Origin of the sequence: Indibacter alkaliphilus LW1, from assembly GCF_000295935.2 — a bacterium.
GTDB lineage: Bacteria > Bacteroidota > Bacteroidia > Cytophagales > Cyclobacteriaceae > Indibacter > Indibacter alkaliphilus.
Genome location: NZ_ALWO02000035.1, coordinates 1 through 48340 on the forward strand (window position 1 = coordinate 1; position 48340 = coordinate 48340).

At 35.3% G+C, this 48340-nt stretch carries 43 protein-coding genes; 17 read left to right on the forward strand and 26 right to left on the reverse strand.

Annotated features, from left to right (window positions below):
* Positions 1 to 106: 106 nt before the first annotated feature.
* The 8 genes from A33Q_RS11115 to A33Q_RS11150 all read right to left on the reverse strand — a co-directional run bounded on the left by A33Q_RS11115 (position 107) and on the right by A33Q_RS11150 (position 9938).
* Positions 107 to 799 carry an FISUMP domain-containing protein gene (locus A33Q_RS11115; RefSeq protein ID WP_009036463.1) on the reverse strand — a complete coding sequence of 231 codons (693 nt, stop codon included), beginning with the start codon at positions 797 to 799 and terminating at the stop codon, positions 107 to 109.
* Between the two features lies 1 nt (position 800).
* Complete coding sequence (locus A33Q_RS11120; RefSeq protein WP_009036464.1) at positions 801 to 2474, reverse strand: S8 family peptidase; 1674 nt, start codon at positions 2472 to 2474, stop codon at positions 801 to 803.
* Between the two features lie 144 nt (positions 2475 to 2618).
* Positions 2619 to 3272: a response regulator transcription factor gene (locus tag A33Q_RS11125; RefSeq protein WP_152527405.1), complete on the reverse strand. Its 654-nt coding sequence runs from the start codon at positions 3270 to 3272 to the stop codon at positions 2619 to 2621.
* Positions 3273 to 3721: 449 nt separating this feature from the next.
* On the reverse strand, positions 3722 to 4570 hold the full coding sequence (locus A33Q_RS11130; RefSeq protein WP_016255117.1) for an AraC family transcriptional regulator: 849 nt from the start codon (positions 4568 to 4570) through the stop codon (positions 3722 to 3724).
* Between the two features lie 40 nt (positions 4571 to 4610).
* On the reverse strand, positions 4611 to 5141 hold the full coding sequence (locus A33Q_RS11135) for a hypothetical protein (protein ID WP_009036467.1): 531 nt from the start codon (positions 5139 to 5141) through the stop codon (positions 4611 to 4613).
* A gap of 247 nt (positions 5142 to 5388) precedes the next feature.
* Positions 5389 to 8124 (reverse strand): HYR domain-containing protein, encoded by a 2736-nt coding sequence (locus A33Q_RS11140; RefSeq protein ID WP_016255118.1) that lies wholly within the window; start codon positions 8122 to 8124, stop codon positions 5389 to 5391.
* Between the two features lie 349 nt (positions 8125 to 8473).
* Positions 8474 to 8731, reverse strand: coding sequence for a YtxH domain-containing protein (locus tag A33Q_RS11145; RefSeq protein WP_009035975.1), 258 nt, complete (start codon positions 8729 to 8731; stop codon positions 8474 to 8476).
* A gap of 115 nt (positions 8732 to 8846) precedes the next feature.
* The gene (locus A33Q_RS11150; protein ID WP_009035976.1) at positions 8847 to 9938 is read right to left on the reverse strand and encodes a DUF1573 domain-containing protein; all 1092 of its coding nucleotides are present in this window, start codon (positions 9936 to 9938) and stop codon (positions 8847 to 8849) included.
* 71 nt (positions 9939 to 10009) lie between these two features.
* Here A33Q_RS11150 and trpS point away from each other — a divergent pair, with 71 nt between their 5' ends.
* Complete coding sequence (gene trpS / locus A33Q_RS11155) at positions 10010 to 10981, forward strand: tryptophan--tRNA ligase (protein WP_009035977.1); 972 nt, start codon at positions 10010 to 10012, stop codon at positions 10979 to 10981.
* A gap of 116 nt (positions 10982 to 11097) precedes the next feature.
* Here trpS and A33Q_RS11160 read toward each other — a convergent pair whose 3' ends face one another.
* Both A33Q_RS11160 and A33Q_RS11165 read right to left on the reverse strand, forming a co-directional pair.
* A complete protein-coding gene (locus tag A33Q_RS11160) occupies positions 11098 to 11520 on the reverse strand; it encodes a hypothetical protein (RefSeq protein WP_009035978.1) in 423 nt (140 codons plus the stop codon).
* Positions 11521 to 11582: 62 nt separating this feature from the next.
* Positions 11583 to 12887: a polysaccharide deacetylase family protein gene (locus A33Q_RS11165; protein WP_009035979.1), complete on the reverse strand. Its 1305-nt coding sequence runs from the start codon at positions 12885 to 12887 to the stop codon at positions 11583 to 11585.
* 92 nt (positions 12888 to 12979) lie between these two features.
* On the opposite strand from A33Q_RS11165, the gene A33Q_RS11170 reads away from it, so the two are divergent.
* The 5 genes from A33Q_RS11170 (at position 12980) to mnmE (ending at position 16490) form a co-directional block, all read left to right on the forward strand.
* Complete coding sequence (locus A33Q_RS11170; protein WP_009035980.1) at positions 12980 to 13414, forward strand: DUF6526 family protein; 435 nt, start codon at positions 12980 to 12982, stop codon at positions 13412 to 13414.
* On the forward strand, positions 13407 to 13817 hold the full coding sequence (locus A33Q_RS11175; protein WP_009035981.1) for a nuclear transport factor 2 family protein: 411 nt from the start codon (positions 13407 to 13409) through the stop codon (positions 13815 to 13817). The genes A33Q_RS11170 and A33Q_RS11175 overlap by 8 nt, the downstream gene beginning before the upstream one ends.
* Positions 13818 to 14023: 206 nt before the next feature.
* Entirely contained in the window at positions 14024 to 14575 is a 552-nt protein-coding gene (locus A33Q_RS11180; RefSeq protein WP_009035982.1) for a porin family protein, read from the forward strand.
* A 78-nt stretch (positions 14576 to 14653) separates the two neighbouring features.
* Positions 14654 to 15106 carry a thioredoxin family protein gene (locus A33Q_RS11185; protein ID WP_009035983.1) on the forward strand — a complete coding sequence of 151 codons (453 nt, stop codon included), beginning with the start codon at positions 14654 to 14656 and terminating at the stop codon, positions 15104 to 15106.
* Between the two features lies 1 nt (position 15107).
* Positions 15108 to 16490: a tRNA uridine-5-carboxymethylaminomethyl(34) synthesis GTPase MnmE gene (mnmE, locus tag A33Q_RS11190; RefSeq protein WP_009035984.1), complete on the forward strand. Its 1383-nt coding sequence runs from the start codon at positions 15108 to 15110 to the stop codon at positions 16488 to 16490.
* Between the two features lie 57 nt (positions 16491 to 16547).
* Here mnmE and A33Q_RS11195 read toward each other — a convergent pair whose 3' ends face one another.
* Positions 16548 to 17477: a LysR family transcriptional regulator gene (locus tag A33Q_RS11195; protein WP_009035985.1), complete on the reverse strand. Its 930-nt coding sequence runs from the start codon at positions 17475 to 17477 to the stop codon at positions 16548 to 16550.
* A 138-nt stretch (positions 17478 to 17615) separates the two neighbouring features.
* Here A33Q_RS11195 and A33Q_RS11200 point away from each other — a divergent pair, with 138 nt between their 5' ends.
* From A33Q_RS11200 to A33Q_RS11210, 4 genes are all read left to right on the forward strand, one after another.
* Positions 17616 to 17882, forward strand: coding sequence for a hypothetical protein (locus tag A33Q_RS11200; RefSeq protein ID WP_009035986.1), 267 nt, complete (start codon positions 17616 to 17618; stop codon positions 17880 to 17882).
* A 57-nt stretch (positions 17883 to 17939) separates the two neighbouring features.
* Complete coding sequence (locus A33Q_RS11205; RefSeq protein ID WP_009035987.1) at positions 17940 to 18905, forward strand: sodium-dependent bicarbonate transport family permease; 966 nt, start codon at positions 17940 to 17942, stop codon at positions 18903 to 18905.
* 183 nt (positions 18906 to 19088) lie between these two features.
* A complete protein-coding gene (locus A33Q_RS22190) occupies positions 19089 to 19244 on the forward strand; it encodes a hypothetical protein (protein WP_016255123.1) in 156 nt (51 codons plus the stop codon).
* Positions 19245 to 19365: 121 nt separating this feature from the next.
* Positions 19366 to 20010: an ROK family protein gene (locus tag A33Q_RS11210; RefSeq protein ID WP_009035988.1), complete on the forward strand. Its 645-nt coding sequence runs from the start codon at positions 19366 to 19368 to the stop codon at positions 20008 to 20010.
* A 55-nt stretch (positions 20011 to 20065) separates the two neighbouring features.
* Here A33Q_RS11210 and A33Q_RS11215 read toward each other — a convergent pair whose 3' ends face one another.
* Positions 20066 to 20755 (reverse strand): sugar transferase, encoded by a 690-nt coding sequence (locus A33Q_RS11215; RefSeq protein ID WP_009035989.1) that lies wholly within the window; start codon positions 20753 to 20755, stop codon positions 20066 to 20068.
* Between the two features lie 541 nt (positions 20756 to 21296).
* Here A33Q_RS11215 and A33Q_RS11220 point away from each other — a divergent pair.
* From A33Q_RS11220 to rfbF, 6 genes are all read left to right on the forward strand, one after another.
* Positions 21297 to 22310: a Gfo/Idh/MocA family protein gene (locus A33Q_RS11220; RefSeq protein WP_009035990.1), complete on the forward strand. Its 1014-nt coding sequence runs from the start codon at positions 21297 to 21299 to the stop codon at positions 22308 to 22310.
* A gap of 9 nt (positions 22311 to 22319) precedes the next feature.
* The gene (locus A33Q_RS11225) at positions 22320 to 23204 is read left to right on the forward strand and encodes an aldo-keto reductase family protein (RefSeq protein ID WP_009035991.1); all 885 of its coding nucleotides are present in this window, start codon (positions 22320 to 22322) and stop codon (positions 23202 to 23204) included.
* Positions 23205 to 23411: 207 nt separating this feature from the next.
* Positions 23412 to 24203 (forward strand): polysaccharide biosynthesis/export family protein, encoded by a 792-nt coding sequence (locus tag A33Q_RS11230; protein ID WP_009035992.1) that lies wholly within the window; start codon positions 23412 to 23414, stop codon positions 24201 to 24203.
* Between the two features lie 12 nt (positions 24204 to 24215).
* Positions 24216 to 26573, forward strand: coding sequence for a GumC family protein (locus A33Q_RS11235; protein WP_009035993.1), 2358 nt, complete (start codon positions 24216 to 24218; stop codon positions 26571 to 26573).
* Between the two features lie 3 nt (positions 26574 to 26576).
* Complete coding sequence (locus A33Q_RS11240) at positions 26577 to 27596, forward strand: DUF354 domain-containing protein (protein ID WP_009035994.1); 1020 nt, start codon at positions 26577 to 26579, stop codon at positions 27594 to 27596.
* Between the two features lie 31 nt (positions 27597 to 27627).
* A complete protein-coding gene (gene rfbF / locus A33Q_RS11245; protein ID WP_009035995.1) occupies positions 27628 to 28410 on the forward strand; it encodes a glucose-1-phosphate cytidylyltransferase in 783 nt (260 codons plus the stop codon).
* Between the two features lie 121 nt (positions 28411 to 28531).
* Here rfbF and A33Q_RS11250 read toward each other — a convergent pair whose 3' ends face one another.
* The 13 genes from A33Q_RS11250 to A33Q_RS11310 all read right to left on the reverse strand — a co-directional run bounded on the left by A33Q_RS11250 (position 28532) and on the right by A33Q_RS11310 (position 43903).
* Entirely contained in the window at positions 28532 to 29461 is a 930-nt protein-coding gene (locus A33Q_RS11250; protein ID WP_009035996.1) for a polysaccharide deacetylase family protein, read from the reverse strand.
* A 19-nt stretch (positions 29462 to 29480) separates the two neighbouring features.
* Positions 29481 to 30761 (reverse strand): NAD(P)H-dependent oxidoreductase, encoded by a 1281-nt coding sequence (locus tag A33Q_RS11255; RefSeq protein WP_009035997.1) that lies wholly within the window; start codon positions 30759 to 30761, stop codon positions 29481 to 29483.
* 80 nt (positions 30762 to 30841) lie between these two features.
* Positions 30842 to 31378 carry a dTDP-4-dehydrorhamnose 3,5-epimerase gene (gene rfbC / locus A33Q_RS11260; protein ID WP_009035998.1) on the reverse strand — a complete coding sequence of 179 codons (537 nt, stop codon included), beginning with the start codon at positions 31376 to 31378 and terminating at the stop codon, positions 30842 to 30844.
* Positions 31378 to 32637, reverse strand: a complete 1260-nt coding sequence (locus A33Q_RS11265) for a UDP-glucose dehydrogenase family protein (RefSeq protein ID WP_009035999.1) — start codon at positions 32635 to 32637, stop codon at positions 31378 to 31380. The genes rfbC and A33Q_RS11265 overlap by 1 nt, the downstream gene beginning before the upstream one ends.
* Positions 32634 to 33737: an NAD-dependent epimerase/dehydratase family protein gene (locus tag A33Q_RS11270; RefSeq protein ID WP_009036000.1), complete on the reverse strand. Its 1104-nt coding sequence runs from the start codon at positions 33735 to 33737 to the stop codon at positions 32634 to 32636. Before A33Q_RS11270 ends, A33Q_RS11265 begins: the two co-directional genes overlap by 4 nt.
* Positions 33734 to 35602 carry an asparagine synthase (glutamine-hydrolyzing) gene (asnB, locus tag A33Q_RS11275; RefSeq protein ID WP_009036001.1) on the reverse strand — a complete coding sequence of 623 codons (1869 nt, stop codon included), beginning with the start codon at positions 35600 to 35602 and terminating at the stop codon, positions 33734 to 33736. The genes A33Q_RS11270 and asnB overlap by 4 nt, the downstream gene beginning before the upstream one ends.
* Positions 35603 to 35606: 4 nt before the next feature.
* Complete coding sequence (locus A33Q_RS11280) at positions 35607 to 36572, reverse strand: glycosyltransferase family 4 protein (RefSeq protein WP_009036002.1); 966 nt, start codon at positions 36570 to 36572, stop codon at positions 35607 to 35609.
* Positions 36569 to 37639 (reverse strand): glycosyltransferase, encoded by a 1071-nt coding sequence (locus A33Q_RS11285; RefSeq protein WP_009036003.1) that lies wholly within the window; start codon positions 37637 to 37639, stop codon positions 36569 to 36571. The genes A33Q_RS11280 and A33Q_RS11285 overlap by 4 nt, the downstream gene beginning before the upstream one ends.
* Positions 37639 to 38676: a glycosyltransferase family 2 protein gene (locus tag A33Q_RS11290; RefSeq protein ID WP_009036004.1), complete on the reverse strand. Its 1038-nt coding sequence runs from the start codon at positions 38674 to 38676 to the stop codon at positions 37639 to 37641. Before A33Q_RS11290 ends, A33Q_RS11285 begins: the two co-directional genes overlap by 1 nt.
* Positions 38663 to 39880: a hypothetical protein gene (locus A33Q_RS11295; protein ID WP_235062796.1), complete on the reverse strand. Its 1218-nt coding sequence runs from the start codon at positions 39878 to 39880 to the stop codon at positions 38663 to 38665. Before A33Q_RS11295 ends, A33Q_RS11290 begins: the two co-directional genes overlap by 14 nt.
* A 38-nt stretch (positions 39881 to 39918) precedes the next feature.
* Positions 39919 to 41325, reverse strand: coding sequence for an oligosaccharide flippase family protein (locus A33Q_RS11300; RefSeq protein WP_009036007.1), 1407 nt, complete (start codon positions 41323 to 41325; stop codon positions 39919 to 39921).
* Between the two features lies 1 nt (position 41326).
* Entirely contained in the window at positions 41327 to 42229 is a 903-nt protein-coding gene (locus A33Q_RS11305) for a glycosyl transferase (protein WP_009036008.1), read from the reverse strand.
* A 483-nt stretch (positions 42230 to 42712) separates the two neighbouring features.
* A complete protein-coding gene (locus A33Q_RS11310) occupies positions 42713 to 43903 on the reverse strand; it encodes an Ig-like domain-containing protein (RefSeq protein WP_009036009.1) in 1191 nt (396 codons plus the stop codon).
* Between the two features lie 630 nt (positions 43904 to 44533).
* On the opposite strand from A33Q_RS11310, the gene A33Q_RS11315 reads away from it, so the two are divergent.
* The gene (locus A33Q_RS11315) at positions 44534 to 45634 is read left to right on the forward strand and encodes a hypothetical protein (protein WP_009036010.1); all 1101 of its coding nucleotides are present in this window, start codon (positions 44534 to 44536) and stop codon (positions 45632 to 45634) included.
* A gap of 63 nt (positions 45635 to 45697) precedes the next feature.
* Here the strand turns inward: A33Q_RS11315 and A33Q_RS11320 are convergent, their stop codons facing one another.
* Entirely contained in the window at positions 45698 to 48295 is a 2598-nt protein-coding gene (locus A33Q_RS11320) for an Ig-like domain-containing protein (RefSeq protein WP_016255131.1), read from the reverse strand.
* Positions 48296 to 48340 lie beyond the last annotated feature (45 nt).

Sequence of the window (48340 nt, forward strand, 5' to 3'; positions counted from 1 at the left end):
ACACACTTATCGGGATAGTGTCATTCGAAACATTATAGTTCCATTAAACCGAAAAACCTTATCCTATTCAGAATAAGGTTTTTTTTATTTCAGATAATCAATATTTCTACTTTTTATCATCAATACATTTAATCGAGATTCCAGACCTTGGATCTACAGCACTTGCATTTAGTATTGCATTTTCTATACCCCAATCTTCACCGTTACGAACTAAGAAAATAATGGGCTCATTAATCTCATTTAATTCGCTTGTCCAAAAACTTGTAGAAACCACATTTTCTTGTCCAAACATAGATTTATAAAATTCCCCATCAGGTGCTCTTAAACCGGCTCCTATCGAAGTATGAAGCACAAATGGCGGATAATTGGATGCAGCCCCTTCTCTAAAAAGAAAGTATTCCCCTAAATAATTCCTAATTTCTTGAAACTCTGATCGCGTTGGCAACCTAAACCCTTCAGGGCAAATATTGCAACAATTTGCCGCTTCCCAGTTGTACAGTTTTCCAAGAAAACCATTTGAATTCGGGTTTCCATAAGGCCAACTGTATGCAGCACCTTCGTTATTTTGCCAATCTGAACTTCCTTCGATAAAAGGAATCTGAGTACCATCTGCAAATTTTGTGACTTTTAGATTACCTTGAAGCCATACCCTTCCCCTTATCTCTATTACAGAATACTCATTCCCTTCTACATCTTTGACTATGCTCTCCTTTTGATCTATCAATTGGGCCTCGTCCTCTGAAGAGCAGGATATAAAAAGGAAAATAAGAATGCATATTGTCAGGCTATTTTTAATCATCTTAATTGAAATTGATGGTTACTTCATTAGAACATTCACCAGTTCGTTCATTACATACCTTGTAGGTATATGAGGTAAGCCTATTGGCCCGTTCTTCAAAATAGTAATATTGATTGGTTTGAGTGGTGACTGCAATTAATTGACCATCTCTATAAATGCCAACTTGATCCCAATAATTGATGCCGCCCCAAACAGGCTGAATCAGATGCGTATTTCCACTTCTTCTTCCGTGGAAAATCCCCATGTGAATCAGGCCCGGGTTCCAATCAGGGTTGATTTCTCCGGCTCCTTCAGCATGAAGCCCTGAGAAAAGAAGGTGATTATTTTTGGTAGCGGAATGCTGAACCCTGTGCTTGGTGGAGGTTTCAGTCAATTTATCATATACCTGCTGAGGACTGAATTGCGGGTTTTCAAACAGAATTTTAGCGGCAACCCCGGCTACGTGTGGAGCCGCCATACTTGTACCCGACATTGACCTAAAGTCAGTATTGCTTCCAGCAAAAGCTGAATAAACCCATTCCCCAGGAGCAAATATATCTACACAAGGCCCAGTACTTGAAAACAAAGCCTTGGTATCTGTATATGCTTCTATCGCTCCAACTGCATAAGCTCTAGTAGCACTTGAAGGAGACCATTGACAGGCATCGTCTCCTGAATTTCCAGCTGCTACTATCACCGGAATTCCAGCATCTACAACCGTATTCACCGCTGCATTCAATTCAGCATCCTCCATACCTCCTAGTGACATGTTCACAACTGCCGGTTGCTGAGCATTGTAAAGTATCCAATCCAAACCACCCAATACAGCTTCATAAGTACCCGCTCCATTACATGGATATTCTTCATGTGGGATATCAAGAACCCTTACTGAAATAAGGTTTACTTCCTTAGCTACTCCAGAATAATATCCGCCAACAATTCCTGCAACATGAGTACCATGTCCATTACAATCCTGTTTGAATTCGTCCAAATATGCATCATACCCCAAACTGGCTCTACCCTGAAAATCAATATGAGTGGTCAAAATGCCTGTATCCATGATGTAAACATTCACTCCATCACCATCATTTGCAGGCGTATAGCTATTGTCTAGAGGCCTTAATCTCTGGTCTATACGATCTAGACCCATTCTTACGTAATTTGGGTTAGGGTCTGGATTTGGTTCAGGTTCTGGTTCTGGATCCGGCTCGGGTTCAGGCTCCGACTCGGGATCTTTATCTTTGTCCCTACCTGGAGGTGCTTTTCTTTGGGTATTGTAGTAATACTTGTCCCTAACCACTTTTTTAACGGAAGCATCTTTGGATAAAGTCTTGACTTCTTCCGGACTCAAATTTGCACCAAAACCTTGGATTACCCTTCCATAGACCCTTTTCAGATTTTCTTTACTAATTTGATTTTTCTCTAAAACATCTGAAGAAACGGCTCTCATTAAGTTTTGAGTCTCTTCGTAATTGTCTGTTAGTCTCAAGGATAAATATTCAGGCTGAAGAAAAACGATATAACTATCCGGAACATAATCACCGAAAATTTTATCCTGAGAAGGCACTGAAAAATTATTTTCAACGCTTATCTTTTCCTGCTCAAACCCAACCTCCTGACAGGAGAAAACAAAAAGCACTAACAAGCTTAATACGAAATACTTTTTAGGGTTAAAATTAAAAACTGACTTTTTCATAATTATAGAATTTAAATTTTGAAAAATTTATTTAAACAAATTTTATAATGTTATTATCTTATAAATACGATTCAATATATGGTTTAATGAATATTTATAAAATACTACCAAAGTACTATTTTAAGCCCCAAAAGCCCATTGATGTCACTTTTCTATCTCGCGGAACTCCAGGTTTCCTATAAAATGAATTAAACCTGTCAGGTTTCTGATTCCAAGTTTTTTGAAAAGATTCCTTCTATGGGTTTTTATGGTAAAAGCACTGCAGCCCAGTTTTTCAGCAATTTCAGGTGTGACATATTCATTCAAAATCAACTGCAACACCTCTATTTCCCTTTGTGTTAGACCATATTCAGCTTCCAAATGTTGGTAAATATTCTTGCTACCCACTCCAACTTTTCCCGGATCCACTTCAAAAAAATAGGTACTACCTTCCATTATTTCAGTCATCGCATCGATAAGCTGAGACCGGTAACAATCTTTGGTCACATACCCATCAGCCCCTAGATTTTTACATAATTGCACTGTATTCAAGTCAGCATCGGCACTTAAAATAAGGACCTTTGTCTCAGCAAATTCCCTTTTAATTATGGAAAGTAATTTGATCCCGTCCAGATCAGGCATTTCAATATCAGCAATTAAAAAGTCAATCACCATACCATTCCTCAGGTATTTCAACACCTCCCTAGCTTCTGAAAATTTTAAAAAATTATTTCTGCCGAGATTTTTTTCCAAAATGTAGGATATCCCATAAAGGAAAAGCTCATGATCATCGACTATGGCAATTTTTAGATTTTTCATGGTGGTCAGGGTAAAAATCAACAATTTTCTATAGCATATCCATTAAATATAATTTTGTTACCTTCTTAAAAATTAAATAAAAAACGCCCACAATGAAAATAGGCAATAAATACCACTTTTCAAAATATTATACCACATTATTATATTTTATAGTATATATATTCTGAATTATAAGGTTACAATGATTTTTTTACAAAACTATATCTCCCAAAAAAATAGAATAATTAAGCCACTCTAGTTATTTTTGATCTTATTCAATAAATAACAGGATTTATTAGAAGCAAAAAAAATCCGGCACCATGGTACCGGATTTTTAATCTGAAAAAATCAATGTGATTATCCCCAAAAGTAATACCTGTTGATCACCCCGATTTTCAAGTATTGGATTGGTAAGTGAAGGTACTAATCAGATTTTTAAATTCATTGTAAAAATGCGAATTACATTTTTTTTATTTTGAAATACTTTTATTCAGTAAATAATCATCCCAACTAGGATCTTTGAAATACTTGGTAGGAGTCATACCCGTAAAGTCTTTGAAGTCCTTTATAAAATGTGACTGATCAGTGTATCCAAACTTTTCAATCCACTCAAAGGAGTCTACTTTGGGAGTCTCATTCAATTGCTTGATCAAATTATTAAATCTCACAATTCTGCAATAGGTCTTTGGTGAGAGCCCGACCATTTTTTTGAACTGAATCTCTAGTGATCTAGTAGTTACACCGGCAAACTCTGCCAATTCATGGACGTGAACTTTACCCTCTACATCCAATACTTTTTCAATTACACTTTTGATGTATGAATTTTCTTTTACTTCATTTTCCCAATTGAAGCATTTTATCAGTGCTTTTTCCAAAAGAATAATTTTTTCCTTAATATTTGTATCGGACATTAAATTTAGCTTTTTCAAATCGATCAGATGCATACCTGACAATTCGGTAAAAGGAAGAATTTTATCTGAAACTTCACTTGCATCTCTCCTTAAAAATGAGTGGAGACCTGTCGGTGTGAAAATCACAAAAATTAATCTGACATGGCCTTTGACTTTGACCTTTCCATAGCTTGACATCTGACCATAAACGACCGGTCGGATAGGAAGCGATTTACTAAGACAATTTTCCTTTAATTTAGGGCCTTCAATATTGCAGTTAAAATCCGTATGAAGTGGAAAACTTAGACTACCTGTACCTTTTACTGTAAAAAGAATTTCCTTTTCATCAAAAATGGGGTCATCCCAATATACATAGCCTGCAATAAAGGAACTGAGTTTGGGGTTTGGAGCAAAGTATTCTGATTTCATAGCCATCTAATTTATCCATTACCCTTTTTTCATTGAATATTTACCCTAAACCCAAAAATGGGTCCTGTATTTTATACTCCCCTTCCTCAGGTACATTTTTAAGTTTGAGAAAATACCTACAAAGTTCTTTTTCAATTACTTTTATTCCCTCCATTGTATCTTGACAAAACCTGAGTTTCCTTTTAATTATGAGATTAAAAGCCGGTACCCCCAATCTGCTAAGTGGAAAAAAATCATCAGGAAAGTTAATTCTTGCACCGTTGCTAAGGTATTTGTAACCTAAAGGTGTGAGCACTACAAAAAATAAGACTACCTTTCCCTTAACATATAAGGGATTTGTTTTACCTATGTTATTGAAAACATAAATTTTATCGTATTTTTCAAACCCTCCCAATTCCTCATCCTCCTTTTGGAAGGTAAATTCAAAAGGCTTGCCTATACCTATGCCCAATGAAGTACCATTTTCCATTATTTTGACTTCTTCATTTCCATCAAAGTCATTTTCAACCAAAAAATATCCCGAAATATATTCTGCTAAAGCATCCGTTGGCAAAAGTACTTCAAATCCCATATTGATGTTGTTTTTAAATAAGTCTCCAATTTTTAAAATTTCAATGTATTAAAACATACTACCAAAGTAGTATGTTTACTTTTTGCATAAAGTTTAATGGTCTTAATATACAATATTTTTCTTTTTAGTTTGTCAAATCAAAAACTCGTACTTGAACAAATCCGATTTAAAAATATTTGTTACCCAAAAAATTAGCATCAAAAAGTAAGAGGCTAATTTTAGCCTCTTACTTTTTGATGTTTTGAAATCAATCCTTAACCAGTCTTCCAGATATTACCTGATTGCCGACTTTGACAATAACATGATACAATCCAGAACTGATACCGTCCAGTTCAACTCTTCTTTCAAAGATGGACTCTTCATAGGTTTCCTCGGAGTGGATGATCCTTCCAGCCGCATCGTAAATCACCAAGGAAACCGTGCCAGGCTCGTTTATGTTGACAAGGATATTACTGAACTTAGTAGCCGGGTTTGGATAAATCACCATACTGCTAGGCTTAATCTCCCTGTGCAGTTGGAATTCCCTCTGAATAGTCTGATCCAATCTGTCTGTGCTGCTGACCGTAATGGTCATCTTCAGTTCAGGTCTTCCCTCTCCTACCCAGATCAACAAGTTGTCTCTGAGTTCGAAGTCCGGATGTCCTGACAGCTGGTAGGTATGGATCCTATCACTAGGATCAAGCGTGCTGAGTTCAGCTACCACAGTACCACTTTGGATATCTGCCTGAAGCATATTATTGCTAATTAAAATATCCTGTGCCAGTGGTTTATCCAATACCATCACATTAGCATTCAGAGCAGATTTCAGGAACTGGAATCTTTCATCTTCGAATTGACCGTTCACTTGATAAATGCCTGGCTGCAATGGATCAAATCCATCCAATGACCAGGTAATCACAGGTCTATGCTTGGCAAATACTTCCTGGCTGATTTGCTGAAGTGCTTTGGATACATTGGCCGGAGCCTCATTCCATTTCACCTCAATCAGCTTGGAGTTCATTTCCTGCACCAGTTCTTCCATTTCCATCTCCAACCTGTAATCCACATTACAGCTTCCGATAAATGAACCTGGGCTGTTGGTAAGGAGCGCATCTACTGCGTTTTCGTTGACACAGATGGTTTTCCTGTTATTTGGGTTTCCTGGAGGTACATGGCATACCTGAACCTTCTTGACTTTACTATTTCCTGCGTTACAAGAAGCTTCAACAGAAATCACCGAAATCATGTCTTCAGCTACACAGCCAGCGTCACTATTGACAACTAATTTGTAGGTTCGAACAAAATCTCCTGAAGCACTGACTACAAGTGAACTGCTATTACCACCTACTGGCACAAAATTCCCAGGATTACTAGAGCTAATATCATCCAGTCTTATGTCAGCAACAAACCATTGATAAGTCAAGCCAGTGTAAGAATTTGGAATACCTGCAGCGGACAGTGTTGTACTTGAAGGTAAGCCCAATGAACTGGCGGCGTTATAAAAGATTACCACATTTCCATTGGAATTTTTAATCACAGTAGATGCAATCGTTACCTCTATTGGTGTAATAGGTGCAAGAACTGTCACAATAGCCTGAGCAGAACTGCTGTTACCAGATGCATCAGTTACGGTTAAGGTTACTGTGTTTTCACCTTGGTCAGCACAAGTGAATGAAGTTTTGGATAACACATAAGTCAAATCTTCATCAGGAGTGCAATTATCATTGCTTCCATTATTAATATCAGACAATTCCAACATTGCATTACCTGTATCATCCAATTGTAAGCTATAATTTTTGACTAAAACAACAGGATCTTCATCGTCAGTCACAGTTACTGTGAAGCTTGCAGAAGATGTATTATTTGATGCGTCTGTAGCAGTGTAAGTCACCGTGGTCGTTCCTACAGGGAATACCGAGCCGCTTGCTGGACCGCCAGTCTGGGCTATTGTGCTGCCCTCGCAGTTGTCCTCAGCAGTTGGTGCTGTCCAGCTTACCTCTGCGCCACATACTCCGGCGTCATTGCTTACAGTGATATCTGAAGGCAGATCAGCAATCGTAGGATCTTCATCGTCTTCATACTCCAAAAATATCTCAACTTCAAAATCATTTGTATTTGGTGTTGTACCGGATAAAGAAATTGCGCCTGTGTAAGTATTACCATTTACTTCCCCTTGAATACTTGAAATTGTGTAGGATGTATTCTTTCTAGCATTGAATGAAAAAGGAGTACTTCTTGTCTCTGTTACACTTGGTCCACTAGAAGGAGTATAAGAAACAGTAAATTCACCTCCTAAAGCACACTCAGGAGCAGTTACAGTTAAACCACCTGAACCTCCTTCAATTTCATAGAAACCTGTAATAGTAATTTGAGAATTAGGGCTAATAAATGGGGATGATGTTGAAGCACTTACTAAATTATAAATTTCTCCAAAGGTATTCGTTACCGAGGTTGGGAATTCAAAATAAACCTGTGAACTAGTAGATATAAAAAAATTATTTGTCTGTCCGGATCCAGAAGAATTCGAAGTTATGGATTGAGATAAATTTAGGGCGTCACTACCCACGCTGTATAATACAGATATTGAAGCACTGGGAAGTCCACTAACTGCAAACCTTGTTTGGCCGTCCGTAAAAAACGTCTCCGCCACATACTCTGTATTATTTCCAGTGGCAAATAAATGAAATTCAACTCCAAGATGACGTTCATCTATCTGGAATTCATAAACCCATGTTCCATCCGGATTAACATTAACTGAAAAAGCCTCATCATGTCCCTGATAAGGCGTTTCTTCCAAAATAATATCAACCCGGGTATCTAATGCCCAACCCGAACCGGAAATGTATGCTATTTCCCCGGGCACATAGTCATCCTTATCCGTACTAACAGTAGGCTCTTCCCCCTCAGGGTACTGAGGGCCAACCCATCCAGGTTCACTGCTGTCAAAAGCAGCGAATACCAGGACGCCTACAAACATGAAAATGAGTAGAAGTTTTGCTTTCATAAAAGGGCAATTAAAAGTTTATATAGATCAATTAGGTGTGTCAATCTTTCAAAAAAAACCTCTCTTACCGCACAAAAATACCTGTCCTTTTAAAGGTTTATATGGGTGAATTTGAATAAAATGATCCTAAAATAAAAATTATAAATGCATTTTTTACAAAGTTATTTGCATTTCAAATACATTTTAAAGTCTTTTGTTTAATTTTTCACTCCCTTTAAAAATTAAAAATGATTTTAATTTTCTTATTAAAAAATTTTCAAAGCTCTTTTGTATAGTTTTTTACTTAAAAATTTATACATAAAAAAAAGGAGGAAAATTTTCCTCCTTTTCAAAACAGATTTGACCTTTATTACTTTGTAAGCTTATCTGTTTCAGCTTTTGCTTTTTTAGCTAGCTTATCTACTTCATCACTTACATCTGAAACTTTTTTAGTCAAGCCATCAAAAAAGCTATTCAATTTACCAGTTACATCATCCAAGTATTCATTGCTCTTTTTGCCTAACTTCTTCCTTGTATTTTCTCCTTTGTCAGGAGCTACCAATATACCGATTTGTACACCTACTGCTGCACCTAATAATGCGCCTAAAAGAAATTTTGTAGAACTCATAAAGATTGTGTTTTTAGTTATAAATAAAATTTTGGTGTTGATCAACGCTGTTGCGTTTATATCCATAATGGATCAACAACCATACCATAGTAACGTTCCTGACTACTTGTCAGTTCTATTTAACGGTACTTTTCACAATAATAGTCCTTACCGGGGCAATTGGGTCATTGCTAAATACTGTAATATGCTTATGATCTATTCCTTTCCTTCCCTTTGGGTCAAATGTAAACCTAAGCTCTGTTCTCTGATCAGACTCTATTTCATCTGCACCAAGCATCAGCTCTACACAGTCGCAGTTGGAACTTACTTTTCTGATAATCAACTTCTCTTCACCCATGTTGGTGATGATAATATCACGTGAAACTTTCTTATTGGCAGAAACCTCCTTTAAATCAATATCTATCTCTGAAAGTCCAATCCTTGGAACCACTTTTTCCATACTCTTGGGCACAGGCTGGAAATATTCAAAAACAACAGCCATTGTCTTTAGGGGGATAATGGAATTATTTGTCAATGACACATTGATTTCTTCTTCAAAATACCCCAAATCGCCCCTTTTTTCCCCATCATAAGCCAACATCAGGATACCTCTCTGACCTTCTGCAATCTTCTCAGGGTTGAGATTGACCGACATATACTCCGGAATACTTTCCTGGTTTTCTGCCAAGGAAATAGTATCCGCCCCAAAGTTATAGACCTCTACAAACTTGAGTTTCGGTTCATTTGTGAATACATTTCCAATATTAATGGCTGAAAGCCTTAATCCCAGATCTCCTACTCTATGCTTATACGCTGATAGAACATCATCCGGAATAGGCATATTTGTTCCTTCCAAAATCAAAGTATCCCCATAAATATCCTGATTGGTTCTGACTATAATTTGCTTGGCAAACTCACCTCCTCTATGATCTGGATTAAATTTAACTTTGATTGAAGCAATTCTGTCAGACTCTAAAGTATCCTTGGTATAGTCTACTGCCGTACAGCCACATTCAGCGAATACGTCTGTTATCCATAAACTATCCTGATTGAGGTTCACTCCGAAAAACTCAGCCTCAACTTCTCCTCCTTCTTCAAGTACCGCGCCGATATTAATACTTCTCTGCTCCCAAGTCAGTACTTTTCTTTCAATAGATTGTGCTTCAAGGCTTAAGGGTAAAATGAGCAAACAACCACCAATAAGACCTAACAGGATATACTTTTTCATACGCGCAAATAACGTGAAAATTCAAGCGAATTGTACCTTGATTTATTTAATTTGCACCAAAATCTACAATAATGGCAAGAGTACTTACTGGCATACAGAGTTCGGGCAGACCACATTTGGGGAATATTCTGGGGGCAATTGTACCCGCTATTGAATTGACCAAAAAGGATAATAATGAGTCCTTTATATTTATAGCGGATATGCATTCTCTAACGTCGATCAAAGACGGGGAATTACGGAGAGAAAATACAAAGGCAGTTGCTGCTGCCTGGTTAGCCTTTGGACTGGATATCGAAAAAACGGTTTTTTACAGGCAATCTATGATTCCTGAAGTAGCAGAACTCACCTGGTATTTGAGCTGCTTCACGCCTTTTCCCATGTTGGCCAATGCGCATAGTTTCAAAGATAAATCAAACAGATTGGCAGATGTCAATGCAGGACTGTTTACATACCCTGTTCTGATGGCTTCAGACATCCTTCTTTACTCTGCGGATATTGTACCTGTGGGCAAAGACCAGCTTCAGCACCTGGAAATGACCCGGGATATAGCAAGCTCTTTTAATCATAAAATGGGAGAAGATATACTGACTATTCCGGAGGCGAGAATCTCTGAGGAAGTCATGATCATCCCAGGAACGGATGGACAGAAAATGAGCAAGTCTTATGATAATTTTATTGATATTTTTCTCCCTGAAAAACAGCTAAAAAAGAATATCAACAGCATTATCACGGACAGCACTCCACTTGAAGAACCCAAAGATCCAGACACCTGCAATGTTTATAAGCTCTATTCCTTGATAGCCAGCAAAGAAGAAACTGCTCAATTGCGCGGAAAATATATCCAAGGAAACTTTGGCTATGGTCATGCAAAGAAAGAATTTATGGGATTGATTCTTGAAAAATACGGGGAGGAAAGACAACTTTTTGACCACTATATGAATCATTCTGAAGAACTGGAAAAAAGACTTCAGGAAGGAGAAGCAAAAGCCCGGGAAATTGCCAAAGATATTCTCTCGAAAGTCAGGAAGAAACTGGGTTTTTAGAATCCACACTTTTGAGTAGAAATTCGGAAATTAATTGGTCAGAAAAAATCATTTTAAAGCAAAAGACCAGCACTTTTTGACTGGTCTTTTTGCTATTCCAAAAGTGAATAAATTCTTTATTTGGCAACCCAAAGATCTTTCATTGTTTTACCGTTGATTCTCAAAACGAATCGGGTTGGATTGGGTACTATAACCAGCCTAACGTCCATTTTGTCAAATTGCTCTGATTCTAAAGGAACCCCTTCACTTCCTTTGACTTCGTAAGTCACTTTCCCGGCTGCATCAGGCATCATCGGGTGATAGGCATTTGCCAAATAGGCCGAAGGAAGAAGTACTTCATTGTCCGATTTCAATTGGGCGTATATTTTTTCCAATGCAGCTTCCAACTCATCTCCATATTCCTCATTGAAATCATCTTCCAGATCATGAAGCTCTTCTTCTATATCATCATAGGCTTCATCTGCATAGGACATTTTACTCAACTCAATCCTTTTTTCTACTATTAAGGATAGGTCCTCATCAAGTTTTTTGAAATCCATTGTATTTTTTTGGTTAAAACACGAAGGTATTGAATCTATTAAGGGATTCCAAAAATTACAGGCTACCTATTATCAAGGCTAAACTTTGAAATTTCTGCAGGAATGCCGTAAGTCACATATTTCCCATTTGCATTTTTGTGAATACTTAAAACTTCTTCTGTACTCCCATATTTCAACACAACTTTGTTCCAATCTGAAGGAATCAAAGTCATCAGAGTAAGTTCCTGATCATACCAAAATTTATCAAGAGCAGAGTTTAAGCTTATCTTCAACTTTTTCTCTTCCAAGCTATAATCCACTTTTGTATGCATCCTTTGACGCATATATTTGGTGACTTCAGCAAATGTCCCAACCCATATATCTTCTTTTTCTGCGATATATTCAAAATAAGACTTGATAACGGCTTCCGGAATAGCTTCCCACCCAATGCCTTCTATCCCATGAAATACTAAAACCAACCAGGTATCATCTCTTGTCAAAATATCATCTACCCAAGACCTCATCAACTCAGGTGAAGTTCCTGATAACGGCCCTCGTTGCCACTGTACATACTCTTTATTGTAGTCCTTGCTCAGGTCGAATTTTCCAGAACGGTTAATTTCCTCCAGAAATTCCTCAGGCATTCGGTTCCTAGTCGCTGGAAACATTTCCAAAGCATATTCCATCACCCGTTCATCTTCGGTGCCAAATGGACATTCAGCCGAGAATAGAAATTCTCTGCCTAGTTGCATTTCAATTTCATCTCTGCACTTTTCAAGTTCAAAAAGTAAATTTGCTTCATCCAATACAGCTAGCCTTGGGTGTGAGATGGTATGTACACCAAACTCATGGCCTCTTGCAGCATAATCCCGTATTTCCTCCCAATCAATCATTGGACCATCTATAATCTTCGGGATAGTCAGGTTTTTGGCACCCATATTTACAGCTTGACTCAAACCTTCATCAATAAGTTGAAATGCAGTTGCTTTCCTACCCTGCTCAAAAGCAGCCCCTGTCCTATCGTGAAATGAAACAGCGTCAGGCATATCCAAAAATCTGATCAATGAAGCCCTTTCAAATAGATTGTTTTCATCAGTTGGGACAGATTGGGATTCTTTGAGGATTTCTTCAGGTTGCCTGCCCAAAAACTTTGCTCTATACTTTGAAGACGGTATTTCTCCCGTATTGATATAAAAAGTCCCTTTCATTCCAAGAGATTCCATTATGGGCAATGCCACATGAAATTGATTTAAAGTGCCGTCATCATATGTCAGGGAAACAGCCGCTTTTTTCCCATTAGGCCATTTCAAAATTTGAGTATCTCCTTTTTCCTGCCCAAAAAGAACACAGGGCAAGAGAAGAAAAACGATTACCGATAAATATTTCATAAACACCAAATAACATCGTTTTTTACACTTAAGCATTAACTTTTTGATAATTGGTCAGTTTCCAATTAAATTCAAGGCCTTAATTATCACCCATGCAAAACTTTAAAAATCACACCCGCTATTACCCCTTACATCATTTTATCATCACCCCTCTTACAATCATTTATTTTATCTGGTCTCTTTCCAATGTATTTACATCTTGGGGAACAGATCAACTATCCGGAGAGTTACATGGACTTTTAGGGGCTATAATTTTGTTGATCCTCCCTTTATTGGCAAGAATTTATGCCCTCAAAAATCAAGACCGTACTATCCGTTTGGAAATGAGGCAACGCTATTTCGAATTGACAGGAGAGTCATTTTTGCCAAAAGAAAAAAAGCTCAGACTTTCTCAAATCATTGCCTTACGCTTTGCTTCAGACAATGAATTGGTTGTTTTGATTGAAAAAGCAATCAGTGGTGGAATGAGATCAAAGGAAATCAAACAAGAAATTCAAAACTGGCAGGAGGACAGAAGACGTGTCTAAAAGATTGTTGATCACCCTGATAGGCATTCTCTGTATTGGAATAGTGCAAGCTCAAAACAATGTAGAAGAGATAGCAGAAAAATTAGCCCAAGAGCAACTGGACGCTTATAACAATCGCAATATTGAAGCATTTTTGAAACCTTACGCTGATAATGTAAAGGTATTTAACTTCCCAAATGAGTTTCAGTATGAAGGTAAAGAAAATATGAGGTCACGTTACCAAAATATGTTTGCAAATAGCCCCGACTTACATTGTAATCTTGTCAAAAGAATGGTCATGGGCAATACCGTCATTGATCAGGAAGAGGTGATACGCAAAAAAGGAGACCCAGTTTTTCATGCCATAGCAATCTATAAAATAATTGAAGGGAAAATTGCTGAAGTTTACTTTATCAGTAAATAGGTAAATGATTTCATTTACAGATAGAAAAAAATGGTTTTTGGTTTTTCATTTGGGGATTTTTTTTGGATTCAAGAATTTACGACATCAAAAAAATGCGCTTTACTGCATGATAATTAGAACTTAAACCAAAAACCTGAAATCCTTTTTCTTACAGTTTTATTCAATTGAGAAATCATGTATTTTCACCGGAATTGAACATAAGAAAAATGAAAAAAATAATTTTGTTTTTGTTGGTTTCCCTGACCTGCCTGAGTCTGCAGGCTCAGGAAACAAAAATGTCTCTCGGGGGTGGCTACGCATTTGGCAAAGGTCAGCAATCAAAAGAACAGGGAACAGGATACAGAGTAAATGGTGCTTACGAAGTCCACCCCTACCGGTCAATGGTATCTCATGGATTTACACTATCCTACATCAATACTGAAGCAGATTTCAGACGTAACGAAACCGATTTTTTACAGGAAATCACCCACATTCCATTTACTTATACTCCAAAGTTGATGTTTAGTGAAGAAGATTCTAAAGCATACCTTAAGGGAGCATTAGGCCTTCACTATTCCATGTCAAATGTTACCGGACCATCATCTGTCAGGAAGGAAAATGGCTTTGGCTTTTACGGTGGCATGGCAGGAGGAATAGAGTTAGCCATTTCTTACTTTGCTTTTGTTACTATGGAGTATGAGGTCGGCTATGTCTCTGAGGGATTTTTGGACAATGGTTTAATCCATAGTGCACAGATAGGATTTGGGGTGAAATTTTAACCAATCATCAATATCCTTTGTCAAATGAACTGTATTTGGCCTGGAGTCGTTAAATTTGGGAAATGACATTTCCGTGATATGAAAAAAATTCTTCTTCTCGCACTGGTAACACTTATCAATATTGATCTTTCCTTGGCTCAGGATAAAATCAACTGGCTGACTTTTGAGGAAGCTGCTTCAATGACCAAATCCAACCCAAAAATGATTCTGGTTGATGTTTACACAGATTGGTGTGGCTGGTGTAAGAAAATGGATAAAGAGACTTTCACCGATCCAAAGGTCATAGATTATATCAACAGCAATTTTTATGCAGTCAAAATGAATGCAGAAGATACCCAAAGAACTTTTGAATTCAAGGGCAAAGAGTATACAGAATCTACTATGGCAAAAGCTATGCGTGTCAGCTCTTACCCTAATTTTGTCATCATGGATGCCGCAATGGAAAACATTACCCAAATGCCCGGATATAGACAAGCTGATCCATTTTTGAAAGGTTTGGACAACTTGATGGATAAATTCGGGAAAAAATAAGATGAGCTTTTCTATTCATGAAAAACAGGATACAATCATCGCATTGGCAACTCCTCAGGGGGTAGGTGCTATTGCAGTGATCCGCTTATCCGGAAATAATGCGATCAGCCTTACTAATGAAGTATTCAAGGGTAAGGATTTGGAAAAGCAGGATTCCCATACCATACATTTTGGAACCATAAGAGATGGGGATAAAATCATAGATGAGGTTCTTGTTTCACTTTTTATAGCTCCAAAATCTTTTACCAAAGAAAATGTAGTTGAAATTTCTACACACGGATCTTCCTACATAGTCAATCAGGTAATTAAGCTTTTTATTCGCAAAGGCGCCAGACCTGCCAAGCCAGGGGAGTTTACCCAAAGAGCATTTTTGAATGGGCAGTTTGATCTAGCTCAAGCTGAAGCTGTGGCGGACCTGATCCATTCCGACTCAGAAGCTTCCCATCAGGCCGCTTTGAATCAAATGAGAGGTGGTTTTAGTGGAGAAATTTCAAAATTGAGAGCAGAATTGATCCATTTTGCTTCCATGATTGAATTGGAACTGGATTTTACAGAGGAAGATGTCGAGTTTGCCAGCAGGGATGATTTACGTGTTTTGGTGGAAAAACTTATGCGGGTAATAGAGCAGTTGATCGGAAGTTTTGACCTTGGGAATGTCATCAAAAATGGAGTTCCCACCGTTATCGCCGGAAAGCCCAATGCCGGCAAGTCTACCCTGCTCAATGCATTGTTGAATGAAGAAAAAGCAATCGTTTCTGATATAGCAGGTACTACAAGGGATTTTATTGAGGATGAAATCAATATAGGTGGGGTGATATTCAGATTCATTGATACAGCCGGACTTAGGGAGACTACTGATACCATTGAAGCCATTGGAGTCAGCCGTACTCAGGAAAAAATGAAGACAGCTTCATTGATCCTTTACCTTTTTGACCTAGGCGATACAGATATGATAGAAATCAGCCGGGACATCAACAAGCTGGAAAATCTGGGTGTGCCATTTTTGAAAGTAGCCAATAAGATAGATAAGGCGGATTTAGGCTTTGTAGATGAACTAAAATCCAAGCATCCAGATACAATCTTCATTTCTGCAGGGAATAAAGAAAACCTTGAAGATCTAAGAAACCGAATCCTGGAATTGGTCAACCTGGACAAATTCAGAACCGGAAATACCATCGTCACCAATATCCGTCATTACGATTCTTTAGTCAAAACTAGACAGTCTTTGCTGGACGTACTTGAAGGATTGGACAATGAAATCACCAATGACTTTCTGGCCATGGACATCCGCAGGTCTTTGCACTATTTAGGCGAAATTACAGGTGATATTACGACTGATGACTTGTTGGCGAATATTTTTTCGAAGTTTTGTATCGGAAAGTAGGCAAAAATAAATCCAGCCCAATAGCTCAAACCCTCCTACCCTATTTGGATCTTTAGATCAATCCTCTTTCCCCCCCATATCACTGAAGAATTTTTTAACAATGTCCTCTTTATTTTCTTTTAAAAACTCAAGATATGCCAGAGGAAGTGGCATATGCTTTTTGCCTTTTAACCAAACCAATCTCCATTTTGTGGTGATAGGCAAGCCTTTAACAGGAATGATTTTAAGCTGCTTGGTCTGAAGTTCGTTTTTAATCCCAATTAATGGCATGATAGAAAAGCCGAGTCCTGCAAGAACTGCTTGCTTGACTGCTTCATTTGAGGTGAGCTCCATTTTTTTCTGAATGGAGATTTTATTTCCTTCTATGAATTTTTCCATAGTCTTGCGTGTCCCTGATCCGCTTTCCCTAAAAATCAATGGAAACTCTTTGAAGATTTCTTCATGCTTTACATGACTGTTCACCTCCATGGCAGAGCTTCCAACTAAATAAAGATTGTTATCAAGCAAGTCCTGGTATTCCAAATTGATCCCCGGGGGTAAAATTGATACCAAGGCCAAATCAATTTCATTTTGTTCCAATGTCTCCAACACTTTATTCTTATTGGTCACATCCATTTTCAATTCAACACTTGGGTGTTTTTTTAAAAAATCTGTCAGAAAGTATGGCATCACATATTTTCCCGTTGAGACCACCGCAATTTTCAACCTTCCTGTGAGCTGTCCTTTAAAAGCCATAGTTTTCCCATTTATTGCCTGAACTTGGGTAAGAATATTTTCTGCAAGCTCAGCTATTTCGTAACCAAATTCGGTCACATGAATTTTCCTCCCCAATACCTCAGTAAGGGGAATATCAAACTGATCCTGAAAGTTTCTAAGCTGAATGGAGACTGCTGGTTGGGTAAGATGTAACTCTTCCGCAGCCTTAGTAATGGAACCCGTTTCTACGATTTTTTGAAAAACCTGTAATTGATGAAGTGTGTAATTCATAATATAAATTTATGATCTCAATAATAAAGTTAAATAAAAATTAATAAGAATTATACTTCACTTTTGCCCGCTGAAAGGGATGGATGTTCGAAAACATTCATTCAATTACCTATAACAAACATTCTAAAGCGAAGTAAAATGGAATTAAGATTAATAGACGGAGAATTCAACCAAAAGGACGCAAAAGAAATTATCATTCAGTTGATCAATGACAAAATCAACTTTCATGTCCGCAGAAATTTCAGTTCCAAAATCAGATTTGGACTTGCAGATGAAGTATCTGAAAACCGAATCATTTCTTTGAAAAGTGATTTGGATACTATAGTGAAGCTTTTTGACCAAAAAGAAGCCTCAGACACTAAGTATAGGCTGCATGCCAATATTGAGATTACCCCTATCCAATAAGGATCCGAACCAAATGTCATTTGAACTAATATCAAACTATTAAAAAGACTGCATTCTATGAATTTCAATCTTCTAATAGAAAATCTGACCAACCCGGCTCTTTTATTCTTTGTTTTGGGTTTGATCGCTGTTCTTTGCAAAAGTGATCTGGAAATACCCTCTAATTCTTCCAAGTTCATTTCTCTTTATTTACTTTTCTCAATCGGCTTCAAAGGAGGACAAGAACTAGCCCATGAAACCATGAATATGGAGATTGCTTGGACAATTCTTTTTGGGCTGGGAATAGCTATTGCTATTCCTGTTTATACATTTTTTATTCTAAAAAGAAAGTTGAGTATTTACGATGCAGGAGCGGTTGCAGCTGCATATGGATCCATAAGCGCGGTTACTTTTGTCACTGCTGTCACTTACTTGGAGATGCAAGACCTGGTCCTTCACGGGCATATGGTTGCTATCATGGCTTTAATGGAGGCCCCGGCTATAGTTGTAGGCCTATTGCTCATCTCATCATTTGACAAAATTGGAATAAGTGCGGAAAAAGTTAAAAAAAGAACAGTTGTAAAACACTCCTTTACCAATGGCAGCGTAATGTTGATTTTAGGTAGTTTGCTGATCGGGTTTTTAGCCTCTGATGCCCAGGCAGAAGGAATCAAGCCTTTTACCAATGATATATTTAAAGGCTTTTTAGCTATTTTCCTCTTAGATATGGGAATAGTAAGTGGTAAAAAATTAGGCTCCTTTTTCTCGTATGGCTGGTTCCCTACCATCTTTGCTATCCTAATACCTCTATTCAATGGCTGTATAGTGGCATTTATGAGCGCTATGGTCACAGAAGATATTTCCAATAGGTTTATGTTAGCAATTTTAGCAGCCAGCGCATCCTATATCGCAGTTCCTGCTGCAATGAAAATGACGGTTCCTCAGGCCAACCCAGGCTTATTCCTTCCTATGGCTCTTGCTGTCACCTTCCCGGTAAATATTACTATCGGGATGCCCTTGTATTATTTAATATCAGCTTATTAATTTAGAGTCAAAATGAATATAAATACTTGGTTAAGCACTTTTATTTAAAAGAGATAACCCAATAAATAGAGTAAGCAATTTTATCTTAAACCATATTATTTTTCTTGAATAGTGTCGGGTAGTTTTACAACGGAAAGTTCTCTTACCGTCTTTTTAAATAGCCCAGGCCAATGTAGAAATATCATGAACTATGTTTACACGCATGTGAGTGCAGCCAAGCATTTCAATCCTGAAACTGGCAGGACAGTCACCGTTTACAAATTTGGAAGAAAACGAGGATGGGATGCGGGTCCAAGAAGGGAAAGGAAGTTTGTGGAAACAGTTGAAGAGTACGATTAATCTTCAATAAGAAAAATTAAATGAGCTATCATGATTATTTTTTTCAATCTACTTTTAACAAACAAACTATTTATGTTTTCTTTAAAGTATAATTCTATAACAAACCCAAAGCATTAAGATTTTGAAAATATTAACAATAGACATCGGGGGTACAAATATCAAAGCCAAAGTAGAAGGTCCTATAGACCGAAGAAAATTTCCATCAGGACAAGAAATGACGCCGGATAAGTTGGTATCAGGAGTAAAAGAAATGACAGCCGATTGGGATTATGATGTGATTTCTATCGGTTTTCCAGGTATCATCAAACAAGGAAAGATCATCACAGAGCCAAAAAACTTGGGTGATGGTTGGATAGGCTTTGATTTTGAGAAGGCCTTTGGGAAGCCGATCAAATTGATGAATGATGCAGCCATGCAAGCTCTTGGTTCATATGAAGGTGGAGTATTATTATTTTTGGGATTGGGCACTGGGCTTGGTTCAGCCATTGTCACTGATGGCAAGGTCTTGCCGATGGAACTGGCACATCTTTCTTACCGAAAAGGCACTTTTGAGGATTATTTAGGTTTTCGAGGTTATGAAAGCAGAGGCCAGGAAAAATGGCAGGAACATGTATTTACAGTTGTGGAAAGGTTCAAGGCAGCATTCTTACCAGATGACATTGTCTTAGGCGGAGGAAAATCCAAATTATTAACAGAGGTCCCTGAAGGCTGTAGGCTAGGAACCAATCAGCTGGCTTACGCGGGAGGTTTTAGGATGTGGGGATAAAAAAGAAAACCCCAAGAAAAAATCTTCTTGGGGTTTTAATAATCTCAACTCAATTTTAATACGCATTATCGTTTTCAAAAATTATGCTGTAGATTGTCAAAAAGATGATTTTGAAGTCAAAAGCCAGACTCCAGTTTTTTATGTAAAATAAATCATACCTCAGTCTGGCATTCATATCAAACTTGTCATTTATTTCTCCTCTGAAACCTTTTGCTTGGGCAAGGCCTGTAATCCCAGGCTTCACCATGTGACGATACATAAAGTTTTCAATTTTTTCAGAAAACTCTTTATTCATCACCACTGCATGAGGTCTTGGTCCCACTATAGTCATTTCTCCCAACACCACATTTATTAACTGAGGAAGTTCGTCCAAGCTGGTTTTGCGAAGGAACTTACCAACTTTTGTTATTCTGGGATCCCCTTTGCATGCCTGCTTAAAATGACCGGCAGGGTTGTATTTCATACTCCTGAATTTCAAACAATAAAAAGGAATGTTATTTTGTCCATGCCTCAATTGCTTGTAGAAAATAGGCCCTTTGGATTCTATTCTAATCATTATCGCAATTATTGGAAACAACCAACTTGCAATGAGTAATAGAAACAAACTTGCAGAAATAACATCAAACACCCTTTTGGTAAGCGTCATTGAAGAGTCTAAAAGATTGACTGAATACCTATTGAGTATAAAATCCGAATCAATCGCAAAAGAGCTGATATTGTGGAGTTTTGAAATTGTACTAGCCATAACTTTATAATTAATCTAAAAGATTTTACATACTGTCATGATGACATCAGCATTTCTACTGATTTTTCATGTCATAAATTTATAATTAAAAAATTGAAATAATAAACAAATTACATTTTTTTTTATTTGAAATACGTTTTATTAGTGTGAATAGTAATTTTATAACCTTAGGATACGACAATAAGACGTTAATTATCAATATATTACTTATCTAAGAAAAAATAAATCCTAATTCAAAGAAACAAAAATTAAATTTTAAATGCACATTTAGTATTATGTATTACTTTTATTTAGTTTTAAAAACATACATATAATAATATGTCAAAAAAATCCTGTCTTTATTTTGCAATTGAATCATCGTGAATTAAGGGGTTTATTTGGAAAGTTTGAAATAATTATTCTTGATCTAGAAAATATTTTTTCAAAAATAAAAATCATTTTACATACATAAAGTTGTTTTTTAAATAATTATTAAAGTACTTTGAACCAGATATTAGATATGAATCTATTCAGTTTGAAAACACATTAATACTAATAAAGAATGGTTAAGGTTGCTTTAATAGGAGCAGGTAAGATGGGAATCTCTCATTTATCAATTTTGGGAGCCCATCCCAGTGTAGAAATTGCAGGAGTTTGTGACACTTCCAAGATGGTAATTGATGTCTTGAAAAATTATAGCGGTTACAATTGCTACACAGATTACATCAAAATGGTAGATGAAACAAAGCCGGATGCAGTCATCGTTGCTGTTCCGACAAAATTTCATTTTAAAATGGTAAAAGAGCTTTTAAATAGAAACATACACGTTTTTACAGAAAAGCCTTTTTGCCTCAATCCAACTGAAAGTCAAGAATTAACAGAATTGGCCCGTCAAAAAGGCGTTGTCAATCAGGTTGGATACCATAATAAATTTGTCGGCACTTTCAAAGAGGTCAAAAAGTTAGTTAAAGGAGGGTTTTTAGGAGAAATCACACATTTTTTAGGAGAAGCATACGGCCCTGTGGTTATTAAAAAGAAAAGCGATACTTGGAGATCAGATCCAAATGAGGGCGGAGGATGCCTGATGGACTATGCTTCCCATGTAATTGATCTTATCAACGATATTGTTGCTCCTATAAATAATTGCAAAGGTTCAATCCTTAAATCTATTTATTCCAAAAGTGTTGATGACTCAGTTTATGCTTTAGTAAGTATTGAATCGGGTGTATCGGGAGTAATTTCAGTCAATTGGAGTGATGAAACATATAGAAAAATGTCAACTTCGGTGACCATTATTGGTACAGAAGGAAAAATTGTTTCAGATGCAAACGAGCTCAAAGTTTACTTTAGAACAAAGAATTATCCAGAAGGGTATTCAAAAGGTTGGAATGTAAAGTATGTAACTGAATTAGCTGATGAAGTAAATTTTTATCTACGTGGCGAAGAATACTCAAGTCAAATTGACCACTTCATTAAATCAGTACAAGGACAGGTAAACAACACCATCAACACGTTTGAAAGCGCCTGGAAAACGGACCAATCAATTCATTTAATAAAAGAACAATCACTAGCTTAAAATAAAACCATGGAAAGAATTATTTTCGGAGACAACCAGTTTTTTGCAGTAAATCATATTTCTGACGAAAAATCTAGAGCGCAATCTATCAAGTTCAAGGATGATGCTGCTATCATCAAAACTTTGGATATTGCAAGGGAGGCAGGTGTTAATACTTTCATGTGTACTACACATGATAGAATTGCTAACATTTGTAATATTATCAGGAATAATCCTGAAAAGTATCATGACTTTAAAATTTATCCCTGTATGCCTTACGCCCATAAATATGCTAATGCTGTAACAGACCTGGGTATAGCAGGTACCCTTAAACAATACGTTCCAGGAAACTTTCTAGGATCAATGTTTAAAGGTGGAATGGCGTATCTATCAAAGGATTATTTATCCATAATGGAGTTATTAATAGATGCCGAGATGAAAATGTTTAACGGTATCAATACCCCTGTAATTTTTCTTCAAAACGTTATTACAGATTTACTGTTAGGTCTTGGAATGACAGATTTTCTCGTGGCATTTGCAAAATATATTGAAAAAAAATACAATGCAGAGGCTGGTTTTATCACAATGAACCTTCCTAAATTGTTAAACGAATTAGAAAAAGGTGGAATCAAGAATCCTATAATCTGTGCTTCTATCAACAAAGCTAATTTCAGAATGTCAGGAGGAAAAGAGCTATACGAAAAAACCATCAGTGAAGGTAGATGTAGGTTGATTGCAATGCAGGTACTAGGTGGTGGTGCTATTCCAGCTCCTGAAGCATTAGAGTATGTAAGCAATTTACCAAATGTTGAATCCATTTTGTTCGGTGCTTCTTCTAGGCAAAACATTGAGAATACTGTTCAGACGATAAAGTACCATGACTTCAAAAAAGAAGAGCAGTTAGCAATAGCTTGATCGACTTGTTCAATTTTAAGATTGCCCTCTATTTATCAATAGAAGGGCAACCTTTACTTCAAATTATTTTTTAATTGTTTTTAATAGAGGATTAATAAATTTACATTTTATTTTTTCACATATTGTCAAAAAATATAGCGTATTAAATATCATTGAATCAACTGATTCAATAATATTCACAACTCAACTACATGTCATCAAAATTATATGAATCATCCATTAAAAAACATATTATTAATCATAATTTTTGTAACTAGTTTCTCCTGTTCAAAACGAAACCTGGTTTATTTTAGCGACCTTGACCCTGAAGCTGGAGCTTCTTTTCCAATAACTTCCAAATCAGAACCACGAATTCAGGCTGATGATTTATTAAGTATAACTGTGACTAGCCTTAATCCAGAATCAAACATGCTATTTAATGCAGGTGTCATTATCCCTGCGGAAGGTAATAATACAACTATTTCAGCTCCAATAAACGAAAATTACCTTGTCGATAAAGACGGGTATATCAACTACCCAGTAATTGGGCAAATAAAACTTGAAGGGTACACAAAGCAAGAAGCAGTAAAGAGAATGGTTGATCTGTTAGATGAATATGTAAAAGACCCAATAATCAATATCAGATTCATGAATTTTAAAGTTACCGTTATAGGTGAAGTGCAACAACCAAACTCATTTGTAATTCCTACTGAAAAAATCACAGTTCTTGAGGCATTGGGTTTAGCCGGAGATATGACTGCTTATGGAAAGCGTGAAAATGTACTTATTATCAGGGAAAAGGATGGGGTCAGAACTGCTAATAGACTAAATCTTAACAATAAAGACGTTCTTAATTCTGAGTTTTTTTATTTACAGCAAAATGATATCATTTATGTAGAACCATATAAAACAAAAGCAATTCAAGCAGATAATAATCCTAGAACATTTGCATTAATAAGTAGTGGTTTAACTTTAGCAGTTATTCTGTTTTTGAATTTTAGAGATATATTCACGAGGTAGAATTATAAATTTATGAAGATCAGTGATATAATTAAAGAAATCGAAGAAGAAGAAAAAGAAAAAGACAATTATGGCATTAGTTATAAATTGATGTTTCATAAGTACTTATCTAAGTGGCATTGGTTTTTTGTAAGCATCTTAATATTTGGTCTTTCTACAGTTTTATATGCCTATTTCGCTACATCACTATATCAAATAAATAGTACTATTCTTTTAAGAGATGAAAATAAAGGGACAGAGTTCGCCTCGAACTCTCTTTTGAGTGAATCTCAGGGATATTCTGGATCATCTTCTGTTGAAAACGAGGCTGAAGTTTTTAGATCAGAATATTTAATTTCCAAAGCGATTGAAGAATTGAATTTCTCGATCTCATTTTTTCAGAATAATGGCTTTCTAAGATGGAGAGAAATTTATAAGAATGAGGTTCCCATAGATCTTTTGATAAAAGAAAAAAATGAATATTTCAATCTGAGAGAACTTGAAGTCTTGATTATACCCGTTTCCAATGAAGAATTCATTTTAAAAGAAGATAAAAAAGAGGAAAAAAAATATAAGTTTGGCCAAGATGTAAAAAATAGTTATGGTACATTTTCAATCCAAAAAAATAAAGATTTTTTTGGGAATTTTAATGATTATCTAAATTCTCCATTGAAAATGATTTTTCATGGAGATAAGCTTAGCAGAGATATTTCAGAAAGTTTCGATGTAGAAATAGTAAATAAGTTGGCCAGTGTAATTTCGCTAACAATTTATGCAGAGCATCCTTTGAAAGGAAAAGACTTATTGAATAAAATTTTGGAGATTTACAACAGAGAAGCTGAAGAAGAAAAAAATTCTTTGGCTAAAAATACGATAGCTTTTATTGATGAACAACTGGTTGACTTAACTGAGGAACTTTTAAGAATAGAAAATGAAGCAGAACAATATAAGCTCAGGAATTCAATTACAGATGTTAGCGCTGAAGCCCAATTGTTTTTAAATAGTACTACAGCCAATAGACAACAGGTTGCAGAAATAACAGTACAAATTGATGTACTTGAATCTATTGAGGCTTACATGAGTGAATCTGGTAATGAATTTGAAACTATACCAGGAACACTTTCAGCTCCCGAACCAACACTTAATGAGCTTATTCAAAATTACAATAAGCTTCAACAGGATCGTGAACGGATGCTAAGGACTACACAACCTACAAACCCTATAGTTATAAACATTAGTGAACAACTTACAAGTTTAAGAAGAAGTATTATAGAAAGTATAAAGCAGATAAAAAACAGTTTAATCATATCAAAAAGAAGTCTTGAAACTAGTTCTAATCAATTTCAAAGTAGGGCATCTAGAGTCCCTACCATGGAGAGGGAATTACTGGACATAAACCGAAAGCAAGGGATTAAACAAGAGCATTATTTGCTTCTAGTGCAAAAAAGAGAAGAAGCAGCAATCACTTTAGCTGCAGCATCATCGGGAAACTCTAAGGTAATTGATCCTCCATCATCTTCAGAATATCCTGTAAAACCTAATAAGAAAATCATTTTTGGATTAAGTTTAATCTTTGGATTTGGGCTTCCATTTGGACTAATTTATTTCAAAGACAGGTGGGATGAAAAAGTACAGTTTAAGTCTGACGTTGAAAAAAGTACAAAGGTACCTATCCTTGGAGAATTATCCAGGAAGGTAAAAAAAGGGGTCATTGCCATTTCTAAAAGTAAAAGGACAATGATTGCTGAACAAATCCGATTTATCCGAACCAGTTTAGCATTTGCCACAAACAATAAGGAAAAAAAAGTTATTCTGGTTACCTCTGGAATGAGTGGGGAGGGGAAAACATTTTTTAGCATAAATTTAGCAATCAGCCTTGGCTTGGCAGGAAAAAAAGTGGTTGTTTTGGAGTTCGACTTAAGAAAACCTGCTCTTATGAATGCTCTTGAACTCCCAAAATCAAAAGGTCTTTCTGAATATTTAGATCCGGATAGTTCGATTAATACAAAAGATATAATTACTCACTGGGAAGGTCAGGAAAATGTTTCTATCATAAGTTGTGGTGAGATTCCTGAAAACCCAGCTGAACTTATGTTGGGGGAAAGAATAATTAAACTATTAAGTGAATTAAAAAATAATTTCGACCATGTCATTATAGATTCAGCACCAGTCGGTTTGGTTTCAGATGCTTTTACTTTATCTGATTTTGCAGATGTTACAATCTATATGGTTAGGTATAATTTTTCTACCAAAGCGCAGCTTAATACCATTGAAGATATCCGTAAGACAAAACGGTTTAAAAACCCTATGATAGTCCTCAATGGAGCTAAATTAGAAATGACCTATGGTTACGGAGAAGCTTATGGAAAAAGTTATTATCAAAAGAGCTGATTTATGGTAATTTGGATAGACTTTATAAATACTCCTCAAGTCAATTTTTTTGAACCTTTCATTAAAGACTTAGAAAAAAGAGGGCATCATTTTGTATTGACATGCAGAGATTCATCCAACACTGTACCACTATTAAAAACTAAAGGATGGCCTTTCACTATAATTGGAGAAAAAGTCCACAAAAGCTTTTTAACTAAAGTTTTTGGATTTCCTACTCGGATAATAAACCTGCGAAAGTTTTTAAAAGACAAAAATGTAGATGTCGCAATTGGTCAAAGTTCTTTTTATTTGCCGATTACCGCCAGATCACTTGGCATTAAATCTATTTACACAAATGACAATGAACACGCATTGGGGAATATCCCCAGCTTTCTATTTGCAAATAAGATACTTTTACCAGAAAACTTTTCTCTTAAAACTGCATATGCACAAGGTGCTAGTAAAAAGAAAATCAGTCAATACCCCGGTGTAAAAGAAGGAATTTATTTATGGGAAAAGGGAATAAAAATACAAGCGTTAAGAATAAATTCCACTCAGGATCATATCTATGTAAGGCCGGAACCAAACACTGCGCAGTATTATTCCGGAGAAAAAAACTTTTTAGATGAGGTAATTAATAGTCTTAAAAAAGATTACAAAGTCTTCGTACTGGTGAGGGATGCAGATCAAAGAAAACACTATCAAAGTGAAAAGTTCCAAGGAGTCTCTGTCCCTGAAAAAGCCTTTAATTTTGAAAAAATAGCTCAAAATTGCTTACTTTTCATCGGCGCCGGTGGATCGATGACAAGAGAAATGGCAATTATGGGCGTTCCGACTATTTCTGTTTATCAAGGAGAGCTCCTCAATGTTGACAAAACTCTAATCGAAAATGGGTTAATGCGACACCAAGAAAAGATTAGCTTTGAAGAAGTTAAGGATCTCATAAATAATATTGAAAACAGTCAAAAAAATTCTTCTATTTATTTGGAAAAGGGGCAAACAGCATTTAATTTAATAAAAAATACAATATTTAATATAAATTAATTCTTTAAACTTAAATTTTAATGTAATAAGTATGAAGGCTGTTATTTTAGCTGGTGGATTTGGAACCAGAATCAGTGAAGAAAGTGGAATACGTCCCAAGCCTATGGTTGAAATTGGAGGGAAGCCAATTTTGTGGCATATCATGAAAATATATTCCAAATACGGCATAAATGAGTTCATAATTTGTTGTGGATATAAAGGCTACATGATTAAAGAATATTTTTCAAACTATTTTCTTTACATGTCAGATATGACATTTGACCTGGAAAAAAATGAAATTCAAGTACATTGTAAAAAATCTGAACCTTGGAAAGTTACTCTGGTAGATACAGGAGAAAATGTAATGACAGGTGGTAGAATAAAAAGAGTATCTCAGTTTATCAAAAATGAAACTTTTTGCCTGACATACGGAGACGGTGTGTCTGACGTAAATATCAAAAAACTAATAGATTTTCATTTTCAAAATCAATCAACTGTAACCTTGACAGCGGTTCGACAACCAGGTAGATTTGGAGCTTTTTCATTAAAAAATGATCAACACAAAATTACTCAGTTTAGAGAAAAACCATTTGGTGACGGTAATGATAATGCATGGATAAACGGTGGTTTTTTTGTAGTTGAACCCGAAGCACTAAACCTTATTAATGGTGATGAAACAGTATGGGAAAAAGAACCATTGGAAGAAGTTGCAAATAAAGGGAATCTCAGTGCATTCAAACACACTGGATTCTGGCAACCAATGGATACCTTAAGAGATAAAAACTATCTCGAAGATCTATGGCAAAGTGGGGATGCACCATGGAAGATCTGGTAAAAACCATGGAAGACTAATTATAAACTGTTCATTTACGTCTGTCTGTTAACTTTAAACAAGATGAGCAAGAAAAAGCCAAGTATTTAATCAGGCTAAAAATAAAATAAACCTTAAACACAGTTTAATAAACAATTCCATTCCAATCCACTAATTTTATATTAAGGTCATTTATTTTTTGTTTTGTTGATTCTTGAGTGAAATACTTTAAGTCCTCCTCCCTCCATCGGGAAGCCCAATACTCGAAACCTTCTGTCATTGCTTTCATTTCTTCATTATCATATGCTGTATGAATTAAAAGTACATTGAGTCCTGGTTTAACTTTTTGAAGGTATTTATCGTACATTTCATACATTCCGACCTTATCATACAAATTCTCATCCGCTATAAGAAGGTTATCAACAAGACCAATCTTAGATATATTTAATCCAGAAAGGTATTTTTTAGAATCAATCTTTTTAAAGTATTGTTTTGTTAGCATACCTGTTATCCCATATTCCTCAGCTAAGCTCAAGTATAAGACAATTAATTCAGGAGATCCTCTATACAAACAGCTCATATGAGCATCAAGATGTGAAGGTCTCAGTCCTTTTTCCAAAACATATTCAATTTGTGCTCTAATTTCAATTTCAATTTCATCAATATCTGCATTTTCTAAAAATTCACCACAGGTTGGATACATAAATCCATCCTTATCTAATAAACTGCTAATTAATGAGTCTGGAGAAACTCCTCCCCATCTATAATTGGTCCACTCACTTGTAAATGTCAAGTGAATTCCAAAATCCAAATCATCATTTTCTTTCCATAGGTTCAATGCATCATCCCTCCAAGAACATGGAACCATTAAACTTGCAGAAGTAACAACTCCTTCCCTCATTGCATTAATTGTAGCAAGATTGTGTGATCTCGATAATCCAAAATCATCAGAATGAATTATTAGATTCTTTTCACCACCAAAGTTCGAAGAACAAGAAATAAATTGAAGAAGTCCTGCGGCAAATACTATTCTAATAAAAGGAATCACATTCTGAAAAGAAGTTCTTTTTGACATTGTATCTTTCAATTATAAATTAAAGTGAAACCTGTTCTACCATCAATCTATCAATGAGCCTTCCTTTAGGAACAACCACATCATCATAAGTCAAAACACTATCTTTCTTAACCGGCTTAGTCACAACGCAGCCTTCTGCAAGTCCCATATAAAGAAGGTTTGCAGATCGGACTTCATTGTGATTATCACAAAGCCCATAGGTTTTAAATCCTCCTATCCCGTCGATTGTATCTCCTGGGTTAAGGTCTGTTTTTGCTGTAGCGACAACGTCGACATATGGTTTGTCTAGAGGAATGATCACAGGATCATCAAAATCTATTAATCTGGATATAGAGCTTGCAATATCAAAAAACAGCAAATGATATGGTACATAAAAGCTATATAATGGTCCTTTTCCCAACTTTCCATAATCTAAATATTTAATGGAATATGGATCCTCTGTGGTAGCATATACAAAAACTCCAGGTGAGGGTTTTGCCCCAATAATAAATTCTACGATTCCACCCCATGCTTTGAGTTGATCAAAATCATAGAGGTGTGTGAGGTTGTCAATATGGTCGTTAGACTCATATGCTAACATTCCTCTTTTAGCAACACGCATTCCTGTTGCATTTGCTATGCAGGATTGTTCAAAAGCGACTTTTGTCCCATCCGCAAAATTGGTAGCCATTTCAGGGGCCATCCCCCAAGATTCTGCGAAACCTTTTTGGGTAGCGGGTGTTCGGTAATAATCCAACATACCCTTCACATTTCCACAAATTAGCGGATCAAACCCCATTCCTTTTACATAACGGTAAAGGTTCATAGTAACACCTGGCTGATCTCCATCTCCCAGGGCATATTTGACATTTGATTCCTTCGCTTTCTTCAAGAGGATTGGACCTAAGGTAGAATCCAATTCTGCATTGAAGGATAACACATGTTTTCCATGTGCAAACGCCTCTAAAATTATTTTGGCACCAAAATCAATTGCACCAGTAGACTCCACAACAACCTCTACTTTGTCGAGATTCAAAAATGTCTGCACATCCCCTGTTATCACACTTTTGCCATCTGCAATTGCCTGATTGGCTTTTATAATGTCATCTGTAATAAGATAATTTGTGAGACCTAGTGCGTCATAAACTTTTTTAGCCCTTTCGGGAGTCCTGTTATATGTAGCTGAAACAACCATCCCCGGGGTATACTTTTCTATCTGATTGATCATACCTTTGGCCATTTCCCCAGCTCCTATCATTCCTACCCTAATGGGATTATTCAAGCTTTGTCTTTTCTTTAGTGCTGTATCTATTATTATCATAGTTTTTTGATGTCTTTTTTAAAGTTGATTAATTAGCAAAAAAGCTATCTATGCATCCTAATGTAATTTTAGTATTTAGCTTAAAATGGAGAGTCATAATTCTCAAAACTAGGCATTAAGCTGTCTTTATCCGAAATTATCAGATCCATATCAGGCCATTGAATACCACAAGAATCCCACCTTATGCCAGCATCGTATTCAGGAGAATAAACAGTAGTAGATCTATTGAGGAAGACAGAATTATCTTCGAGGGCAACAAAGCCATGAGCAAAGCCCTCAGGGACAAGCAGCATCTTAGGCTCTTTTGAATCCAAAATCAAACTAAAATATTCACCATAAGTGGGAGATTTCTTTCTGAGATCAACTACCACATCATAAATACTACCCGCAACACAAGTAACACATTTGGAATGCTGCATAGGTGGGGTTTGGAAATGTAGTCCGCGAAGAACACCCTTAGTTGAAACAGAAAAATATTCTTCCTTAAAACTCAGATCTAATCCAAGATCTTTAAATGTATCTTGATGATAGATTTTTGTAAGGCTTCCTCTTTTATCTCTGAATGTTTTAGGATGGAGAATAATGCACCCCTCCAAATTAGTTTCTTGCAGTTCCATTATAGAAAATATCTAAAATCGTAAAGGGCCTTATTTGAAAATAATTGTTCGTTTTCTTTAAATTCTTTCCAACCAGTAAGCAAAAGCAATACTTCTGATGATTCCACTAAGCTTTTTAAAGTCTCCTCATATTGGATTTTAAGATCTCCATTGTACTTTTTGAATTCCTTAACAGCTACAGGATCGTAGGCAACTATATTTTTGAAACCTCTGGAAATCAGGTCTTCTATGATCTCCTTAGGTGGGGCTAGTCTTACATCATCAGAGTCTGGTTTAAACGACAGTCCTAGAATCCCTATTTTTACGTCTGACCTATGTTCCTTGACCACCTTATCTACTAAATATCTTTTAATAGATTTATTTACCTCTAAATTTGATTTCAAAATTGGAGGCGAAAATCCATTTTTCTCGGATATTTTTATCAACGCAGCAGTGTCTTTTGGTAAGCAATAGCCTCCATATCCACATCCTGGATATACATAATTTTTCATCCCAGCAGGATTTCCGTACCATCTTTTATCTTCGTGCAATACTCTAAAGGCTTTTTTTATGTCTATTTCCCCAATACTCCCTGCAACCATTGACATTTCATTGGCATAACTGATCATTGTGGATAATAGCGTATTAGAAAGATATTTGATAAATTCAGAGGTGTTGTAATTCACATAGTGAATTGGAGCATTAAATGGTTTATACAATTCTTCCAAGATATTTTTCGAAGCCTCGCTCTCTACTCCAATTACAATCCTGTCAGGATTAATAAAATCTTCCCAGCAATATCCCTCTCTAAGGAACTCAGGATTAGAAGCAAAGCCTATATTTCTTTCCCCATTCTTTTGTTCCAATATCTTATTTACAAAAGGGATTACTTCCTCAGATACAGTAGAAGGGGGGACTGTGGATTTGGTTATTAGGACCTGGAATTTTGTGGTGGACACTACCAATATCTGTTCTATCGCTTTAAAAATATAAATCAAATCAGCGTTTCCATCTTCTTTTTCAGGTGTGCCTACACAAAGAAATATAGCATCACTTTGCATTATGGCCTCATTAAAGTCAGAATCCAGAAAAAAAGTCTTTTGGTCTGTTTCTTCCAATATTTCCTTCAAATGCGGTTCATGAAAGGGAATTACATGTTTCTTCAAGCTTTGAAGCCTCTCGGCATTGACATCAAAACCATAAGTAGTGAAACCCTTTTTTGCAAAGCCAAGACCTGTAGTAAGGCCAACAAATCCCAATCCCAAAACTGAAACTATCATAATCTACCCTCATTTAAATTCAAAAATGTTAAAAATCTTTTCACACCTTCATTGACCAAAATATCAGGGTAATAACCTAATAATTTCTTGGCTTTACTGATATCAGGACACCTTCTATTTGGGTTATCCGTCAAATATTCAGAATCATCAGAAGTTTGAAAAATCGCCTTTCCTTTATAACCATAAACCTCTTTGGCTGATTTAATAAATAGGTTGGCAAATTCCTTCACTGATATTTCCGGATTATCTATACCTATATTGAATACATCAAGCTTCCCGTGACATAGCACTTTAAGGTATCCCGTGATTGCATCACTTATATAACAGAAAGTCCTAGTGGGTTTTCCATCAGAAAACATAATGAGATCTCTTCCTTCATGAACACATTTAGCAAAGTCGGCAGGAAGCCTTTTATCATTAATATTCATTCCAGGCCCATAATTATTGAAGGGCCTTGCAATGGAAATTGGCATGTTGTATTTTTCATGGAACACATAACACAGAGTTTCCCCGAATCTTTTTGCCTCATCGTAACAAGCCCGTGGCCCCATAGTGGATACATTTCCCCTGTAAGTTTCAGCCGTTGGTATAAATTCTGGAAAAGGATCTCCATAAATCTCACTACTGGAAAAAAACAAGAAACCCTTAATTGGTTTATTGCAATAAAAATCCAGAAGCCTCCTTAACCCTGTGATATTGGCATCTATCGTTTCAAGTGGATATATCCTATAAAATGTAGGAGAAGCTATGGATGCTCCATGAATGATCAGATCAGCATTTTCAATTCCCTTAATCTGGTTTGGGTCATCCTTGATCACATCAAAGGTATGCAAAGAAATTTTCGGGTTTTCTTTTGCTAATTTTTCAAGCCAGTCCTTTGTCCCGGTAAGAAAGTTATCCAACCCGATTATTTGCTTGATCTGCAGTTCTTCCGAATACCTATTCAGAAAATGCATAAAATAATATCCTAAAAACCCTCCGCAGCCTGTTAACAAGACCGTAGCATTATAGAATTTTGATTTCTCCTCATTATCTAATTTTTCAAAAATATAATTTAAATCCTCTTTGAGAATTTGGTTCATGTGTTTTAATTTTTTCATCTACTTTTAAGTTTATGAGGTTTGGTTTGATGTATTTCTAAAAAGAAATAAATCCCTAGTAAAAGGAATATTTGTTTTTCTTTGGGAAATTTATTTTGATGTTGGTCGATAAGTTTATTTACTTCATTTAAATTAAAAAAATCAGAGAAAATAGCATTTGGATTTAGTAAAATACTTTTAATCAGTTCAGGATTTTCTCTGAACCAAAGGCTAGTAGGTGATCTAAAATCTCTTTTCTTTCTATTGATAATCTTGTTCGGCAAAATTTTATCGGCATAGGCTTTATGGATGATTTTTGTTTTACCGAGACCAAGTCGCTTGGTATAATCCAAGGATTCAATAAAATTAACAAGTTCTAAATCCAAAATAGGGACTCTGCACTCCAAGGCAAAATTCATTGTGATCTTATCAGTGTAATTCAAAAGGTCATCTGACAGATTCATTCTTGTATCCAAAGCCATCATCCTTTCTACTGGATGTTGTTTGGACTTACAGCCCAGAACTTTATAATAATACTCGAAAGAGTCTGCATAATTGATCCCTTTAACACCAATAAGCTTCTCTATTTCAGATTCATTGAAAACTTGATAATTGGTAAGAAACCTCTGAATTTCATTTTCTATTCCAATTGTGGCTATTCCCCTACTGATTCTATCATTTTTAAAATTGAAAGAGCCAAAAATATTTTTAGCCAACTTCTGAAAAGGCATAGGCACCCTATCTAAAATCAACTCAGACTGGTATCTTGGATAGCCTCCTAATGGTTCATCTGCACCTTGTCCTGTTAAGACTACTTTTACGTACTCTGATGCCAATTCAGAAAGGAAATACATTGGAATCATGGAACTTGTAGCCAAAGGTTCTTCAACAATTTCAATGCATTTTTTGAAAATCTGTAAAAAATCAGAAAATGAAATTTTTCTGAATTGATGTTCTAATCCTAAAATTCTTGCTGTTTCGGCGGCATCTTCTATTTCATCCTCACTATGCTCACCCTCAAAACCAATTGTAAAAGCTTTCAAGGGTTCATTTGAATACTTCTGAGCAATCGAAGCCACCATGGCGGAATCAATTCCACCACTTAAAAGGATCCCGACAGGAACGTCTGACAAAAGCTGCCTTTTTACAGCACTTTCAAAATGTAATCCATACTCTTGTACACTTTTTTCTATAGAAATCTTACGTGCCTTCGTTAGCGTGTTACCAAAGTATCTTTGATTTTTGACTAATTCGCTTTCGCCAAGCTTAAATTCTATCATATGCCCAGGCTTAAGCTTTTCGATTTCATTAAAAAGCGTTTTAGGGGAAGGATTATACCTTAATTTAAGTAAAGAACCCAGACTTTCCATTGATATGGAAAGTTCTCCCTTAAGACTTTTAATCGGCCTTATTTCAGAAGAAAAAATCAGGGAGTTTGTGATATTATCAAAATTAAAGTATAGGGGTTTGATTCCAATTGGATCCCTAAATAGGGTTAATTTTCTGTTTTTTAGTTCCAAAAAAGCCAAGGCAAAGATTCCGTTTAATTCCTTTATTCCCGAAGTTCCATTTTCGATCAAATGATATAAAATGGTTTCAGTATCAGAATGTCCTATAAAAGTGTAATTATCTAGATTTTTTCTCAGCTCAAGATGATTATAAATTTCTCCATTAAAGATGATTGCATATTCCCCGCATTGAGACTTCATCGGTTGGTGACCTGCAGGAGAGAGATCTTGAATTGAAAGCCTCCTTTGTCCTAGAATTACTTTATCTCCTAAAACATCAAAAGTTTCAATTCCAAAATCATCAGGTCCCCTATGCTTTATCAGGTCAAGTTCCTTTAATCCAAGATGAAAATTAACAGATCCTAAAATTCCACACATAAAATTACTTTGTATTAAAGTTATAAATTTGCCAAAGATTATGGGCAATAATTTTGTTGTCATAAATGCCCTTTGACAAAAAAGAGGATCTGATTTCGTTTCTACCCTGCTCTATAGCTTTGTTGGCTAAATGTGCTAATTCCTTAGGATCGTGATGTTCTGAACAAAAGCAAGCTGGAATTCCTTCCAACATTTCCTTTACGTTGCCAACATCCACCGAAATCACAGGTAAGCCACAGGATAAGGCTTCTTTAACCACCTGTGGTGAACCCTCTGAAATAGAAGTCATTATCAAGCAATCAGACGCTGAAAGCACATTTCTTATTTCACTACGGTCCATATTGTGGATACATACAATAGACACATTTTTATTAAAAGATTTTTCTAATTCTTCAATAGTTGCCTTAAATAAGGGATAATTTTTTTCATTCCTTGAAGGGTCACTTGGAAAAACAATTGTAATCTCATTATTCTTAACATTGCTGACGGGCGAATCAGGTTGAAAAAATTCAGTATCTACACCACAGGTAAGTATTTGAACATTTGGATTAATAGTCCGGCTGACTTCTACCATTTGCCTGTTCTGTACCAAAACCTTGTCTACTTTCCTTGCAACAGCTTTACTGATCATTACCTGTAGCCAGTTGTCACCATGATCGAGAAAGTCACATCCATGCAAAGTCATGATAACCGGGATTTTTGGTTTATAAAAAAGTAAAAAAAGCCCGGAAATGCCATAATGCACATGAATGATATCCGGTTTAAACTTTCTTATAACTTGAGGAACCCTTAAAATACTCCTGAGATATTCTAATTTAGACTTATAAAGCCCATTAATGAAGTAAACTTCATGATCAAATGAAAACGATTTTTTTAGCTCGTCAATTTGCTCTTTGATAAAAATTCCGAAATAGGGCTTCTTATCAAATGGATACATATTAGTAACAAAAAGTATTTTTTTGTTTGTCATAACGAATTTAGATACGGAAGTAGATTTTCATAAATGATAGTTTCCCAAGAAAAATGGCGACTGTTCTCTTGTATTTTTTTCCTATCAAAGGCAAGATAATTGCTAAACACCTTCTCCATAGCAATACTTATGTCTTTCGAATTATCTTCTATCAAAATACCGTTACCGGAGCAAATCAGCTCTTTATTTGCATTGGTTGCTGTACCGATCACTGGTAATCCTGATAGAAGGTATTCATAAGTTTTTGTAGGAGGCTGGTCAGTATATTGATCTGTAATTGGTACGTAGGATATCCCCACTTTACTTATCTGAAAATAACTGTGGAGCCGGTCATAAGGAACAAAACCCGGTGCTAAAATTTTTTCCTCAAGCTGATTTTCAAAGGCATATTGCCGAATACTCTCCAATTCATTTCCATACCCAACCCCCAACAATATCAATCTGGGAAGCATGGAATGATTATTATTTCTTTTTAATGATTCAATAAAGATCTTAAATCCATGCACCACGTCCATTATGTTTCTATTAGACAAGGTACCTACATACAGATAATCAAAATAGCCTGTGTCATAAAAATTTTCTGCAAAAATCTCACTTCCTAAAGGTAAGATATGAAAGGACTTTAATCTTAGCTTCTTTCCTGTTCTGTAGTTTAAGACGGTGATATTTTTAAAAAAAGATGACTCAATTTTCAATAATCCATCCTTAACCCAATTGATAAAAGGCGTTGAGGTTACGGAAACGGTCTTAATGTCAAGAATAAATTTTTCACGGGAATTGAAAATTTTTAGTAAAGAGCAACCAAAAAAATAAACTAAAAAAATGCAATCAAAATTAGAGGCCTTTATCTCATCATTTAAATTTCTGATAAGAATAAGAAATCTATTCAAAATGTTACCCTTCTTCTGAAGATAAATCACATTTACATTTCCGTGAGGATTTTTATCACGCTTCTCATCCCAACAAACATAAGTGACGTCAAATTTTCGGCTAAGGTACAATGCGTATTTATAAGGACTTATGTGATACCCAAATTGGTCTTTATCTATGATCAATAATTTACGCATCAAAATTTATCATATTTGATCAAACATCTTATAAATAATTTTACCCAAGATTCTTCTTCAGCTTTACTAAAATTCATTTTTGATCTCAGAAAAAATAAAAATACAGGCAATCCTATTTGAGAAGATTTTTTACATATAAAATACAGCATACTTCCAAGAACTTTATTCAATGCATTTTCATCAACTACCTGAAGCTTATCATTCTGAATTTTAAGATACTTAAGCCAATTAAATGCACACTTTAACTCTTCGAAATTATTATAAAGCTCAGTAGATCCTATTTTATCATGTATTTGGAAATTTTTCTCTGACAATGGAATTTGTAATTTTTCAAACCACTTAGTGTAAACCACTTTATGAAATTGGAATTTTTCATCCTTTTTTTCATCATATTTTTTCATGATGCTTGTTTCTGACGCCCTGTAGAAATAAAGCTTTTTTGGAAGGTTTACAATGGGAAAGTGAAAACAAGCATCCACATAAAAATTAAAATCTTCTGAAATTGCAAGCTTGGGATTAAACCTCAAACCTGCCCGATCAATCAAGGATAGTCTGTACATACTGGTGGCATTTAAAACCGCCGGTTTAAAAATCAACCCTGCTTTTATAAGCTCCGGCTCTAAAAATACTGTTGACAATGTAGAATTGCCTTCATTAAATCTTTCGAGATAAGTCCCGCAAATACCGATTTGAGGGTTTTCTCTCATAAATTCATATTGTATCTCAATTCTCCTTTTATCAATTAGATCATCGCAATCTATCCATGCTAAAAATTCTCCTTTTGAAAGATCTAGTCCTAGATTTCTAGTATAAGAAACACCCATATTTTGATCATTCTCCAATAGGATGATTCTTGGATCCTCAAACTCCCTTACTATTTCCATAGAGGAGTCAGATGATCCATCATTAATCACTAGTAACTCGAAATTTCCATAAGTTTGATCCAAAACACTTTTAATGGACTCTCTTATATATTTTTCACCGTTGTAAACTGGCATTACAACAGAAACCAATCCAGGGATCCTATCCAACTTCATCAAGTTCAGCGGCTTGTTTATTCTTTAATTTATAAAATACTTTTTTTAATAGTTCTTTTCTGACATGAAGATCATATCCTTTTTGAAAAAGGTACATGGCTAGAATCGTGGAAATGATGTAATGATAGTGATAAACAGAGAACCATGTAACACTTGTAAATAGAATATACCATAAATAGTATCTGGCATATTGAAATTCTTTAGGCAAAGGCAATACAAAACTCTTATACCAAATTAATATAAATCCGATTACAGCTGCAATGCCGAACATGGCATAGACAGCAATTATCCCAACATCTGACAAATAATAACCTTTCTCATCCCCTAGCCTTTCATTGAACTTACCTACAGAAGAAATACCCCAGTAAGGGGCTCCGCTTCCAAAAATCCTACTCCAATCATTAGGAGCATAATCAAATAAAAAATATTCAGCAGCCAATACCCTCACGTAATCCTTACCCAAATCAGCATCCCTTTCACCTGCCTCAATCACACCTTTAACGCTATCAATCTCCATTTTTACTACAACTGAAATACCTATTAAAAAAAAACTAATAATAAATACTCTGTATATAGCTTTAACATTTACTATCAAATGGTAAAGATATACTAGGGTAACTCCAGCAATAAACTGCCTCGTTACTTGCATAACAGGGATGACTAAACCCAAAATAAGAATACAAACCCAAAGCCATTTTAAAGGGGCTTTACTGGTCAACTTTGTCAACGCTATAAATACGGTAAGAATGAATATGCCAGCACCTGGAAAAATAATTCTTATTACTCCCCTATCTTCCGTCCATTCATCTCCATAAAGTGGTTTACCAAATAAAACTGCACCTTGATTTAAATATTGATAAAAATAAAGCATGACATAGAGCAGCCCGAATGCGACAACGATTTTTTCAATAGTATTAACTTTGAAATTATGCCCTACCAAGTAGAAATAAAATGGCCACGAAAGGTATTGAGAAGTTTCGATGATGCTGTGAAAAAGACTTTGGTTCCATGAAAGAAATGCCATAACCATAGAAAAAAATATGGAACTGAAAACTATAGCTATTGGATAATCAAATTTGGTTTTTCTATTCGTGAAAAAATGCGGCACAGAAAGGAAAATCGTAATCCATATAAACAAAATAAAAGTATAATTTGAGAGACTTGGACTAATAAATGTAGCATCAAAAAATTTCAGGTTAATCAATACAAAAAGCGCTGTGTAGGCAATATGAAATTTCTTTTTCAGCTCCTCCATGACAAGAAAGTTTTTCTACCCAAAATCAAATATACCGAGACGGAAAGAAAAAATAGTGAAAGGATTATTTTTAAGAAAACTCCAAAATCAGAAAATAAAAAATAAGAAAGTCCGAACAAGCTTAATAACACCCCCCAAGTCAGTATTTTTTTGTCAATATTTATATTCACATACTTTTGAAATATGTACCAAATATAAAACTGAAATAAAGCAAACGTAATCAAATAAGCAACAGAAAGTCCGAATGCACCATAAAAGCTGCCATAAAATATAATCGGAGTCGAAATAATTGAATTAACTAAACCTAATTGAAAAATTCTTTTTTCGTTATTGGTCGCGCCAAGAACTGTTCCCACTAAACTATCTATTGAACTAAGCAGCAAAAACCAAATTTGGATCTGACAAACGATAACTGCAGGCAAGTACTCAGGAGGAAACAAAATTGTTAAAATTTCATGAGCAAACATGGTGAACAAGAAAGCCAGAATCCCACCTAACAGCATATAATACCGAAACCCTGTTTTAACCACTTTTATAAATTTTTCTCTGTTAGAAACCCATAGAGAAGAAAGGTTAGGAAAAATTGCAATCAGCCCTATATCCAACACCATAGAAATCGGACCTGTAAATTTTTCAGAAAGGTTATAAAATCCTACTTCTTCAATACTGGAATTGATATCTAGAAAATTATTAGCAAACCTCCTGTATGGCAGCATTACCAAAGTCAGTGCAAAGTATGGCCAACTTTCTTTGATCAATGCTGTAGAAGATTCAAGAAAGCCTGACACTTTACCAATCAACATTCCGAGTTTTCTGAGAACAAGATAGTAGGTGAAATTCTTTAAAAGATTAATAAAAAGGTAAATCACCATTAAACTTGATACAGTCATCAATTCAGATGGCAAGATAAAAACTGCGGCAAACCAAAAGAAACTAAATAAAAAATTGATTACGGAAGTTGGTAGCATTCTTTGGAAACCAATGAATACTATCTCATATAGCTTGCCTATACAGGTGATGAGAGAAAAACAAAAAAGATAAAACAGCTCGAGGGCATCAAGCTCTCCCAAAAAATAGTTATAAAGAATATAGATCCCACTAACTAATATAAGAGCAATAAGTCTTAAATAAATCCCATTTATAACAAGATCATTAGTTCTATCATTGTCTCTCGAGATCGCTCGAACTATTATAGTCTGAATTCCTAAATCAGCTATTGTTACTAATAAAGCACCTTGCGCAATTATAAACGTATATAGCCCATAATCATCTGGTTTAAGAATATTGGTAATTTTAAGAACTGTAATCAAGCTCAGAATCTGAGAAAGAACAGTACCTAAAGTCAGATAAGAAAAATTTTTGAAAACTTTATTAGCTAAAATACTTTTTAGCATTCTACTTAGAAATTTTAAGGTTTCTCATAATTTCAAGTCTTAAACTATCCGAAACACCAGGAACAATTTTCCTTGCTGTCAAAGAGGAAGATTTTAAAACTTTATCTAAATCACTTAAATCTAAATTGGCCGGACTATTTCCATTTCTAAATTCCCAGTCTATATAGTTGAGATGATCATTAACCACTTGATTTTTAAATTTGGAGTTCATAATTAAAGTTTGAAAAAAAGCTTCTTCGGGACAATGGGTGTTTTTAAAAGCTTTCAAAAATTCGGGGTTTGTTTCAATAAATTCCATGCAAAACTTCAAACACTCTTGAGTAAGTGAAAACCAGCAAGACCCACCGTAAAGCTGCTCAATAGTTTTATTTATGTTTCTATTTACTCCAAATAACTTTTGAATATAAGTTATTTTATTGATCAAAAAATTCCCAAATCTGGTTTTGGCATTTAACAGATCATGCGGAGAATACAAATTAAACCTATCTAATCCTCCATTCATCCATTTTCCTGATGGTACTGGAAAGTTTTCCAAAAACAGTTTTCCTTTATTTTCATTAAAAAAACCTATGAACTCTTCACAGGTTTTAATTGGCAGATTTGCCTCACTTGTAGTATGAATATAATCAAAATTAGTGTAAGCCAAAGCTTTCTTAATTAACAAAAACATAGCTTCCAAATAATTATATCCACCCCAGTTAACTTTTACTTCAGATCCTATATAAACAACATTTTTGTTGGAAGATTTTATTTTATCAAGCCTTGATTTATCAAACTTGCTCTTGGTATCTATATGGATAAAATAATAAAACCTATCATCATAAATTTTAAAATAATCAAAAATCCTTTCTAAATTTTTATGAGAAATAAAGAGAATAGCGTGTTTTTCTGAATAATTGGTCATTAGATTTTAAGGGGTTTTCGACTTTGATGGAAACAATTTATAAGCAATTCAAAGAAACTTTTTTAAGTCTTAAGATACTGGATAAGAATTTTACCCTATTTTGAAATAAATATACCTCTTTTTAAAAATCAAAATTATCCGCTTTAAAACCAGTAGAACCTAAATAACGGAAAAAACCTATGATTTCATGCCAATTTCTATCAGTATAAGGTTGATATAATCCCTTATGTAAATTGGTCAGTGGTATAATTGTGGATATACAATTTAAAAATATAAAACATGTAAATCCGAAATTAGGACATAAACCAATTTAAAGTCGGTCTTGCTTCTATGGTTAGTACTTAACTGATAAGAAAATAGACAATTATTTAATGTAATTTCATGTCTTAAAGGAAACAATTTTTCTAAAAAATTCCTTACAGGATTTTTACCAAACACAAAATTACATACATACCTTTTGAAACGAGCCAAGTCACTCATTTATCATTTGACAACCACAGTAACGGGATTGGAGAATGTCTGATCACCATTTTCGAAAAATGCTTTAATTCTCAATGAGTAAACACCTTTTGATTGAGGACTCCAATTGTATTCAAATGGAGCTTGACTTTTATTACCAATCAAATTTTTGCCTTCGTAAAATTCAATTTTAGAAATATTGGAACTGGGATGAGAATATTCTCCTTCAATTTTTACTTGGGAGTTTAAATCAATTTCAAAATTATCACTGGGGCTTTTAATTATTACTGATGCATTTTCTTTTTTAACTGCAGCCCTAACTGATCCATGGGAATCAGGAGAAGCGCTTAAATTAATCTGGTTAGGCTGTTCTTCTTGATTGTTATTTGATGGTAAATTAATACTCACATCATCAATGTAAAATGAAGTTCTATTTGGAAATGTCTTGTCCGCGTAAGCATTGATACTAAAGTGATTATCATCAACTTCAGGTCTTAGGGTATTGCGATTTCCTGAATCGATGATGAGTTGATCATCTTGCCATATTAATATTCTACCGGTGTCATCTCTCTTCTGAATAATTCTCATTTGAATTTTCACCCATTTTTGTGTGGGGAGGTTTACTCCGTTTGGTGCCTGCCAAACAATATTTGTAGATCCACCCCAAAACCTCTGTAAATCTGCCAATGTGAGGTAATTTGCACCACCTGATCCTGCACCACCTCTGACCCCAAGGCCAACTACATAGTGAGGATTATTTATCTGATCAGGACCTGTGCCAGGACCCCCCGATGCATATTTAACTCCCTTTGTTTGAATTAAATTGAACCAAGCATTATTGGGGTCAAAGTCAATTCTATGAGGAAAGTACATATAAATGGTATAAATCAGGTCTTCATGTTTTGTGATTTCATTCCACCTGTAATTTCTAGTACCATGAGAGTCACCCGAAGTAGTGTTAATTGAAAGTTTTAATGATCTATTTCCTGATTTAGCTTGCTCAGAGGATACTGCGCTATTTCCGGTCCCACTATTGTATTCACCTCCCCCTCCATCAGCTGTCCATTCACTTTGATTTCCAGTTTCATGTCCGGCAAACCATAATTGAGTACCCAAATTATTGGAATAAACCTCCTGGGCAATTAAGCTAGTACTGGATAAGATAAGGCTTATCAATAAAGCAAGACACGTAATGCAAATTGAATATTTGCTCATTTTGAATAAATGTAAGATTTTTAAATACAGATTTTTGAGTGAATTAGGTGTATAATCCTAATAGCATTCAAAAATAATATATTTAATAAGTAATTCATAATCAATATATTGACTTATAAAGAGTTATTTTTATTTATGTATTTCAAACAAATTTAATTGGACAACAATACCATAAATAAGAATTATGTCCCAAAAAAGAATTGAATTTACAGCTTCGCCCTTTCAGTCACAGTATACGCCGCTACTTAAAATAAACTCGAAAGGATAAACATTTGAGCACACAAACATAATGTAAATTTATTGAAAATCATTTTAATATATTTAAAATTCTTTTTTTTGTATTTAAAAAAAAATAAGTAGTGCCAGGATTTTAAGATTTACCTTTTATTTTTGAAATTTTAGACTTTATTCAAAAAAATATAAAAACAAAATATTTCTTTAAATTTTCTTATATAATAGAAATAAAACTAATATTTTTAATATATATTATCATTTAATTAATATTTAAATTTATCAATATTAATTTCAAGTTAATATTTTTGCATTTCAAACAATAAATTTTGTATTTTGACATATTCTTTTCATATTTACTACATATATTTGTCAAACCCCAAAACCCACTATACGAAGATGAAGTCAAATATCACTTCCATTTTAGTTTCACTTTTTCTTGTTCTTTCACTATTAAATAGTTGTATAGAAAACAATGAAAATGAAGTTGGAGAACCCAAACTAGAACAAGTCAACCCTTGGCAAAATTTTAGTAACTTGAAGTTAGAGGTTTACAATGCTAAAAAAACTCCTTCGGGTTGGATAATTGTTGGAAGAAACGGTTTTTTAAGAGGAAATGATTTAGAAAATCTAAAAGACCCTATCCCCTTTCAAGATTTTCAAACAAGATTGGGAAGATACAGGGTTCCCATATCATCTCACTTTTTAGCTACTAGAACTGAATCTGAAGTTTTCTTACACGGATTTAACCAACCGAATCAATCAGATCCAATGAAGTTATCTATTTCTAATTTTGATCCTAATTTTATTGGTTTTGAGGATATTCCATTTTGGCAAGGGGAAATGATGGGATTAACTGAAGGAGGTGTTTTACTTCTATCATACAGGACTGCAGAAAATAATATTGCAAAAGACAATCCTTCCTTCTTTATAGTAAATACAGAAACTAATAATAGTAAAATCGAAATAAAATCCACTAAAATAATTGATTATCCTTTTATTTCTTGGTTTGACAACAATTACAGCATAGAAAGTTTCAATGAGTTTTTTCTAGTACAGGTAAGTGGTACTACATTTAAAATTAAACTAAATGGAGAAGTCACTAAACTTGTAGATTATCCTTCTAAGTCATTAATAAAAGGAGATCAACTGATAACAATGGCTACAGATATGAGAAAAGGTGAACTCTCTATATTTACCTCAGGGTTAGGCACTGATAATGCAAATAAAATAGTTTCTAAAGAAGTATCGATCAGGTATTTGAATGCTGAATATGAATTAATCGGAAATAGAATAATAGGTTATAAAAATGACGAAATTTTTGAATTGAATTTTGATTCTGGATTGAATATCAAACCACTTAATAATTCAAATTTAAAAGGGAATACAATTACTTCCATCAAGCTTTATGAAAACGATAAAGTTTTGATCACTTCCATGTGTGATAAATCTCCTTCTTCATGTGGAGTATTTGTAACAAATCTGGATAATTTTAAATAATCGAAAGAGAGGCTAACTTAATTTTAGCCTCTTTTTCTACGCTTTTATACTTGCCTTATTTCTCTATCTCCTTTTTATAAATCTCTTACTTTCAATCTGCCTGTTTTTGTAAAATAGGTTCATCATATAAACACCATTTTTTAGATGACTTATATCAAGAGTACTTACTTTACCTTCTTGTGTAAAAGAATAAGAGTCATGAACGGTACCGTTCATTGATACAATTTGAACTGTAAAGTCATATTGTTCATCTTGATCGAGATTTTCGAAGATAAGGTTTATAAAGTCACTAGCGGGGTTTGGCCCAATTTTGATTTCAAGTAAAATATCCGGCACATCAATACCTTCCAACCCTTTAGGTATCACACGCACCATTACTTCCTCAGAATAATAAACTTGCCCTTTGGTATTTTTGGACTTTCCTCGTGCAACAAATTTATAGTCACCTACTGGAAGGTCTTCAAGTTTTAATGAATATGGTTCCTCCTCTAATTCTTCAAGAAGTTGATCGTTCATATAAATGTCAATTAAGTCAACATATTGTTCCAATTCTGTGGTTTCAACCTGAAGTTCAAAAGAATCACCTTCCATAACCTCTTTTTTGGAAGGTTTAATCCTAATGTTTCCATTATTTCTTGGTGATACAGATATTCTTACTGGAACAGAAAGCTCACTTCGACCATCTTTATAGACTAATCTTGCCACTAGATTATACTGGCCTTGATTTACATTTTCCCAAACAAAGTTGTAAGGAAATTGATTTGATTCTCCAATTTTTTGATTTCCTCTGAAAAATTCTACTTTTTCTATTTCACTTGCTCCGTTGGGTAATTCAACCCTTATCAATATATCTGAGCCTGCTACAAAGACAGCATCTCTTATAGGATCGATTATCCTAAAGGTGTTTTGGTTTTGTAGTATTCTTATTGAACGAAATTCTGAAACACTAAGTCTGTTGTTTTCAAACCCATATGCAACTGCAACCAATTCTACATTTCCTGTCCTTGAGGCTTTCCAATCTAAATTAAATGGGTCATTTGTTGAAGTTCCTATAAGTTCTCCATTTGCGAAATACTCTACTCTTTGAACTAGGTCTCCTTCCCCATCAAGCATAATTATTAATGGAACTATTGAGCCCGCTTCAAATTCTTGACCTTCTCCTGGAGAAACAATAATTATTTCAACGCTAGGCGAATCAGAGGTTCCTTTATCTGCCCCATTACTTTCTTCCTCAATCACAAAAATTGTAATTGGTGAAGAGGTATTGCTGGCACCTTTATCATCATACGCTTTAGCTGTAAGCTTATAAGTTCCTGGAGTTGCATTATTTAATAGAGTCGAGAATGGGTCATTAAACGATGTCCCGATCAACACATCATTAGCATAAAATTCTACTTGGTCTACGTAACCATCTGAGTCGAAGGCTTCGGCTATAATTTCTATTGACGTTCCAAGAGCAAACTCTTCTTTATCTATTGGTGAAAGTAATCTAACCTCAGGAGCGAGGTTGTTTTCTACTCTTATCCTTAAAACATCACTTGTAGCAGTGTTCCCTTCAACATCTATTACAGCTGCCCTAATATTTTGATTACCTAAATTCATAGCTCTCCAAGAAAGACCATGAGTTTCAATATCACCTACACCTATAAGTATATTATTTCTGAAATACTCCACTCTTTCAACTTCTTTCTCACTTTCAATCTCAACTTCAAAATTGATAAAGGCATTTCTTGCAAAGACTTCATTTTGAGATGGTGATAAAATTTTAATCGCCAATGGTTTTCTTGGCTGAATTACTGTGATAGTAATGATCTGAGAATTAGAAGATGCGCCCTCATTGTCAGTGGCAACCGCTCTGAACTCAAAGGTTCCCGCCTCATCAGCAGTCCAGTTGATGCTGTACGGAGCTTGGGTTGTGGTTCCAATTGAGCTGCCGTTTACAAAGAACTCCACTTTTACCACTTCACCGTCTTCGTCAGAAGCCTCGGCAGTGATGCTGACGGTGCTACCGGCTTCGATCTCAGTTCCTGAAACAGGAGCAGTGATGCTCACAACAGGAAGGATGTTTTCAGGAGTTTCAAAAACAGTTACGGTAACGGTTTCAGAGTTGGCAAAAGCTCCCTCATTATCCGTGGCAACTGCTCTGATTTCAAAGGTTCCTGCCTCATCAGCAGTCCAGTTGATGCTGTATGGTGCTTGGGTTGTAGTTCCAATTGAGCTTCCGTTTACAAAGAACTCCACTTTAACCACTTCCCCGTCTTCATCGGATGCCTCGGCAGTTATTATAATAGTTTCTCCGGCTTCTATCTCAGTTCCTGAAACAGGAGCGGTGATGGATACTGTAGGAAGGATGTTTTCAGGAGTTTCAAAAACAGTTACGGTAACGGTTTGAGAGTTGGCAGAAGCTCCCTCATTGTCCGTGGCAACTGCCCTGATCTCAAAGGTTCCTGCCTCATCAGCAGTCCAGTTGATGCTGTATGGTGCTTGGGTTGTAGTTCCAATTGAGCTTCCGTTTACAAAGAACTCCACTTTAACCACTTCCCCGCCTTCATCGGATGCCTCGGCAGTTATTATAATAGATTCTCCGGCTTCTATCTCAGTTCCTGAAACAGGAGCGGTGATGGATACTGTAGGAAGGATGTTGTCCGCTATTACGGTCACGCTTACAGGGGCCGAAGTGCTGACTCCCCCTCTGTTGTCCGTAGC

Coding starts and splice junctions, on each gene's coding strand:
- A33Q_RS11265 (WP_009035999.1), bottom strand. CDS start 32,637: ATGATAGTTTCAGTTTTGGGATTGGGATTTGTTGGCCTTACTACAGGT.
- A33Q_RS11130 (WP_016255117.1), bottom strand. CDS start 4,570: ATGAAATCAGAATACTTTGCTCCAAACCCCAAACTCAGTTCCTTTATT.
- A33Q_RS11195 (WP_009035985.1), bottom strand. CDS start 17,477: ATGAATTACACACTTCATCAATTACAGGTTTTTCAAAAAATCGTAGAA.
- A33Q_RS11135 (WP_009036467.1), bottom strand. CDS start 5,141: ATGGGATTTGAAGTACTTTTGCCAACGGATGCTTTAGCAGAATATATT.
- A33Q_RS22190 (WP_016255123.1), top strand. CDS start 19,089: ATGAACTATGTTTACACGCATGTGAGTGCAGCCAAGCATTTCAATCCT.
- A33Q_RS11120 (WP_009036464.1), bottom strand. CDS start 2,474: ATGAAAAAGTCAGTTTTTAATTTTAACCCTAAAAAGTATTTCGTATTA.
- A33Q_RS11150 (WP_009035976.1), bottom strand. CDS start 9,938: ATGAAAAAGTATATCCTGTTAGGTCTTATTGGTGGTTGTTTGCTCATT.
- asnB (WP_009036001.1), bottom strand. CDS start 35,602: ATGTGTGGAATTTTAGGATCTGTTAATTTTCATCTTGGATTAAAGGAA.
- A33Q_RS11290 (WP_009036004.1), bottom strand. CDS start 38,676: ATGAAGTTGGATAGGATCCCTGGATTGGTTTCTGTTGTAATGCCAGTT.
- rfbF (WP_009035995.1), top strand. CDS start 27,628: ATGAAGGCTGTTATTTTAGCTGGTGGATTTGGAACCAGAATCAGTGAA.
- A33Q_RS11250 (WP_009035996.1), bottom strand. CDS start 29,461: ATGTCAAAAAGAACTTCTTTTCAGAATGTGATTCCTTTTATTAGAATA.
- A33Q_RS11200 (WP_009035986.1), top strand. CDS start 17,616: ATGGAATTAAGATTAATAGACGGAGAATTCAACCAAAAGGACGCAAAA.
- A33Q_RS11305 (WP_009036008.1), bottom strand. CDS start 42,229: ATGACCAATTATTCAGAAAAACACGCTATTCTCTTTATTTCTCATAAA.
- A33Q_RS11170 (WP_009035980.1), top strand. CDS start 12,980: ATGCAAAACTTTAAAAATCACACCCGCTATTACCCCTTACATCATTTT.
- A33Q_RS11185 (WP_009035983.1), top strand. CDS start 14,654: ATGAAAAAAATTCTTCTTCTCGCACTGGTAACACTTATCAATATTGAT.
- A33Q_RS11115 (WP_009036463.1), bottom strand. CDS start 799: ATGATTAAAAATAGCCTGACAATATGCATTCTTATTTTCCTTTTTATA.
- trpS (WP_009035977.1), top strand. CDS start 10,010: ATGGCAAGAGTACTTACTGGCATACAGAGTTCGGGCAGACCACATTTG.
- A33Q_RS11180 (WP_009035982.1), top strand. CDS start 14,024: ATGAAAAAAATAATTTTGTTTTTGTTGGTTTCCCTGACCTGCCTGAGT.
- A33Q_RS11270 (WP_009036000.1), bottom strand. CDS start 33,737: ATGAAAAAATTAAAACACATGAACCAAATTCTCAAAGAGGATTTAAAT.
- mnmE (WP_009035984.1), top strand. CDS start 15,108: ATGAGCTTTTCTATTCATGAAAAACAGGATACAATCATCGCATTGGCA.
- rfbC (WP_009035998.1), bottom strand. CDS start 31,378: ATGGAACTGCAAGAAACTAATTTGGAGGGGTGCATTATTCTCCATCCT.
- A33Q_RS11285 (WP_009036003.1), bottom strand. CDS start 37,639: ATGCGTAAATTATTGATCATAGATAAAGACCAATTTGGGTATCACATA.
- A33Q_RS11255 (WP_009035997.1), bottom strand. CDS start 30,761: ATGATAATAATAGATACAGCACTAAAGAAAAGACAAAGCTTGAATAAT.
- A33Q_RS11220 (WP_009035990.1), top strand. CDS start 21,297: ATGGTTAAGGTTGCTTTAATAGGAGCAGGTAAGATGGGAATCTCTCAT.
- A33Q_RS11215 (WP_009035989.1), bottom strand. CDS start 20,755: ATGGCTAGTACAATTTCAAAACTCCACAATATCAGCTCTTTTGCGATT.
- A33Q_RS11280 (WP_009036002.1), bottom strand. CDS start 36,572: ATGACAAACAAAAAAATACTTTTTGTTACTAATATGTATCCATTTGAT.
- A33Q_RS11160 (WP_009035978.1), bottom strand. CDS start 11,520: ATGGATTTCAAAAAACTTGATGAGGACCTATCCTTAATAGTAGAAAAA.
- A33Q_RS11145 (WP_009035975.1), bottom strand. CDS start 8,731: ATGAGTTCTACAAAATTTCTTTTAGGCGCATTATTAGGTGCAGCAGTA.
- A33Q_RS11225 (WP_009035991.1), top strand. CDS start 22,320: ATGGAAAGAATTATTTTCGGAGACAACCAGTTTTTTGCAGTAAATCAT.
- A33Q_RS11205 (WP_009035987.1), top strand. CDS start 17,940: ATGAATTTCAATCTTCTAATAGAAAATCTGACCAACCCGGCTCTTTTA.
- A33Q_RS11240 (WP_009035994.1), top strand. CDS start 26,577: ATGGTAATTTGGATAGACTTTATAAATACTCCTCAAGTCAATTTTTTT.
- A33Q_RS11165 (WP_009035979.1), bottom strand. CDS start 12,887: ATGAAATATTTATCGGTAATCGTTTTTCTTCTCTTGCCCTGTGTTCTT.
- A33Q_RS11235 (WP_009035993.1), top strand. CDS start 24,216: ATGAAGATCAGTGATATAATTAAAGAAATCGAAGAAGAAGAAAAAGAA.
- A33Q_RS11300 (WP_009036007.1), bottom strand. CDS start 41,325: ATGCTAAAAAGTATTTTAGCTAATAAAGTTTTCAAAAATTTTTCTTAT.
- A33Q_RS11140 (WP_016255118.1), bottom strand. CDS start 8,124: ATGAAAGCAAAACTTCTACTCATTTTCATGTTTGTAGGCGTCCTGGTA.
- A33Q_RS11315 (WP_009036010.1), top strand. CDS start 44,534: ATGAAGTCAAATATCACTTCCATTTTAGTTTCACTTTTTCTTGTTCTT.
- A33Q_RS11230 (WP_009035992.1), top strand. CDS start 23,412: ATGAATCATCCATTAAAAAACATATTATTAATCATAATTTTTGTAACT.
- A33Q_RS11310 (WP_009036009.1), bottom strand. CDS start 43,903: ATGAGCAAATATTCAATTTGCATTACGTGTCTTGCTTTATTGATAAGC.
- A33Q_RS11125 (WP_152527405.1), bottom strand. CDS start 3,272: ATGAAAAATCTAAAAATTGCCATAGTCGATGATCATGAGCTTTTCCTT.